The 42,310-nt window shown below is 71.7% G+C and carries 29 protein-coding genes, 2 tRNA genes and 2 pseudogenes (1 of these 33 running past the window's edge); 6 read left to right on the top strand and 27 right to left on the bottom strand.

The window, feature by feature from the left end:
- Positions 1 to 187: 187 nt before the first annotated feature.
- The 3 genes from MOPEL_RS14130 to ileS are packed head-to-tail and all read right to left on the bottom strand — an operon-like array spanning position 188 to position 5,438.
- The gene (locus MOPEL_RS14130) at positions 188 to 1,579 is read right to left on the bottom strand and encodes a bifunctional folylpolyglutamate synthase/dihydrofolate synthase (RefSeq protein ID WP_009483558.1); all 1,392 of its coding nucleotides are present in this window, start codon (positions 1,577 to 1,579) and stop codon (positions 188 to 190) included.
- Positions 1,576 to 2,091, bottom strand: a complete 516-nt coding sequence (locus MOPEL_RS14125) for a GNAT family N-acetyltransferase (RefSeq protein WP_245544797.1) — start codon at positions 2,089 to 2,091, stop codon at positions 1,576 to 1,578. Before MOPEL_RS14125 ends, MOPEL_RS14130 begins: the two co-directional genes overlap by 4 nt.
- Positions 2,092 to 2,099: 8 nt before the next feature.
- Positions 2,100 to 5,438 (bottom strand): isoleucine--tRNA ligase, encoded by a 3,339-nt coding sequence (ileS, locus tag MOPEL_RS14120; RefSeq protein ID WP_009483556.1) that lies wholly within the window; start codon positions 5,436 to 5,438, stop codon positions 2,100 to 2,102.
- Positions 5,439 to 5,746: 308 nt separating this feature from the next.
- Here ileS and MOPEL_RS14115 point away from each other — a divergent pair, with 308 nt between their 5' ends.
- Positions 5,747 to 7,099, top strand: a complete 1,353-nt coding sequence (locus MOPEL_RS14115) for an FAD-binding oxidoreductase (protein ID WP_009483555.1) — start codon at positions 5,747 to 5,749, stop codon at positions 7,097 to 7,099.
- A gap of 89 nt (positions 7,100 to 7,188) precedes the next feature.
- On the top strand, positions 7,189 to 8,544 hold the full coding sequence (locus MOPEL_RS14110) for a M20/M25/M40 family metallo-hydrolase (RefSeq protein WP_009483554.1): 1,356 nt from the start codon (positions 7,189 to 7,191) through the stop codon (positions 8,542 to 8,544).
- 246 nt (positions 8,545 to 8,790) lie between these two features.
- On the opposite strand, the gene MOPEL_RS14105 is transcribed toward MOPEL_RS14110, so the two are convergent.
- The 10 genes and pseudogenes from MOPEL_RS14105 to MOPEL_RS14060 all read right to left on the bottom strand — a co-directional run bounded on the left by MOPEL_RS14105 (position 8,791) and on the right by MOPEL_RS14060 (position 20,240).
- Complete coding sequence (locus MOPEL_RS14105; RefSeq protein WP_009483553.1) at positions 8,791 to 9,615, bottom strand: DUF72 domain-containing protein; 825 nt, start codon at positions 9,613 to 9,615, stop codon at positions 8,791 to 8,793.
- Between the two features lie 52 nt (positions 9,616 to 9,667).
- Positions 9,668 to 10,486: a HalD/BesD family halogenase gene (locus tag MOPEL_RS14100; protein ID WP_009483552.1), complete on the bottom strand. Its 819-nt coding sequence runs from the start codon at positions 10,484 to 10,486 to the stop codon at positions 9,668 to 9,670.
- On the bottom strand, positions 10,483 to 11,256 hold the full coding sequence (locus MOPEL_RS14095) for a response regulator transcription factor (RefSeq protein WP_009483551.1): 774 nt from the start codon (positions 11,254 to 11,256) through the stop codon (positions 10,483 to 10,485). Before MOPEL_RS14095 ends, MOPEL_RS14100 begins: the two co-directional genes overlap by 4 nt.
- Positions 11,253 to 13,766 carry an ATP-binding protein gene (locus MOPEL_RS14090; RefSeq protein WP_040634873.1) on the bottom strand — a complete coding sequence of 838 codons (2,514 nt, stop codon included), beginning with the start codon at positions 13,764 to 13,766 and terminating at the stop codon, positions 11,253 to 11,255. Before MOPEL_RS14090 ends, MOPEL_RS14095 begins: the two co-directional genes overlap by 4 nt.
- Positions 13,767 to 13,885: 119 nt before the next feature.
- Positions 13,886 to 14,467 carry a potassium-transporting ATPase subunit KdpC gene (gene kdpC / locus MOPEL_RS14085; RefSeq protein WP_009483549.1) on the bottom strand — a complete coding sequence of 194 codons (582 nt, stop codon included), beginning with the start codon at positions 14,465 to 14,467 and terminating at the stop codon, positions 13,886 to 13,888.
- Position 14,468: 1 nt separating this feature from the next.
- Positions 14,469 to 16,590, bottom strand: a pseudogene (gene kdpB, locus MOPEL_RS17855) (potassium-transporting ATPase subunit KdpB).
- Positions 16,591 to 16,700: 110 nt separating this feature from the next.
- Complete coding sequence (kdpA, locus tag MOPEL_RS14075) at positions 16,701 to 18,347, bottom strand: potassium-transporting ATPase subunit KdpA (RefSeq protein WP_009483546.1); 1,647 nt, start codon at positions 18,345 to 18,347, stop codon at positions 16,701 to 16,703.
- A complete protein-coding gene (gene kdpF, locus MOPEL_RS19035) occupies positions 18,347 to 18,418 on the bottom strand; it encodes a K(+)-transporting ATPase subunit F (protein WP_373279741.1) in 72 nt (23 codons plus the stop codon). The genes kdpA and kdpF overlap by 1 nt, the downstream gene beginning before the upstream one ends.
- Positions 18,419 to 18,560: 142 nt before the next feature.
- Positions 18,561 to 19,664, bottom strand: a complete 1,104-nt coding sequence (locus tag MOPEL_RS14065) for a glycosyltransferase family 2 protein (RefSeq protein ID WP_009483545.1) — start codon at positions 19,662 to 19,664, stop codon at positions 18,561 to 18,563.
- 87 nt (positions 19,665 to 19,751) lie between these two features.
- Positions 19,752 to 20,240, bottom strand: a complete 489-nt coding sequence (locus MOPEL_RS14060; RefSeq protein WP_009483544.1) for a PaaI family thioesterase — start codon at positions 20,238 to 20,240, stop codon at positions 19,752 to 19,754.
- Between the two features lie 82 nt (positions 20,241 to 20,322).
- Here MOPEL_RS14060 and valS point away from each other — a divergent pair, with 82 nt between their 5' ends.
- Positions 20,323 to 23,025, top strand: coding sequence for a valine--tRNA ligase (valS, locus tag MOPEL_RS14055; protein ID WP_009483543.1), 2,703 nt, complete (start codon positions 20,323 to 20,325; stop codon positions 23,023 to 23,025).
- Positions 23,026 to 23,061: 36 nt separating this feature from the next.
- Here the strand turns inward: valS and MOPEL_RS16195 are convergent, their stop codons facing one another.
- From MOPEL_RS16195 to MOPEL_RS14025, 7 genes and pseudogenes are all read right to left on the bottom strand, one after another.
- A complete protein-coding gene (locus MOPEL_RS16195) occupies positions 23,062 to 25,653 on the bottom strand; it encodes a putative bifunctional diguanylate cyclase/phosphodiesterase (RefSeq protein ID WP_141631366.1) in 2,592 nt (863 codons plus the stop codon).
- 411 nt (positions 25,654 to 26,064) lie between these two features.
- A pseudogene (locus MOPEL_RS17850) lies at positions 26,065 to 26,358 on the bottom strand (EAL domain-containing protein); the annotation flags it as partial.
- A 156-nt stretch (positions 26,359 to 26,514) separates the two neighbouring features.
- Positions 26,515 to 27,801 (bottom strand): ATP-dependent Clp protease ATP-binding subunit ClpX, encoded by a 1,287-nt coding sequence (gene clpX, locus MOPEL_RS14045; protein ID WP_009483540.1) that lies wholly within the window; start codon positions 27,799 to 27,801, stop codon positions 26,515 to 26,517.
- 277 nt (positions 27,802 to 28,078) lie between these two features.
- The gene (locus tag MOPEL_RS14040) at positions 28,079 to 28,738 is read right to left on the bottom strand and encodes an ATP-dependent Clp protease proteolytic subunit (protein ID WP_009483539.1); all 660 of its coding nucleotides are present in this window, start codon (positions 28,736 to 28,738) and stop codon (positions 28,079 to 28,081) included.
- 20 nt (positions 28,739 to 28,758) lie between these two features.
- Complete coding sequence (locus MOPEL_RS14035) at positions 28,759 to 29,379, bottom strand: ATP-dependent Clp protease proteolytic subunit (protein ID WP_009483538.1); 621 nt, start codon at positions 29,377 to 29,379, stop codon at positions 28,759 to 28,761.
- 240 nt (positions 29,380 to 29,619) lie between these two features.
- The gene (gene tig, locus MOPEL_RS14030; RefSeq protein WP_009483537.1) at positions 29,620 to 30,972 is read right to left on the bottom strand and encodes a trigger factor; all 1,353 of its coding nucleotides are present in this window, start codon (positions 30,970 to 30,972) and stop codon (positions 29,620 to 29,622) included.
- Between the two features lie 208 nt (positions 30,973 to 31,180).
- Positions 31,181 to 31,254, bottom strand: a tRNA-Pro gene (locus tag MOPEL_RS14025).
- 133 nt (positions 31,255 to 31,387) lie between these two features.
- Here MOPEL_RS14025 and MOPEL_RS14020 point away from each other — a divergent pair.
- Positions 31,388 to 31,461, top strand: a tRNA-Gly gene (locus MOPEL_RS14020).
- 74 nt (positions 31,462 to 31,535) lie between these two features.
- Here the strand turns inward: MOPEL_RS14020 and MOPEL_RS14015 are convergent.
- The 5 genes from MOPEL_RS14015 to MOPEL_RS13995 all read right to left on the bottom strand — a co-directional run bounded on the left by MOPEL_RS14015 (position 31,536) and on the right by MOPEL_RS13995 (position 35,606).
- Positions 31,536 to 32,258, bottom strand: coding sequence for a DUF3618 domain-containing protein (locus MOPEL_RS14015; RefSeq protein WP_009483536.1), 723 nt, complete (start codon positions 32,256 to 32,258; stop codon positions 31,536 to 31,538).
- Positions 32,255 to 32,734, bottom strand: coding sequence for a phage holin family protein (locus MOPEL_RS14010; RefSeq protein ID WP_009483535.1), 480 nt, complete (start codon positions 32,732 to 32,734; stop codon positions 32,255 to 32,257). The genes MOPEL_RS14015 and MOPEL_RS14010 overlap by 4 nt, the downstream gene beginning before the upstream one ends.
- Positions 32,731 to 33,573, bottom strand: a complete 843-nt coding sequence (locus MOPEL_RS16190; RefSeq protein WP_009483534.1) for an ATP synthase subunit B family protein — start codon at positions 33,571 to 33,573, stop codon at positions 32,731 to 32,733. Before MOPEL_RS16190 ends, MOPEL_RS14010 begins: the two co-directional genes overlap by 4 nt.
- 194 nt (positions 33,574 to 33,767) lie before the next feature.
- On the bottom strand, positions 33,768 to 34,886 hold the full coding sequence (locus MOPEL_RS14000) for a PP2C family protein-serine/threonine phosphatase (RefSeq protein WP_009483533.1): 1,119 nt from the start codon (positions 34,884 to 34,886) through the stop codon (positions 33,768 to 33,770).
- A gap of 117 nt (positions 34,887 to 35,003) precedes the next feature.
- Entirely contained in the window at positions 35,004 to 35,606 is a 603-nt protein-coding gene (locus MOPEL_RS13995; protein WP_040634838.1) for a mycothiol-dependent nitroreductase Rv2466c family protein, read from the bottom strand.
- A 274-nt stretch (positions 35,607 to 35,880) separates the two neighbouring features.
- Between MOPEL_RS13995 and pepN the strand changes: the two genes are divergently transcribed.
- The gene (gene pepN / locus MOPEL_RS13990; RefSeq protein ID WP_009483531.1) at positions 35,881 to 38,445 is read left to right on the top strand and encodes an aminopeptidase N; all 2,565 of its coding nucleotides are present in this window, start codon (positions 35,881 to 35,883) and stop codon (positions 38,443 to 38,445) included.
- Positions 38,446 to 38,500: 55 nt separating this feature from the next.
- Positions 38,501 to 39,820: an MFS transporter gene (locus MOPEL_RS13985; RefSeq protein WP_245544796.1), complete on the top strand. Its 1,320-nt coding sequence runs from the start codon at positions 38,501 to 38,503 to the stop codon at positions 39,818 to 39,820.
- Between the two features lie 303 nt (positions 39,821 to 40,123).
- Here MOPEL_RS13985 and MOPEL_RS17845 read toward each other — a convergent pair whose 3' ends face one another.
- Both MOPEL_RS17845 and malQ read right to left on the bottom strand, forming a co-directional pair.
- Positions 40,124 to 40,261 (bottom strand): hypothetical protein, encoded by a 138-nt coding sequence (locus MOPEL_RS17845; protein ID WP_009483529.1) that lies wholly within the window; start codon positions 40,259 to 40,261, stop codon positions 40,124 to 40,126.
- Positions 40,262 to 40,670: 409 nt separating this feature from the next.
- Positions 40,671 to 42,310, bottom strand: partial view of a 4-alpha-glucanotransferase gene (gene malQ / locus MOPEL_RS13980; protein WP_245544795.1) — the 3' portion only. It continues 616 nt past the right edge of the window; 1,640 of the gene's 2,256 nt are visible here — the last part of the coding sequence; its start codon lies off the right edge, out of view — the gene reads right to left on this strand; the stop codon is at positions 40,671 to 40,673.

The raw sequence follows: 42,310 nt of genomic DNA, 5'->3' as shown, positions 1-42,310 counted from the left end.
AAGGAGCTTGTCTCCCGAACAGCGCCGAATCGTCGAGGAGGAGCTGGACGCCCAATTTGATGCAGCTGAGCATGCCGCCGTCGGTGAGTTCGTTTCGCCGCTCCTTCGCACGGCCACGCTTCGCCTCGGACGGTGAGGGAACCGGCACCGCAAGAGTGTCGGCTCCCTCACCGTTCGGTGTGGCGGCTCAGACGTCGATGACGCCCAGGAGCATGCGCACCTCACCGGCGGTGATGACCGAGCCGGTGGCGACGACTCCCCCGGCCACGCCGCCGCTGTCGCCGGAGTCGGCGAGGCCGGCGGCGACGTCGAGGGCATCGGGAAGGTCGCGGACGACGGTGACGCGGTCCTCGCCGAACACCTCGCGGGCGAGCTCCCCGAGGCGGGCCGGGGGCATGCAGCGCGGGGAGGTGTTGCGGGTGACGACGACCTCGTCGAAGACCGACTCCAGCTCCTCGAGGATGCCGTCGACGTCCTTGTCGGCCATGCACGCCATGACGCCGACGACCCGCCCGAACGTGAACGAGTCCCGAAGCGCCGCAGCGAGACTGCGTGCTCCGGCCGGGTTGTGCGCCGAGTCGACGAGGACGGTCGGCGAGCGCCGCACGATCTCCAGGCGCCCGGGCGAGGACACCCGGGCGAACGCCGCCCGCACGAGTTCGGGGTCGAGGGCCTCCGTGCCGCCGCCGAGGAACTCCTCCATCGCCGCGAGCGCGAGGAGCGCGTTGTGCGCCTGGTGCTCGCCGTGGAGCGGGATGAGCACGTCGGGGTACTCCCGCGTGATGCCCTGCAGGGTGACGAGCTGACCACCGACCGCGAGTTCCCGTGAGACGACCTCGATCTCGCGGCCCTCGTAGGCCGCGGTGAGGTCGAGCTCCTCGACGCGCGCGTCGATGACCTCGGCCGCGTCGGGCTCCTGCGCCGACACGACCGCGAGGCAGCCCGGCTTGAGGATGCCCGCCTTGTTATCGGCGATCGAGGCGAGGTCGTCGCCGAGGTAGGCCTGGTGGTCGTAGGAGATCGGCGTGATGACGCAGACGGTGCCGTCGGCGGCGTTCGTCGCGTCCCACGTGCCACCGAGGCCGACCTCGACGATCATCACGTCGACGGGCGCATCGGCGAACGCCGCGAACGCCATGACGACGAGCACCTCGAAGAACGACAGCCGCGGCCCACCGGCGGCCTGCGACGAGGCGTCGACCATCTCCACGTACGGGAGCACGTCGTCGTACGTCTCGACGAACCGTCGCGCGTCGATCGGCCTGCCGGAGAGGACGATCCGTTCGGTGATGTCGTGCAGGTGCGGGGAGGTGAACCGGCCGGTCGACAGGCCCGCCTCCATCGCGAGGGCCTCGACCATGCGGGCCGTCGTCGTCTTGCCGTTGGTGCCGGCGATGTGGACGATCGGCGCGGTCGTCTGCGGCGAGCCGAGGAGGTCGAGGACCTCCCGCACCCGGTCGAGGGTGGGGTCGATGTCGTTCTCCGGGGCGCGATCGAGGATCGCCTCTTCCACCTCGCGCATCCGGCGTCGCAGGTCGAGGTTCTCGGCGGCCTCGCGGCGCGCGTCGTGGTCGGTCATCGCATGTCCTTCCGTTCGAGGTCCCGCCGCATCCACACGAGGTCGGGCAGTCCGTTCTGCTCCTCGCGGGAGTCGTGGACGAACCCGTGGGCGAGGGCGAACGCCTCCGCGTGGTCGTTCCCGGCGGTGAAGGAGAGGTAGACGGCATCGTGGCCGAGGGCGCGTTCCTCCACCGCGGCGAGCAGCCGCCCGCCGATGCCGTGCCCCTGGGCGTCGGGGTGGACGTAGATCTTCCACACGATGAACCGGCCGTCGCTCGCCCCGTAGGAGAGCATCCCGACGATCTCACCGTCGCGGTCGGCGACGAGCGTGCGCCCGGCCCGGATGGACGGCACGTTGGCCGCGGGTGTCCACCACTTGTCGATGAACAGTTCGACGAGCTCCGGCGGGTAGAGCGACTGGTACGTGCGGTGCCAGGCGGCGCGGCCGACGGCGACGACCCCTTCGAGGTCGTTGCCGTCGGCGGGCCGTACGACGACCGGGCCGACGTCGTCGTGAAGGGGGGCGTCCACCTCGGGGGTCATCGCTTCGCCAGCACGATGCGGACGGGTAGGCCGTCGCCGACCGTCGTCTCGACGCCCTGGCCGGGCAGGAGCGTGAGGTCGGCGGCGGAGCCGAACTGGGTGGCGAGCGTCTCGCCGACGATGAGGCCCTGGTGCGCGACGGTGGCCTCCCACACGGCCTGGTCACCGAGCACGGTGAGGCTGATGCGGTCGGACACCTCGAGGCCCGCGTCGCGGCGGGCCTGCTGCACGGCGCGGACGACGTCGCGGGCGAGGCCCTCGCTCGCGAGCTCCGGCGTCACCTCGGTGTCGAGGACGACGAACCCGCCACCGGGGAGTACGGCGGTCGTGTGCGTCTCGGCGCGGCCGGAGTCGGCGACGACGGTCTCGAGGGAGTACTCGCTCTCCTCGAGCGGCACCCCGCCGGAGACGACGGCGCCGGACTCGTCGACCGACCAGTCGCCGCTCTTGCTGCCCTTGATCGCCTGCTGCACCTGCTTGCCGAGGCGCGGCCCGGCGGCGCGGGCGTTGACGGTGAGGCGCTGCTCGACGCCGAAGTCCGCGGAGTCGGCTCCGGTGAGGTCGACGACGTCGACGCGCTTGACGTTGAGTTCGTCGGCGACGATCGACGTGAACCCGGAGAGTGCGTCGGCGCCGTCGGTGACGACGACGAGCTCCGACAGCGGCAGGCGCGTGCGCAGCCCGGCGGCCTTGCGGAGGCTGGACCCGACGGAGCAGACCTCGCGCGCCCGGTCCATCGCCGCGACGAGCTCGGGGTCGGCCGGCAGGTCGGAGGCGTCGGGCCAGTCGGTGAGGTGCACCGAGCGGCCGCCGGTGAGGCCACGCCAGATCTCCTCGGTGACCAGCGGCATGAGCGGCGCCGCCAGACGGCAGAGGACCTCAAGGGTCGTGTAGAGCGTGTCGAACGCCTGCGAGGCCGCCTCGGCGGAGTCGCCCGCGGTGTCCCAGAACCGGTCGCGGCTGCGGCGCACGTACCAGTTCGTGAGGACGTCGACGAAGGAGCGCACGAGGTCGCACGCACGGGCGATGTCGTCACCGTCGAGGGCGACGGTGACGACATCGACGAGGTCGTGGAGCTTGGCGAGGAGGTACCGGTCGAGCACGTCGGTGGAGCGCGTGGACCACTGCGCCGTGTACCCGCGGCCACCGTCGACGGCGTTGGCGTACAGGCTGAAGAAGTACCACGTGTTCCACAGCGGCAGCATCGCCTGACGCACACCCTCGCGGATGCCCTGCTCGGTGACGACGAGGTTGCCGCCGCGCAGGATCGGGCTCGACATGAGGAACCACCGCATGGCGTCGGCGCCGTCGCGGTCGAACACCTCGCTCACGTCGGGGTAGTTGCGCAGCGACTTGCTCATCTTCTGGCCGTCGTTGCCCAGCACGATGCCGTGCGAGAGGCACGTGCGGAACGCGGGCCGGTCGAACAGGGCCGTCGCCATGATGTGCATCGTGTAGAACCAGCCGCGGGTCTGTCCGATGTACTCGACGATGAAGTCGCCCGGGAAGTGGTGCTCGAACCACTCGGCGTTCTCGAACGGGTAGTGCACCTGCGCGAAGCTCATCGAGCCGGACTCGAACCAGCAGTCGAGGACGTCGGTGACGCGCCGCATCGTCGCCGTGCCCGTCGGGTCGTCGGGGTTCGGGCGGGTGAGCGCGTCGACGTAGGGGCGATGTAGGTTGGTGACCTTCGCGCCGAAGTCGCGTTCGAGCTCCTCGAAGCTTCCGTAGACGTCGACGCGCGGGTAGGCCGGGTCGTCGGACTTCCACACCGGGATCGGGCTGCCCCAGAACCGGTTACGGCTGATCGACCAGTCGCGCGTGTTCTCGAGCCACTTGCCGAACTGGCCGTGCTTGATGTGCTCGGGGACCCAGGTGATCTCCTCGTTGAGCTCGAGCATGCGGTCGCGGATCTTGGTCGTCGCGACGAACCAGCTGCTCACGCCCTTGTAGATCAGCGGCTGCCGGCACCGCCAGCAGTGCGGGTAGGAGTGGGTGTAGGACTCGCGACGCAGCATCACGGTGCCGTGGGTCGTGGAGCCCACCTCGGCCGCCACGCCGTCCGCGTCGAGTCGTGTGCGGGCCTTGAGGTGGTCGAGCACCGCGCCGTTGGCGTCGAAGACGAGCATCCCGGCGTACTCGTCCACCGGGGCGGTGAACCGGCCGTCGATCCCGACGGGCATGACCGCCTCGATGCCCTCGCGGTCGGTGACCACCTTGTCGTCCTCACCGAACGCGCCGGCGGTGTGCACGAGGCCCGTACCGTCGGTCGTCGTGACGAACTCCGCGGGTACGAGGCGGAACGCGTTCTCGTGGCCCACGTAGTAGCCGAACGGCGGCGTGTACTCGTACCCGACGAGGTCGGAGCCCTTGTACCGCGCGACGATGCGCGACTCCACGTCGCCCTTGGACTCCCCCGTGAGCTCCTTGGCGTACGCCTGCGCGCGCTCTGCACCGAAGAGGTAGCGCTCCGGGCTGCCGGTGGGAACGTCGGACTCGACGACGACGTAGTCGAGGTCGGGGCCGACCATGATCGCGAGGTTGCTCGGCAGGGTCCACGGCGTCGTCGTCCAGATCGTCGCGAGCGTCCCGGTGAGCCCGAGCGGGTCGACGCCGTCGGTCTTCGTGCCCAGGCGCAGGCCCACGGTGACCGCAGGGTCGTTGCGGTCCTGGTAGACGTCGTCGTCCATGCGCAGTTCGTGGTTGGACAGGGGCGTCTCGTCGTTCCAGCAGTACGGCAGCACGCGGAAGCCCTCGTAGGCGAGGCCCTTCTCGTAGAGCTGCTTGAACGCCCAGATGACGCTCTCCATGTACTCCGGCTCGAGCGTCTTGTAGTCGTTGTCGAAGTCGACCCAGCGGGCCTGGCGGGTGACGTAGTCGCGCCATTCGTCGGTGTAGCGCAGCACGGAGTCGCGGCACGCCTCGTTGAACTTGGCGATGCCGAGCTCGCGGATCTCGTCGGTCGTCTTGATGCCGAGCTGCTTCATCGACTCCAGCTCGGCGGGGAGGCCGTGGGTGTCCCACCCGAACCGGCGCTCGACCCGCTTGCCGCGCATCGTCTGGTAACGCGGCACGACGTCCTTGACGTAGCCGGTGAGCAGGTGCCCGTAGTGGGGCAGACCGTTGGCGAAGGGCGGGCCGTCGTAGAAGACGAACTCGTTCGCGCCGTTCTCGCCCGCCTCGCGGTTCTCCACCGAGGCGCGGAACGTGTCGTCCTCGGCCCAGTAGGACAAGACGCGGCGCTCCAGCTCGGGGAAGGACGGGGAGGCGGGAACTCCGAACGCCGCACCCGCGCCCTCGCGCGTGGGGCCGGTGACCGTCTGGGGGTAGCTCATCGCCGGGTGGTACCTCTCGTCGTGGATCGGAAAGCCTGATCTCACGAGGACGAGACCACCGGCGCGGCCGGTCTCCCGCGGTACCACCTCGCTTGCCGCCCGCCCCGGAGGGACGGACGACCGCTCGTCGTCGGCTGTGACGGGCCGTACCCGTCCGGTTCTACTGAGCTGCCCCGGTGCACGCACCGTGGAGACCGTTCTTCCGGAGGCTCGCCGCTGATGACGGCTCGAACGCCTGTGACCCCCATCCTACGGGGCGACGCAAGCCCCCTCGACGTCCGCCGGGGGCGGGTCGCCATAGTGGACGGATGATCGACCTGCCTTCCGCCCTCCCCCGGATCACCGACCCCGACGTCAAGCGCACCTACGGCGTCGACGCGAGCTTCGGCGCGACACCGCCCGAGGACTTCGAGGTCGTCCGCGCCCGCGACACGGCCGATGTCGTCGAGGCGATGACGTACGCGCAGGCGCACCGCATCCCCGTCGTGCCGCAGGGCGCCCGCACCGGTCTCAACGGCGCGGCCGTCGCCTCGGAGGGATGCCTCGTCCTCAACACCGAGCGCCTGAACACCATCGAGACCGTCGACCCCGTCGAGGGACTCGCCGTCGTCGGGCCCGGCGTCGTCACGGAGGAGCTCAAGAAGGCCGTGCGCGTCGAGGGCATGTCCTACCCGCCCGACCCCGCCTCCGCGGCGTCGTCGACGATCGGCGGCAACGTCGCGACGAACGCCGGTGGCCTGTGCTGCATCAAGTACGGCGTCACCGCCGACTACATCCGTGGGCTGCAGGTCGTCCTCCCCGGCGGGGAGGTCGTCACGACCGGGCGGCGCACCGCCAAGTCCAGCGCCGGACTCGACCTCACCGGCCTCTTCCTCGCCTCCGAGGGCACCCTCGGCGTCATCACCGAGGTCGTCACGCGCCTCGTGCCCGCCCCGGAGGACCCCCTCACCGCCCTCGCGACGTTCGACTCCCTCACCGCCGCGGCCGAGGCGATCGTCGCCCTGCGCCGCGACCCCCAGCCGCCGAGCCTCCTGGAGTTCCTCGACGACCTCTCCATCGCCGCCGTCCAGGACCTCGCCGACTACGGCTTCCCGCAGGGGTGCGCCGCGGCGCTCCTCGTCCAGTCCGACCGGCCCGGCCACGTCGAGGAGGACACCCGCCGCTACGCCGACATCATGACCACCCACGGCGCCACCGACGTCGCCCTCGCCGACGACGCGCAGGAGGCCGACGCCCTCCTCGCAGGCCGCCGCGCCCTCAACGCCGCCCTCGAGGCGAAGGGACCGAACCTCGTCGAGGACATGTGCGTCCCCATCCGCGCCCTCCCCCGCCTCGTCGAGGAGGGCCGCACCCTCTGCGCGAGGCACGATGTCGAGGTGACGATGTCCGGCCACGGCGGCGACGGCAACCTCCACCCCTCGATCTACTTCGACCCCACCGAGCCCGACAGCCGCGCCCGCGGGTTCGCCGCGTTCGCCGACCTCGCCCAGCTCGCGATCGACCTCGGCGGGACCATCTCCGGCGAGCACGGCATCGGCACGATCAAGGCCCCCTACCTCCGCCGACAGGTCGGCGACGCCGCCCTGGCGCGGATGCGGGCGATCAAGGCCGTGTTCGACCCCCATGGCATCTGCAACCCCGGCACCTCCTACACCGCCTGAGCGCGTCGAGGTTCCGGGGTCACCGGACGCCGGCTCCTCCGGCGCGAGAGGATGGCGCGCACAGACATCGAACGCTACAGGAGGCCGCGATGGACCCGACCCAAGCCCGTGAGTACGCCGAGAAGGCCATGCCGCAGGTGATCGACGACCTGCGCACCCTCGTCGGACACAGCTCGATCGCCTTCCCCGGGTTCCCCGAGGGGCCGATGAAGGCCATCGCCGAGGAACTCCTCGGCATGTTCCGCCGCGCCGGCGTCGAAGGGGTTCGTCTCCTCGACCTCGGCGACGACGCCTACCCGGCGGTCTTCGCGGAGATCCCCGGCCCCGAGGGCTCCCCCGTCGTCACGATGTACGCCCACTACGACGTGCAGCCCGCCGCCGAGAGCCAGGGCTGGTCCACCGACCCGTGGACCCTCACGCAGAAGGAGGACGGCCGCCTCTACGGCCGCGGCGCCGCCGACGACAAGTCCGGCGTCGTCGCCCACATCGCGACCCTCGCCGCGTTCAACGGCAAGCCGCCCGTCACCGTGCGCCTCGTCGTCGAGGGCGAGGAGGAGACCGGCAGCCACATCGAGGCCTACGTCGAGGAGCACGCCGAGGACTTCCGTTCCGACGTGTTCGTCGTCGCGGACTCGGGCAACCAGCGCGTCGGCGCCCCCGCCCTCACGACCGGTCTGCGCGGCGACGTCACCGTCACCGTGAAGATCCGCACGATCGAGTCCGCCGTCCACTCCGGCCTCTTCGGCGGTGCGGCCCCCGACGCCCTCGTCGCGATGATCCAGCTCCTCGGGTCGATGTACGACGAGACCGGAGCCACCGTCATCGAGGGTCTCGACTCCTACGAGTGGCCGGACGGGGAGGACATCGACGAGGCCGGGTTCCGCGAGAGCGCGGGCGTCCTCGACGGTGTCGAGCTCACCGGTTCCGGGCACCTCGCGAGCCGCATGTGGAGCCGTCCCGCCGCCACCGTCATCGGCATCGACGCCCCGCCGGTCGCAGGCGCCTCGAACGTCGTCATCCCCGAGGCGACGGCCCGCGTGAGCGTCCGCATCGTGCCGGGCAGCGACCCCAAGGCACAGCTCGAGGCCATCGAGAAGCACCTGCGTGCGCACGCGCCGCGCGGCGTCCAGATGGAGATCTCCGACCTCAAGCTCTTCGGCGCGTGGAAGGCCCCCGAGGGCGGTCCCGTCACGCAGCTCGCCGAACAGTGCATGAGCGACGCGTTCGGCGCGGAGTGCACGACGCACGGCTCGGGCGGATCCATCCCGCTCGTGCAGACCTTCCTCGACACCTCCCCTGGCTCCGAGGCGATCCTCTGGGGCGCCGAGGACGAGGAGAAGGCCCGCATCCACGGCCCCGACGAGTCCGTCGACCCCAAGGAGATCGAGGACCTCGTCGTCGCCCAGATCCTCCTCCTCTCCCGCCTCGGCGAGAAGAAGGCCTGACGACCCCGCCGGCGACACCCCGCCGGTCCTGCCCGCGCCCCTCGCACCACCCGGTGCGAGGGGCGCGGTGCTGTCCGGACGTCCCGGACCCGGTCGCGCACCGCGTCCCCTCCGTCGTCCAGCGATGCGGGAAGGGTGCCTCCTCGAGAGACGATCGGGGCTCTGACCAGTGCGGATGCGCAGGCGCCCCTCTCTCGACGGTGGCGCTGCTCCGTCGCTGTACGCCGGAGGGCCGGGATGCTGGCCTCAGAGCAGCTCGACGAGGGCCTCGGCGTCCCACGGAGCGTGACAGTGGCCGTCGTTGTCGAAGTAGACGTAGACGTCGCGCCCGGCGTCGCGGTGGGCGCGGAAGCGGTCGGCCCACTGCGGCAGGAGGTCGGTGCCGCGGTAGGGGCTGTCGTAGAGCCCGGCCGGGCCGTGGAGGCGGACGTAGACGAAGTCGCTCGTCACGTCGTCGAGGGCGGCGAAGCGGCCCCCGGTGTCGGCGACGACCGTCGCGACGTCGTGTTCGGCGAGCAGCGCGCGGGCCTCGTCGCACTCGAACGAGCGGTGCCGCGGTTCGAGGGCGTGGCGCAGCGGCAGGTCGACCGTGGGCTCGAGGAGCACGCGGTCGCCGGAGATCTTGTCGTCGTGCTCGGCCGCGAGGGCGGCGAGTTCGCCCGTCGTACGGGGCAGCTCGGCAAAGAACGAGGCGAGGAGGTCGGCGTCGAACTCCTGCCGTTCGGGCAACTGCCAGAGGAACGGCCCGGTGTGTGCACCGAGGGCGAGCACACCCGAGGCGAAGAAATTGGCGAGGGCCCCACGCACGTCGCGGAGGCGCTTCATGTGCGTGACGTACCGACTGCCCTTGACGGCGAAGACGAAGTCCTCCCGCTGCTCGCCCGCCTCCCGCGCCCACGTGGCGTAGGAGGTCGGACGTTGCAGCGAGTAGAACGAGCCGTTGAGCTCGACGGTGTCGAAGTGCTCGGCGTTGTAGGCGAGTTCGGCCCGCTGAGGCAGACCCTTGGGGTAGAAGTCGCCCCGCCAGTAGGGGTACGTCCAGCCCGAGGTCCCGACCCTGATGCGCGCCATTCTCCGAACGGTAGCGAGCCCGAGGGAGGACTCGCACGCCGGAGGTCGTGCGTCAGCGCGGGGAGGTGCGACCGTAGAAGATCTCGGAGGTGAGGTCGGACAGGCGCATGTCGGGCCGCTCGCCGTAGGTGAGGACGGAGTTGATGCGCGGCCGGTTCCCCTCGATCGGGGTGACGCGGTGGAGGGCGTGCTCGCCGCGGAAGAAGGCGAGCGTCCCCGGCGCGGACGGCAGGACCTTCAGCCCGCTCTCGTCGCCGGCGAGGACCGCGGCGACGCCGTCCTCGTTCTCGTCGTCCTCGCTGCGGAGCCCCGGGGCGTAGACGAACTGCCCGCCGGACTCGGCCTCCTGGTACATCACCGTCATCGAGAACTCGCTGTTGTCGAAGTGCCAGCCGAGCTCCTCACCGGGGTGGAACGCGGTGACCTGGAACACGTCGAGGGGGTCGGCGCTGCGGTACAGACGGTCCTTGCGCAGGACGGCCGCGATGAACGCCGTGAGGTCGTCGGACTCGTACAGCCGCCGCAGCGGTGCGTCGGTGGGGATGCGGTCGTAGGCGAGGCCGTGCTTGGCGGAGCGCACCTGCGCCCGCCGCGGGTGCATCTCGGGACGCGACTCGTCGGGGGCGGTGAAGTAGACGGTGTGGGTGCGGTCGCTGGCCCAGGCATGGTCGGCGAGCTCCCCTGCGAGGTCGACCATGCGGGCGACGGCCTCGGGCCGCACGAACCCGTGGAGGTTGCACACCCCGGTCGACTCGAGTTCGGCCCGGCACTCCTCCACGAGACGGCGTCCGGCGTCGGAGTCGAGGTCGTGGATCGGGTAGCGGTCGAGGTCGACGATGTCGGCGTACGGCGCGGTCGTCGTGTCGGTCACGGCGGTCCCCTTTCGTGGCGTCCGCCATTCTCATCACGTCCGCGGGGGTCGCGGGGGCCGGAGGCGCCGACCGATTCCGGTGCCGCCCAGACGTGCAGGCGGTAACCCAGGCCGGGTTCGGTGATCAGGTAGCGGGGTTCGCTCGGCACGGGTTCGAGCTTGCGGCGCAGCTGGTTGGCGTAGACGCGCAGGTAGTTGGACTCGCGGCCGTAGGCAGGGCCCCACACCTCGTGGAGCAGTTCGGTGTGGGGGACGAGGCTGCCGCGGCGCCTGGCGAGCGCGGCGACGAGTCGCCATTCGGTGGGGGTGAGGTGGACGCGGGTGCCGTCGGCCAGGGTGGCACGCCGCTCGCGCAGGTCGAGGATGAAGTCGGGGGTCTCGACCGGGGGCAGCGCCTCGGTCTGCTCGGTGCCGCCACGGCGCAGCGCGGCCCGCAGGCGGGCCATGAACTCGTCCATGCCGAACGGCTTGGTGACGTAGTCGTCGGCGCCCAGGTCGAGCGCCTCGACCTTGTCGTCGGAGTCGTGCCGGGCCGAGAGGACGACGACGGGCACCGCGCTGCGCTCCCGCAGCCGCCGCAGCACCTCGACGCCGTCGACGTCGGGGAGACCCAGGTCGAGCACGACGAGGTCGGGCAGCTCCTCGGCGCAGGAGTCGAGCGCCGACCGGCCGTCGGCGGCGAGTTCCACGTCGTATCCCCGCGAGGCGAGGTTGATGCGCAGCGTGCGGGCGATGGCCGGCTCGTCGTCGACGACGAGGATGCGGGTCATGCCCCCGAGGGTGACACAGTCCCCGGCTCGTGGGCGGGCAGGTCGACGACCATCGTGAGTCCCCCGCCGGGGGTGTCGTCGGCGGTGACGGTGGCGTCCATCGTCTCGGCGAGGCCGCGGGCGACCGCGAGGCCGAGGCCCACCCCGTCGCCGCCGGGCGCGTCGCCGCGGCGCTGGAACGGCTGGAAGATCCGCTCCAGCTCCTCTGTGGGCACGCCGGGCCCGGAGTCGACGACCCGCAGGTGGGTGCGCTCCCCCAGCGTCGACACGTCGACGAACACGGGGCCGGGCGCGTGCCGCAGCGCGTTCTCGACGAGGTTGGCGAGGCAGCGTTCGAGCAGGCCCGGGTCGGCCCAGCCGGGGCACGGACCGTCGGAGCGTACCTGCACGCGGTCGGGGTCGCTCGTGCCCGCGACGACGGCCCGGGCCTCCCCCGCGGCGTCGATCGCGCGGCAGCGGGGCCGCACGACGCCGGTCTGCAGGCGGGACGCGTCGAGCAGGTTGCCGACGAGCGCGTCGAGCCGGTCGGCGGACTCCTCGATCGAGGCGAGCAGCTCGGCCTCGTCCTCGGGCGAGAACTCGACGTCGGCGGCGCGCAGGCTGCTCACGGCGGCCTTGACGGCGGCGAGCGGGGTGCGCAGGTCGTGCGAGACGGCCGAGAGCAGGGCGGTGCGGGCGCGGTTGTCGCTCGCGAGGGAGGACGCGGTCGCGGCCTCGGCCTGCAGGCGGCGGCGCGTGAGCACGGCGGCGGCGTGCGAGGCGTACGCCGAGACGAGCGGCTGGTCCTCCCCGCGAAGCACGTGCCCGACGAGGACGAGGGACGTGTCGTCGTCGATCTCCTCGACCACGGCGGCGTCGCGCTCGTCGGGGTCGAAGGCGTCGGTGGCGGCGAGCACCTCGAGCCGGTGCGTCTCGGGGTCGCGCCGCACGATGCCGGCGGCGCGCATGTCGAACAGGTCGAGGCACTCGGTGACGAGGAACCCCAGCGGGTCGGGCGAGGCGAGCATCGCGTGCGACACCTGCGTGAGCGACGTGGACTCGCGCTCGGCGGCGAGCGCCTGCGCGGTGCGGCGCGCGCTCACGTGGACGACGGACGAGACGGCCGCCGCGACGAGGACGAACACGACGAGCGCGACGACGTTCTGCCCCGACGCGATGGTGAACGTGTGCAGGGGCGGCGCGAAGAACCAGTTGAGTGCCAGGGACCCGACGACGGCCGTGACGATGGCGGGCCACAGGCCGCCGACGAGCGCGGTCGCGACGGTGAGCCCCAGGTAGAGCAGCACGTCGAGGGGCAGGTCGTGGCGTCCGCGCAGCGGGAGCAACAGCCCCGTGAGGGCGGCGACGCCGAGCAGCCCGACGGCGAACCCGGCGGCGCGGCGACGCCCCGACAGCGCGGCCCGGCTGCGCACGGTGGGGCGGCGCAGCGACCGGGCCAGGTCGTGGTTGACCATGTGGACGTCGATGTCGCCGGATCCCGCAACGACGGCCTCCCCCACGCCCGGGTCGAACAGGTGCGCGAGTCGCGTGCGACGGGACGAGCCGAGGACGATCTGGCTCGCGTTGACGCTGCGCGCGAAGTCGAGGATCGCGGCGGCCACGTCGTCGCCGGAGACGGTGTGGAACGTGCCGCCCAGGTCGCTCGTGAGGGCGCGCTGCGCCGCGATCGTGGCGAAGTCGGGCCCGGTGAGGCCGTCGTCGCTCGTCACGTACACGGCGTGCAGCTCACCGCCCGCGCCGCGGGAGGCGATGCGGGCCGCGCGGCGCAGCACCTGCTCCCCCTCCGGCCCGCCGGTGAGGCCGACGACGATGCGCTCACGGGTCGGCCACGTCGCCCGGATGCCCTGGTCGGCGCGGTAGCGCTCGAGGGCCTCGTCGACCCGGTCGGCGAGCCACAGCAGCGCCAGCTCGCGCAGGGCGGCGAGGTTGCCGGGGCGGAAGTAGCTCGCGAGCGCCGCGTCGACCTTCTCGGCCTTGTAGACGTTGCCGTGCGCCATGCGGCGGCGCAGCGCCTCGGGCGTCATGTCGACGAGCTCGATCTGCTCGGCGCGCCGCACGACGTGGTCGGGCACGGTCTCGCGCTGCCGCACCCCGGTGATCGCGGCGACCGCGTCGTTGAGGGACTCGAGGTGCTGGATGTTGACGGTCGAGATGACGTCGATGCCCGCGTCGAGCAGCACGTCGATGTCCTCGTAGCGGCGGCGGCGCTCGCTGCCGGGCACGTTGGTGTGGGCGAGCTCGTCGACGAGGACGAGCTGGGGGCGGCGGGCGAGGATCGCGTCGACGTCCATCTCGGTGAACGTCGAGTCGCGGTAGGTCATCTCGCGGCGCGGGATCACCTCGAGGCCCGCGAGTTCGGCCGTGGTGTAGGCACGCCCGTGGGTCTCGACGTAGCCGACGACGACGTCGGTGCCCCGCTCGGCGCGGCGGCGACCCTCGCCGAGCATCTTGACCGTCTTGCCGACGCCGGGGGCGGCGCCCAGGTAGATGCGCAGCGTGCCCCGTCTCATGGCGCGATTGTCGCGCGGCACCATGCCGGCGGGGGTCGATTCGGCGGGCGCCGCGCCGGCCGCGCGGGGCGTGGTGCCCTGCGCGGCCGGTGCGTCGTCGTGTCGCGTCATCGCCGGGGTCAGCCGCGGGCCGAGCCGGCGAGGTCGGCGTTGAGCTCGGTGACGTTGACGCGCGGCTGCCCGAGGAACCCGAGGGTGCGGCCCTGGGTGTGGCGGGCGACGACGGCGGCGACGTCCGCCTCGCTCATCCCGCGCGCCTTCGCGACGCGCGGGGTCTGCCACGCGGCGTACTCGGGGCTGATGTGCGGATCGAGCCCGGAGCTGCTCGCCGACAGGGCGTCGGCGGGGATCGGGCCGCGCGCGTCGGGGTTGGCCTTCGTCAGCGCGTCGCGGCGTTCCTGCACGGTCTTCAGGTGGTCGGCCGAGACGGGGCTGAGGTTGCCGGATCCGGAGGTGTCGCCGGCGTACTCGGAGTCCGAGGGGCGGGCGGCGAACCACTGCGGGCCCTCGGCCTTCTGACCGAGCAGCGACGATCCGACGACGGTGCCGTCCGCCGTGCGCACGAGCGACCCGTTCGCCTGGCGGGGCGCGACGACCTGCGCCACGCCCGTGAACGCGAACGGCCACGCGAGGCCGAGCAGCACCGAGAGCACGAGGAACGCGCGGGTGGCGGCGAGGAACTGGCGGGAGAACGTACGCATGTCAGGCCAATCCGGGAAGGGGGGAGACGATCATGTCGATGAGCTTGATGCCGACGAACGGGGCGACGACGCCGCCCAGGCCGTAGACGAGCAGGTTGCGGCGCAGCATCGCGGCGGCCGACAGGGGCCGGTAGGCGACGCCCCGCAGCGACAGCGGGATGAGCGCGACGATGATGAGCGCGTTGAAGACGACGGCCGAGAGCATCGCGGACTCCGGGCTGTGCAGGCGCATGACGTTGAGGACGCCCAGGCCCGGGAACACGGTGACGAACATCGCCGGGATGATCGCGAAGTACTTGGCGACGTCGTTGGCGATGGAGAACGTCGTGAGCGCGCCGCGGGTGATGAGCAGCTGCTTGCCGATGCCGACGATCTCGATGAGCTTGGTCGGGTCGGAGTCGAGGTCGACCATGTTGCCGGCCTCCTTGGCGGCCGACGTGCCGGTGTTCATCGCGACGCCGACGTCGGCCTGGGCCAGGGCGGGCGCGTCGTTGGTGCCGTCGCCGGTCATCGCGACGAGGCGGCCGCCGGACTGTTCCTTCTTGATGAGCGCCATCTTGTCCTCGGGTGTGGCCTCGGCGAGGAAGTCGTCGACGCCGGCCTCGGCCGCGATGGCCTGGGCGGTGAGGCGGTTGTCGCCGGTGATCATCACGGTCTTGATGCCCATGCGGCGCAGCTCGTCGAACCGCTCCTTCATGCCGGGCTTGACGACGTCCTTGAGGTGGACGACGCCGACGACGTGGCGAGTACCGCCCGCGTCCTGCCGGGCGACGACGAGCGGGGTGCCACCGGAGGCGGCGATGTCGTCGACGAGGCGAGTCATGTCGTCGGGCACCTGCCCGCCCCCGGCGCGCACCCACGCGCCCACGGCGGAGCCCGCGCCCTTGCGGACGCCGCTGCCGTCGGCGAGGTCGATGCCCGACATGCGGGTCTGGGCGGTGAACTCGACGAACGTGGCACCGGCCGCGACCGCGTTCGCGCGGGCGGCGGCGATGCCCTCCTCCACCTGGGCGCCCTCGACGGGGGTCGTGCCGCCCGCCCGCAGCCCGGCGACGAGCTCGACGATCGAGCGCCCCTCGGGGGGTCTCGTCGGCGAGGGAGGAGTCGTAGGCGGCGTCGGCGGCCTCCATCTGCGTGTGGCCGGCGACGGGCAGGATCTCGGTGGCGCGGCGGTTGCCGAACGTGATCGTGCCGGTCTTGTCGAGCAGCAGGGTGCTCACGTCGCCGGCGGCCTCGACGGCGCGACCCGACTTGGCGAGGACGTTGCGCTGCACGAGACGGTCCATGCCGGCGATGCCGATGGCCGACAGGAGCGCGCCGATGGTCGTCGGGATGAGGCAGACGAGCAGGGCGACGAGCGTGACGACCGACAGGTGCACGCCGGAGTAGGCGGCCATGGGCGCGAGCGCGACGACGGCGAGCAGGAAGATGATCGTCAGGGTGACGAGCAGGATGCCGAGCGCGATCTCGTTGGGCGTCTTCTGCCGCTCGGCGCCCTCGACCAGGGCGATCATCCGGTCGATGAAGCTCTCGCCCGGCTTCGTCGTGATCCTGACGACGATGCGGTCCGAGAGGACGGTCGTGCCGCCGGTGACGGCGCACCGGTCACCGCCGGATTCGCGGATGACGGGCGCGGACTCGCCGGTGATGGCCGACTCGTCCACGGTCGCGACGCCCTCGACGACGTCGCCGTCGCCGGGGATGACCGCGTGCGGCCCGTTCGCCTCGACGACGACGAGGTCGCCGATGGTCAGCTGCGCGCCGGGGACCTCCTCGGTCGTGCCGTCGGAGCGCAGCCGCAGCGCGGTCGTCTCCTTCTTCGTCGCGCGCAGCGTCGCGGCCTGGGCCTTGCCGCGGCCCTCGGCGACGGCCTCGGCGACGTTGGCGAACAGCAGCGTGAGCCACAGCCAGATCGTCACCGAGACCGAGAACACGCCCGGGTGCAGCACGGTGAGCACGGTGGTGAGCACCGAGCCGATCCACACGACGAACAGCACGGGACTGGTGATCGCGTGGCGGGGGTCGAGCTTGGCGAACGCCTGCGGCAGGCTCGCGAGCGCCAGTGCGCCGAGCGACGGCTGGGCCGGCCCGGTGCGGCGCTCGCCGCGGTGCTTGTCGTGCACCGGGGACTGCTGCTCCTCGGGCACGGGGTGGGGCTGCGCGCCGGTGTGGGTGACGGTCTCGTCGACCGGGGTCGTGCTCACGGGATCTCCTGCGGTGACTCGGGAGGCGCTCACAGGGTCGCCTCCGCGATCGGGCCCAGGGCGAGGGCGGGGAAGAACGTCAGGCCGGCGATGATGACGGCGATGCCGACGAGCAGGCCGGCGAACATCGGCGTGTGCGTGGGCATGGTGCCCGCGGTGACGGCGCGGCGCGGCTGGGCGGCGAGCGACCCGGCGAGCGCGAGCGCGAACGTGATGGGCAGCAGGCGGCCGGCGAACATCGCGAACGCGATCGTCAGGTTGTACCAGGGCGTGTCGGCCGCGAGGCCGGCGAAGGCGGAGCCGTTGTTGTTCGCGCCGGAGGTGTAGGCGTACATGATCTCCGAGAGGCCGTGGGGGCCGGAGTTGTTGAGCGACTCCAGCGCGGTGGGCAGAACGACGGAGACGCCGGTGCCGGCGAGGACGAGCGCGGGCATGACGAGGATGAACAGGGCGGCGCACGTGATCTCGCGGCGGCCGATCTGCTTGCCGAGCAGCTCGGGGGTGCGGCCGACCATGAGGCCCGCGATGAACACCGTGATGACGACGATCACCAGGGCGCTGTAGAGGCCGGTGCCGACACCGCCGGGGCTGATCTCGCCGAGCAGCATGTTGAGCATGTACATGCCGCCGCCGAGGGGCGAGTAGCTGTCGTGCATCGAGTTGACCGCGCCGGTGGACGTGCCGGTGGTGGCGGTGCCGAAGATGACGGAGCCGGGGATGCCGAACCGCAGTTCCTTGCCCTCGAGGGCGCCCTGGGCGGTGCCGGCGAGCGCGAGCTCGGACGTGAGGGTGACGGCCCAACCGACGGTGAAGAGCACGCCCATGAGCGCGAGCACGGCCCAGCCCTGCTTGCGATCGCCGACGAGGATGCCGTACATGCGCGGCAGCGCGAACGGGATGAGCAGGACGAGCAGGATCTCGATGACGTTGGTCACCGCGTTGGGGTTCTCGAACGGGTGGGCTGAGTTCGCGTTGAAGAACCCGCCGCCGTTCGTGCCGAGCAGCTTGATGACCTCCTGGCTCGCGACCGGGCCGCCCTGCAGGACCTGCTGCCCGCCGCCCACCGTGGCGATGGTCTGCGGCTGCGCGAGGTTCTGGATGACGCCACCGAACAGCAGGAGCAGCGCGCCGACGAACGCGATGGGCAGGAGCACCCGCAGGCTGCCGCGCACCAGGTCGACCCAGAAGTTGCCGATGCGGTCGGTGTCGTGGCGGGCGATGCCGCGCACGAGCGCGACGGCGACGGCGAGGCCGACGGCGGCCGACACGAAGTTCTGCACGGTGAGGCCGAGCATCTGCACGAGGTGGGTGGCGCCCGACTCGCCGCCGTAGCTCTGCCAGTTGGTGTTGGCGACGAACGAGACGGCCGTGTTGAGGGCGCCGTCGACGCCCTGGTGGCGGTCGTTCGCGAACGGCAGGTGGTCCTGGCCCAGGACGAGGGCCCACAGGCCGAGCACGCTCACGACGGAGAACGCGACGATGCCCATGGCGTAGCTGCTCCACCGCTGCTCGGAGTCGGGGTTCACGCCGACGAGGCGGTAGATCCCCTTCTCGACCCGCAGGTGGCGGTCGGTGGTGAACACGTGCGCGAGGTAGGCGCCCAGCGGTGCGTGGCTGAGCGCGAGGATCGCGGCGACCAGTCCGTAGGTCGCGACGGCGGAGGCGAGGTCGCTCATCAGAACGCCTCCGGCCGGACGAGGGCGTACACGAGATAGACGACGAGGGCGAGGGCGATGACGCCGGCCACGAGTTGCTCGATCACTCCGCCAGTGAAGAGCGCCCTGAGCCCCTGACCCGCGCCGTTGACGACGGGTTGATGCGTCTTGACGCGTTCTTGACGCCGCCAGTCGGGCGGGCGGGAGCCGTCGAGGCCCCCGGCGGGCGGTCCGTCAGCGGCGCACGAGTGCGAGGAGCCTGCGCACCCACCGCGGGCGGGCGGCGCCGGAGCGGCGCAGGAGGACGAGCGATGCCCGGGCCTCCCGGGAGGGCACGAGGAGGCTGCTCATCCACACGCCCTGGACGACGCGCTGCCATCGCGGCAGGTTCGCCGCCGAGAGGCGTGCGAGGTAGCGGGCGAGGCCGATCGGGTCCGGCGCGGTGCGGGTGAGGCCGCGGTGGATGAGTCGTCGTTCGAGGAGGAACAGCGGCTCCCCCGGCGCGTACGGCGGGGCGTCCTGCCCCATGACGCGGGCGGCGACCTCCCAGTTGCGTTCGAAGTCGCGGATCTCCTTGCGGGTCTGCTCCGGCGTCGGGGTGAGCTGGGTGTTGCTCATGCTCGCGCCGTGGACGCGGTAGCCGCCGAGGGGCGTCGGGATCGACACGATCTCCCCGAGGTAGGGCATCACCGCGCAGCCGGCGCCGTCGAGGGGCAGCCGCGGATCCTCGCGGTCGAGACCGAGGGACCGCAGGGTGGCGACGTGGAAGACGTTCCCCGACGTCGGCGGGCACTGGTAGAACCCGACGACCCGGTTGTCCTCCCGCATCGCCGCGACGTCGTACCCGGGCGCGAAGCTCGGGAACACCGACCCGTTCGGAGCACCGTCCTCGTCGATCGCGGCGAGGGCGAACTGCACCTTGACCGGCCGGGAGGCGAGGGCGGGCGTCACCGTCTCGACGAGGTCGGGCAGGGCGGTGTCGTCGGCGTCGAGAAAGTGGACGTACTCGGTGCGCACACGCTCGAGGCCGGCGAGGCACGCGCCGAGGAGTCCGGAGTTGGCCTTCTCGATGATCTCGATCCGGTCCGCGTAGCGGCGGATGACGTCGAGGGACCGGTCGCGCGAACCGTCGTCGACGACGATCACCTGCGCGTAGGGGCGGCTCTGACGCAGGACGCTCTCGATCGCGTCACCGACGAAGTCCTCGTAGTCGAAGCACGGGACGACGACGGCGAGAGAGCCCGGTACCGGCCGGGTGGCGGACGGGTCCGAGGGTGCGGTCGAGGGCGGGGTCGTGGGCTCGGCAGGGGTGAGCGGGGTGGTGGGCAGGGGGGTCACCGTTCCTCCAGGGTCGAGGAACCCTCACCTTACGTGAGGTGTCCGTTTCGTCCCCCGCCGGCCCCGCGCTTCCCCGAGGGGCGGTGCTCAGCCCTGCGAGGCCATCGCCTCCGGCATCCGTACGGCGACGACCCGGCCGCGGGCGACGACGACGCCGTCGGCGGAGAGGGTCTCCTCGACGACGACCTTCTTGCCCTTGACCTCGACGATCGTGCCGCGGGCCTCGAGCGGTGGGCCGAGGGGCGTGGGCGCGACGAAGTCGACGGTGAGGTTCGCGGTGACGTACCGCAGCGGCGGCTCCGTGCCCGGCTCGCGCTCCTCCGCCCGGTACCCGGCGAGCGCCGCCGACCCCGTGCCGTGGCAGTCGAGGAGCGAGGCGACGAGCCCGCCGTAGACGTACCCGGGGATCGCCGTGTGCTCCGGGCGCGGGGTGTAGACCGAGACGGTCTCGTCCCCGTCCCAGCGGGTCTTGAGCTGGAGGCCGTGTTCGTTGAGGCGACCGCAGCCGTAGCAGTGGGCGACGTCGTCGGGGTAGACGTCCTGGACCGCCGGGGAACCGGCCGCGTGTTCGCTCATGCTGCGGAGCGTAGACGGCCCGCACCCCTCTCGGGGCCGTCACGCGCACGGCATGCCGGCGGCCTCTGGAAGAATGGCCGACATGACGACGAGCCACTCCTCCGCAACCCCGCCCGCGATTCCCGACAAGCCGTCCGTCGACGGCCTCGAGGAGCGGTGGGTCGGCGTATGGGAGCAGCAGGGCACGTACACCTTCGACCGCGAGCGGGCGATGAACCTGCCGCGTGAGCAGGTGTACGCCATCGACACCCCGCCGCCCACGGCGAGCGGGTCCCTGCACGTCGGCCACGTCTTCTCCTACACGCACACCGACTGCGTCGCCCGCTACCACCGCATGCGCGGCCGCGAGGTGTTCTACCCGATGGGCTGGGACGACAACGGCCTGCCCACCGAGAAGCGCGTGCAGAACTACTACGGCGTGCGCGGCGACGCGTCGCTGCCGTACGTCGAGAACTACGAGCCGAAGTACCGCGGCACGATGTCCGCGAAGGACGTCAAGGACGCCTCCAAGCAGGAGCCCGTGAGCCGCGCGAACTTCATCGAGCTGTGCGACGAGCGCACCGTCGAGGACGAGAAGGCGTTCGAGAGCCTGTGGCGTCGCCTCGGCCTCTCCGTCGACTGGGCGATCTCGTACCGCACGATCGACGACCGCAGCCGTGCGGTGAGCCAGCAGGCCTTCCTCGAGCACCTCACGGCGGGCACGGCCTACCAGTCCGAGGCCCCGGGCCTGTGGGACGTCACGTATCAGACGGCGGTGGCGCAGGCCGAGCTCGAGGCGCGTGACTACCCGGGCCACTACCACCGGGTCGCGTTCCACCGCGTCGCCGAGGACGGCTCCCGCGGTGAGCCGGTCTACATCGAGACCACCCGTCCCGAGCTTCTCCCGAGCTGCGTGGCCCTCATCGCCCACCCCGACGACGAGCGGTACCAGCCCCTCTTCGGCACCCACGTGACGAGCCCGGTGTTCGGCGTCGAGGTGCCCGTCCTGCCCCACCCCGACGCGGAGATGGACAAGGGCGCCGGCATCGCGATGTGCTGCACGTTCGGTGACCTCACCGACGTCACGTGGTGGCGCGAGCTGCAGCTGCCGATGCGCTCGCTCATCGGCCGCACGGGCCGCATGATCGCCGAGACGCCCGAGTGGCTCACCGGCGAGGGTGCAGCGTTCTACGCCGAGCACGTCGCCGGTCAGAGCACGTTCGGCGCGCGTAAGGCCGTCGTCGAGGCGCTCCGCGAGTCCGGGGCCATGGACGGCGAGCCCAAGCCCACCCAGCGCAAGGCGAACTTCTACGAGCGGGGCGACAAGCCGCTCGAGATCGTCACGAGCCGCCAGTGGTACATCCGCAACGGCGGCCGCAACGCCGACCTGCGCGAGGCCCTCATCGAACGCGGCAAGGAGATCGCGTTCCACCCCGACTTCATGCGGGTGCGCTACGAGAACTGGGTGGGCGGCCTCAACGGCGACTGGCTCATCAGCCGCCAGCGGTTCTTCGGCATCCCGATCCCGCTGTGGTACCCGGTCGACGAGCACGGCGAGGTCGTCTACGACTCCCCCATCACCCCGGCGATCGACACCCTCCCCGTCGACCCGTCGGCCGACGCGCCGCCCGGGTACGAGGCGTCACAGCGCGGCGTGCCCGGCGGGTTCGTCGGTGACCCCGACGTCATGGACACCTGGGCCACCTCCTCCCTCACCCCGCAGCTCACGACCGGTTGGGGCGAGTACGAGGGCGACGCCGAGCTCTTCGAGCACCTCTTCCCGATGGACCTGCGCCCCCAGGGGCAGGACATCATCCGCACGTGGCTGTTCTCCACGGTCGTGCGCGCCCACCACCTGCAGGATCAGGTGCCGTGGAGGCACGCGGCGATCTCGGGGTGGATCCTCGACCCCGACCGCAAGAAGATGAGCAAGTCCAAGGGCAACGCCGAGACGCCGGAGGGCCTGCTCGAGCAGCACGGTTCCGACGCCGTCCGCTACTGGGCCGCCTCGGCTCGCCTCGGCACCGACGCGGCGTTCGACACCGGCCAGATGAAGGTCGGCCGTCGTCTCGCGATGAAGGTGCTGAACGCGAGCAAGTTCGTGCTCGGGTTCCCCGAGCCCACCGTCGCCGAGGACGACGCGTGCGGGGCGGAGAACTGCACGCACGGCCTGTTGAACCTCGTCACCGAGCCGATCGACCGCGCGATGCTCACCGGCCTCGCCCGGGTCGTCGAGCAGGCCACGGCCGGGTACGAGAACTACGACCACACGCGCGCGCTCGAGGTCGCCGAGACGTTCTTCTGGACGTTCTGCGACGACTACCTCGAGCTCGTCAAGGCCCGCGCCTACGGCGACGAGTCTGTCGAGACGCCGGACGCGGCGACGACGAGCGCCCGTGCGGCGCTGCGGGTCGCGCTCGACGTGCTCCTGCGGCTCCTCGCCCCGGTGCTGCCGTTCGCGACCGAGGAGGTGTGGAGCTGGTGGCGCGCCGGATCGGTCCACCGCTCCCCCTGGCCCGAGACGTCCGAGTGCCTCCCCGCCGAGGCGGGCGACAGCGCGATGCTCGACGCCGTCGGTCAGGCCCTCGGTGGCGTGCGTCGTGCCAAGTCCGACGCGAAGGTCGGCATGCGCGCCACGGTCTCGTCGGTGACGATCGCCGGCCCCGCGGCGGCGCTCGACGCGATCCGCGCCGCCGAGTCCGACCTGCGTGCGGCCGGTCGCCTCGACGGCGACATCACGTACGTCGAGGCCGAGCAGGTCGAGGTGCGCGACGCCCAGCTCGTGCCCCCGCCGCCTAAGCACTGACCTTCGCCCCACCCCGACCGACGGCGGACGCGTGAGTCACGCGTCCGCCGTCGGCGTCGTGCCCCCCGTCTCCGTGTCTCCGGCCGGCCCGGGCGCATGGTCCGTGTCTTCCGCAGCGTCCGCTCCGACGTCGGTCGTCCGCGGCGCGCCGGGCGTGATGCCCGTCCCGCCGACAGGCCCCGCCGCCTCGGGGAACGCAGAGGTCGCCGACGTGGGCTCGGTGACCGGGGCCGCCGTCACCGCCGTCGTCGCGGCGTTCGCGGCGTGCGCCTGCACGGTGACGGCATGGGCCCGCGCCTCGGCGAGCACGTCGTCGACGAGTCGGCCACGGCCGTAGAGCCAGCCCTGCACCGCCGGCGCGCCGAGCTCGTCGAGCACGCGCGCCTCCTCCTCGGTCTCCACGCCCTCGGCGACGATGTCGTGGACGCCGAGGCTGCGGATGAGGGCGAGAACCGCTCCGAGCTGGTCGCGCGCCTGCGGGTCGCTGCCGAGGGAGGCGACGAGGGAGCGGTCGACCTTCACCCCGTCGATCGAGAGGCGGCGGAGCGTCGCGAGGGAGGCGTAACCGGTGCCGAAGTCGTCGAGGACGATCCGCACCCCGGAGCCGCGGAGACCCCCGAGCAGGGCCCGCACCTGAGGGCCGGAGTCGACGAGGGTCGTCTCGGTGACCTCGAGACGGAGCGCCGAGCGGGGCAGCCCCGCGGATTCGACGGCGTCCTCCACGAGATCCCGCAGGGTGGGGTCGAGGAGGTGGGTCGGGGAGACGTTGACCGAGACGGAGAGGTGGTCGTCGCCGAGGAGCCGGCGCAGCTCGGCGAGGGTGGCGCAGGCTCGACGCAGCACGGACCCCCCGAGGACAGAGACGAGCCCGAGCTGCTCGGCCACTTCGACGAAGACGTCGGGGCGTACTTCGCCGAGTTCCTCGTCGTGCCACCGGGCGAGGGCCTCCCACCCGACGAGCCTGCCACCGACGGGCCTGGAGAAGATCGGCTGGAAGGCGACGTCGAACGGATCGTCGTCGATGACGCGGCCGAGGCGGTCGCCCACGGCCTGCTCGGTGTGCGTGCGTTCCTCGAGGTCGTCGTCGAAGAGGACGACCCGGCCCCTCCCCCTCTGCTTGGCCTCGTACATCGCCGCGTCGGCACGGTGAAGGAGGTCCTCGGCGCCACGGGTGGCGCCGGGCGGGCAGAGCGCGACCCCCATCGACGGGGTGACGGAGTGGACCCGGCCGGGCAGGATGCGCAGGGGCGTGTCGAACACCCGCCGCACCCGGTCGGCGAGGGCGCGGGCCTCCGCCTCGTCTGCGACGGAGGAGACGACGACGAACTCGTCCCCGCCGTTGCGGGCGAAGACGTCGTCGGGGCCGAGCACCTCGGGGACCCGTCGGGCGATGTCGCGGAGCAGGGTGTTGCCCGCATGGTGTCCCCACGTGTCGTTGACGCGTTTGAAGTCGTCGCAGTCGAGGAATACGACGGCGGTCGTCGTCCCGCGCCGGGCGTCGGCCCTGGTCCGCGAGGCGAGCCCTTCGACGAGGGCCGCGCGGTTGGTGAGCCCGGTGAGAAAGTCGTGGGTGGCCCGGTGGTGGCTCTCCTCCTCGGCGAGCGTGAGCGCGGTCATCATCGTCGTCAGCCGGTGGAAGAGCAACCCGAGGAGAACGGTGACGAGGAGCGTCCGCACGGCGAGGTCGGCGGTGCCGGACGCCGGGGACATCGTGCAGAGGATGACGGGGAGGATCGCGACGAAGACGACCGCCGTCGGGCGGCCCGTGCGGCGTGGGGGGCCGGAAACGAGCGGCGGGATCGTGATCTCGACGACGGAGGGGTGGGAGGAGGCGAGCGCGAGGAAGAGGTAGGAGAACAGGTATCCGACGGCGAGGCGCGGAGCCTCGCTGACGATGCTCACGCCGACGTAAGCGTAGGCGGTGTCGACCAGGAGTTGCATGGTGAGGCCGGCGAACAGCCACCGGACGGCGACGACGGGGCGGCGCAGGCGGAGCCGCAGGTGGACGACGAGGGCGACGAGGAGGACGTCGAGGGCGGGGTAGACGGCCCGGACGATGCTCTCCCGGAGCTCGGTGCCGCCCAGGGCGGGCGCGAGGACGATGCACCACTGCGTGAGTCCCATGCCCACGGAGACGGTGACGGCATCGACGAACGCGCCGCGACGCGACCCACCGCCGAGTTCGCGCGCGACGAGCGCCAGCCACGTGATGAGGGCGAGGTAGCTGCCGACGTACAGCACGTCGAGGAGCGAGACGGGCCCCATCCATGCGGGGGTGAGGCGGCACACGGCGACGACGGCGACGAGGATGAGGCACAGCCCGCTGAGTGCCTCGACGAGCCACACGGAACGGGGCCGTGCCCCGCGGGCGAGGGGCACCGTCACCATCGTCAGCGAGGCGACGAGGGTGCACCCGACGTAGAACGGGCCGGCGACCATGGCGGGGTCCCACAGGCAGAGGACGGCGCAGAGCACGACGAGCACGGCGGCCAGGACGGCCGAGGAAGTGTAGCGGGTACCCACCCACGTCGCGCACCGACGCGGTTCGGTGGCGGGACGCTCCCGGCACCGGAGGAGGTCGAGGACCCGCCCCGGGGCAGGGCGATGTCGACCCGGTGTCTCGCCCACGTCCCATTCTCCCCCCGGTCGAGGATCAGATCGGCCGTCCGGGTCCCCGCCTGAGCGCTCGACGCCCGCGAAACCGCCACGGATGTGGGGAATTTGCGCGACGGGTGCGGTCGGAGCCCCGCTCACACCCGGCCGTCGAGGACGCCGACGGGGCGCCGAGGCCGGGTCCGCGGTCGTCGACGGGGAGGGCCGCAACGCGGCGTCCTGCGCGTGGATCGCGGCCGCCGGGGACGTGGGCCGGGCGTGGGCGAAGACCTCGTCGACGGGGAGTTCGTGCCCGTAGAGCCACCCCTGCACGGCCGGGCAGCCCATCTCGAGGAGGATCCGCTCATGCGCGGCGTCCTCGACGCCGGTCGCGACGATGTGGTGCAGGCAGAACGTGCGGAGGAGCGCGACGACGGCGGCGAGCCGCTAGCGGGCCGCGAGGTCCTCGGCGATGTCGCGGACGAACGACCGTTCGATCTTCACACCGTCGATGGGCAGGCGGGTGAGCATGCCGAGCGAGGCGTATCCGGCGCCGAACTCGTCGACGGCGACGTGGACCCCCGCCGCGCGGAGCTCGGTGAGGAGGTCGGCGGCCTGCATGACGTCGGCGAGGGTGCCCTCGGTGAGTTCGAGATGCAGGCTCCCCGGCGGAAGCCCCGCGTCGCGGAGTGCCGAGGCGACGGCGGTGGAGCGAGCTCGGGCACGTCGTAGCCTTGCGTCAAGGCTGCACCGTCCTCCTTCTCCTCTCGCCCAACGACCATGGCGAGGGAGGACTGAGAACCGGTGCGCCCCGCCCGGGTGGGCAGACGGCTCCGCCCGGCGGCCCCGAGGGGGTGCGGAGCGAAGGGATGCCGAAGGGCGGTGTGCCGAGGTGCGTCAGGCGGACTCGCGTTCGTCGCGACGCTTGCGACGACGACCGTCGGCGCCGCCGTGGCGAAGGACGGTGGGCGTGACGCGGTCGAGGACGACCTCGCGGGTGACGACGACACGCGCAATGTCGGGGTCGCTCGGTACGTCGAACATCACCGGCTGGAGGACCTCCTCCATGATCGCCCGCAGACCACGGGCGCCCGTGCCGCGGGACAGGGCCTGCTCCGCGAGGGCCTCGATCGCGCCGTCGGTGAACTCGAGCTCCACCCCGTCGATCTCGAACATCTTCTTGTACTGCTTGACGAGGGCGTTGCGCGGCTCGACGAGGATGCGCACGAGCGCCTCGCGGTCGAGCGGCGCGACCGTCGTGATGACCGGCAGACGCCCGATGAACTCGGGGATGAGCCCGAACTTCATGAGGTCCTCAGGCATGACGTCGGCGAAGTACTCGTCGGGCTCCTTGACCGTCTGCAGCGCGGCACCGAACCCGAGGCCCGCCTTGCCGGCGCGGGACTCGATGATGCGTTCCAGCCCCGCGAAGGCCCCACCGACGATGAACAGCACGTTCGTCGTGTCGATCTGGATGAACTCCTGATGCGGGTGCTTGCGCCCACCCTGCGGGGGCACACTCGCGGTCGAGCCCTCGAGGATCTTGAGCAGCGCCTGCTGCACGCCCTCGCCGGAGACGTCCCGCGTGATCGACGGGTTCTCGCTCTTGCGGGCGATCTTGTCGACCTCGTCGATGTAGATGATGCCCGTCTCAGCCTTCTTGACGTCGTAGTCGGCGGCCTGGATGAGCTTGAGGAGGATGTTCTCGACGTCCTCACCGACATACCCGGCCTCGGTGAGCGCCGTGGCGTCCGCGATCGCGAACGGCACGTTGAGCATCCGCGCCAACGTCTGCGCGAGGTAGGTCTTGCCGCATCCCGTGGGGCCGATGAGGAGGATGTTCGACTTCGCGATGTCGATCGCGTCCTCGCCCTTCTTGAGGGACTCCCCCGCCTGGATACGCTTGTAGTGGTTGTAGACGGCCACGGCCAGCGCGCGCTTGGCGTCGTCCTGGCCGATGACGAACTGCTGGAGGAAGTCGAAGATCTCACGCGGCTTGGGCAGCTCGCCCAGGCCGAACTCACCGGACTCGGCGAGCTCCTCCTCGATGATCTCGTTGCACAGGTCGATGCACTCGTCGCAGATATAGACACCGGGCCCGGCGATGAGCTTCTTGACCTGTTTCTGGCTCTTGCCGCAGAACGAGCACTTGAGCAGGTCACCGCCCTCTCCGATACGTGCCACGTGTCCTCCTCGTCGTCGCCGTTCGTCGTGCGGGGCGGTTCGACATCGCCCACCGCGTGGAGACCGTACCGCCCCCCGCACCGGTCCTCCCCCCATTGAACCCGGGTGTCGAGGGCCCGCGCGCCCCTGTCCGCTGAGGGCGGAACGACCGCCCCACTCCGCCACCAGCGGCGTCCCGATCCCGATGCACGTGGACACGGGCGAGGGCCCGCGGCACCTGCCGAGGGCCCTCGTGGGTCCTGTTCCGTTCCCGGATTGCGCCGGGTCGGATCGGGGGTCAGCCCTGACGCGAGGCCTTGCGGCTCACGAGCACCTCGTCGATGAGGCCGTAGGACTTGGCCTCCTCGGCGGAGAGGAACTTGTCACGCTCGATATCCTCGTTGACCTGCTCCGGCGTGCGGCCGGAGTGGCCGGCGAGGGTCTGCTCGAGCCACGTGCGCATCCGGAAGACCTCGTTGGCCTGGATCTCGATGTCGCTCGCCTGGCCGTAGTCGCTGCCACCCAGCGCGGGCTGGTGGATGAGGACCCGGCTGTTCGGCAGCGCGTACCGCTTGCCCGGGGCGCCCGCCGCGAGCAGCACTGCGGCCGCCGAAGCGGCCTGACCGATGACGAACGTCTGCACGTCCGGGCGGATGAACTGCATGGTGTCGTAGATCGCCGTCATCGCCGTGAACGAGCCACCGGGGCTGTTGATGTACATGACGATGTCGCGTTCCGGGTCCTGTGACTCGAGCACGATGAGCTGAGCGATGATGTCGTCCGCGCTCGCGTCGTCCACCTGGCAGCCGAGGAAGATGATGCGGTCCTCGAACATCTTGGTGTACGGGTCGGTGCGCTTCATCCCGTAGGAAGTGCGCTCCTCGAACTGCGGCAGGATGTACCGGCTCGACGGAACGGCCACGCGGCCGGCGGAGAGGCGGGGGTCGATGATGTCCATTCGATGCTCCAATTCGTCGATCAGGCCTGCGTGCCGCCGGCGCCGGGGGTGTCGCTCGCGCGGGTGAAGACGTGGTCCACGAACCCGTACTCCTTGGCCTCCTCGGCGCTGAACCAGCGGTCGCGGTCGGAGTCCTTCGTGATCTGCTCCACGCTCTGGCCCGTGTGCTCGGCGATGAGCTCGGCCATCTGACGCTTGATGAAGAGCATCTGCTCGGCCTGGATCTTGATGTCGGTGGCGGTGCCGCCGATGCCGCCGAGGGGCTGGTGCATGAGGATGCGGCTGTGCGGCGTGGCGTACCGCTTGCCCTTCGCTCCGGCGGTGAGGAGGAACTGGCCCATGCTCGCGGCCATGCCCATGGCGACGGTGCACACGTTGTTCGGGATCCAGTTCATCGTGTCGTAGATCGCCATCCCCGCGGAGATGGATCCGCCCGGGGAGTTGATGTACAGCCAGATGTCGCGCTCCGGGTCCTCCGCGGAGAGGAGGAGGAGCTGCGCGCAGATGGCATTCGCGTTGTCGTCGCGCACATCCGAACCGAGGAAGATGATCCGCTCCTTGAGGAGCCGGTTGTAGATGTGGTCGTCGAGCCCACCCTTGGGGCCCGGGTCGGCGGCGACGATCTCGCTGCTGTGGCTCACGCTGTTACTCCCTTGATCGTGACTTTCGAGCACGGCCGACGCGGATCCGTCGTGGAACCCGTGGCCTGCCATGTCTTCTCACCAGAGGCTAACGTTCGTGGCCCTCCGGCTCTTCCCGGCCGCCATGCATGTTCGCCCTCGGCGGACACCTCGTCGCACGCGGCCACGCGGACGCCGCCCCACCTGCGAAGACGGCGACGGCGCCGCTCCCACGCGGGGTGCGGCGCCGTCGGTGGCGACTCACTCGTCGTCGGACGTCTTCTCGTCGGCCTTCGAGGCGTCGGCGTCCTCGTCCTCGGAGGCGTCCTCGTCACCGTCGACGTCGATCGTCGCGGAGAGATCGACGACCTGCCCCTTGGTGTCGGTGACCTTGGCCTCCTCCATGACGGCGGCGAGAGCCTTGCGGCGGGCGACCTCGGCGGCCATCGCGCCGGCCTGCTGCTGGCTGTCCATCGCCTGGGCGAGCTGAGCCGGGTCCATGCCGTACTGCTGGGCGGTCATGATGAGGTACTCGATGAGTTCCTGCTGGCCGACCGTGACCTCGCTCTTCTCGGCGATCGCGTCGAGGAGAAGCTGGGTGCGCAGGGCCTTGACCGTGTTCTCCCGGACCTCGGTGCGGTGGTCCTCGTCCTCGGTCTCGTGGGAGCCGTCTGCGAAGTGGGCCTCGACCTCGGCCTCGACGACGGAGTCGGGCACCGGAATCTCGAGGGTGTCGAGGAGGTGCTCGAGAATCTTGTCACGGGCCTCGATGCCCTGGCCGAACTGCGTGGCCTGCTCGGCCTGCGTGCGCAGGTCGGCCCTGAGCTCTTCTAGGGTGTCGAACTCGGACGCCATCTGGGCGAAGTCGTCATCGAGCTCGGGCAGCTCGCGCTCCTTGCAGGAGCGGAGGGTGACGGAGATGGACGCCGGCTGGCCCTCGTGCTCGCCACCGGCGAGGGGGGCGGTGAAGGTCTTCTCCTCGTCGACGTTCATGCCGACGAGCGCCTCGTCGAGGCCCTCGATCATCGTGCGGGAGCCGATCTCGTAGGAGACGCCCTCGACGTTGTCGATCTCCTCGCCGTCGATCTCGCCGCGGAGGTCCATCGTGATGAAGTCACCCTCCTGCGCGGCGCGGTCGACACCGATGAGGGTGCCGAAGCGGGCGCGGAGGTCCTCGACGCGACGGTAGAGCTCCTCGGTGACGGCATCCTCGGACACCGGCTCGACCTGGACCTCGATGGAGGAGAACTCCGGCAGCTCGATGGTGGGACGCACGTCGAGCTCGGCGGTGAAGACGAGCTGGTCGCCCTCGTTCATCGGCACCTCGGTGAGGTCGACCTCGGGCTGCCCCATGGGGCGCAGGTCGTTCTCCTCGACGGCGTCGCCGTAGTACTTGGGGAGGGCCTCGTTGACGGCCTCCTGCATGACCGCACCCTTACCCACACGCTGCTCGATGATGCGGGCGGGCACCTTGCCCGGGCGGAAGCCGGGGATGGAGATCTGGGACCCGATGGCCTTGTACGCCGCGTCCACGCTCGGCTTGAGCTCCTCGTAAGGGACCTCGACGGTCATCTTGACCCGGGTCGGCGACAGGGTCTCGACGGAACTCTTCACTGCGGGCACTCCAGCATCGATCGGTGACGGGTGGACACGATGGGCGCGGCCGTGGCCGCGATCCACCGGGGACCGCTCGTGAGGGGCGTCGTCGACGCCCCACGAGGGTCGATTCATGCTACCGGGTGGCCCTCCACCGGTGTCGAACCGGTGAGGGTGGCACCTCGTGTCCTCCGGGTGGAGGGCGGGGAGGCCCCGGGCCGTGCGGTCGGGCTGACAGGATTCGAACCTGCGACATCGTGCTCCCAAAGCACGCGCGCTACCAAGCTGCGCCACAGCCCGTGGAGGGTCCAGACTAGCGCCCGACACGCGGGGCCCATCCGCGGGGCGACCTGTCCGGCGACCGCCCCGATTCGGGCGACGCGCCGGACAACGGGTATGCTGCCCTCGACGTCGCGCCCACCGTGGCGCGTCCGCGGGTGTAGCTCAATGGTAGAGCCTCAGTCTTCCAAACTGATTACGCGAGTTCGATTCTCGTCACCCGCTCCATGAACGAGGAGGGCCCGCCGGACGTATCCGGCGGGCCCTCCTCGTCGTTCACGCCGTAGGCGTGGTGACGATGGTCACGCGCGGCCGTTGTCGTTCTTGGCCTTCTTGACGTCCTTGCCGGCCTCGACGCCGGATTCCTTGACGTCGGCGGCCGCGGAACGGCTCTCCTCGCGCACCTCGGCCGCGGCCTGCCGGCCGTGGTCCTTGACGTCGTCGGCGACGTCGGTGCCCTCGGCCTTGACGCGCTCGAGGGACTCGGCGGCGCTGTCCTTGACGTCGGCGAACGCGGCCTGGGCAGGCTCACGCAGCTGCTCGCCGGTGTCCTTGGCCCACTCCTGGGCGTTCTCGACGAGAGGGCGGGCCTGCTCCTTGAACGCAGCGGCGGCCTCCTGCTCCTTGCGCGAGGCAGGGATGAGGGAGCCGACGAGCCAACCGGCGCCGAGCGCGACGAGACCGGCGGCGAGGGGATTGCCCTTCGCGCGACGGCGGGTGCCGCGGCGGGCGTCGATCATCTGCTGCTGTGCGCCGTAGCGGAGGTCCTCCGCCTGGTCACGCATGCGGTCACCCATCGAGGGGCCGTCGTCGCCCCCGACGCGGTCGGTGACGTCGTCGGCGGCGCCCATGACGGCCTCCTTGACGGAGGTGAGGCGGTCGGACACGGCCTCGCCGACCTTCTCGGTCTGGCGGCGTGCCACGTTGCCCGGCTTCACCTGCTCACCGAGGGCGTCGACGTTGCGCGACAGGTCGCGGCGCGTCCTGTCGATCTCCGCGCGGATCTGGTCGGGATCGTTGCTCATACCGTCTCGTTTCCCTTCATGGCGTCGGGGATGCGCTTGGTCGTGTCGACCGTCTGAGGCATCCCGAGGTTCTCGACGTTCTTCTTGCCCATCTGGGCGAGTACTGCGGCGACGACGGCCCACACGATGCCGACGATGAGGGCGCCCCACCCGAGACCCATACCGAGGGTCCCGAGGCCCCACGCGGCCGCGAGGGAGATGAAGACGAGGGCGAGGTGACCGGCGACGCCGGCCCCGCCGAACATCCCGGCTCCCTTGGCGGCGCGCTTGCCCGACCGGGTGGCCTCCGCCTTCGCGAGAGCGATCTCCTGACGGACGAGCGTGGACATGTCCTCGGTGATGGAGGAGAGACGATCCCCGAGGCTCACGTCCTCCGTCATCGGTGTGTGAGCCCCACCGGAGCTCACGGGGGCGTGCCCCGTGCGGCTCTCGGCGAACCCGTCGTACGCCCCGGGCGGTGTCGCAGAGCTGCTCATCGGCGACGACCCTCGTCGTCGGTGGCCTGGGTCGGCATCGGGGTCGTCATGACGTCCTCGCCGACGTAGGCGGGCTGGGTGTGCGTGGGCCGACCGTAGGCGGGCTGCTGGGCCTGGTGGCCGGCCTGGCCCGCGTCGTAGGCGGCACCCGGCGTGTCGTATCCGGCCTCGTAGGCGGGGACGACCGGCGTGGCCGTGCGGCGGGTCGCCATCGGCATGCGGTCGTCGCCACGCTGGGGCTCGTCGTCACGGGCGTCATCGGTCATGCCGCGCGTGAGGCGGCCGGCGACGAGACCGGTGAGCGCGGCCGCGGCGAGGAACGTCCCGGGGCGGCGGCGGGCGAAGCGCTTGACCTCGTCGAGCACCTCCACGGGTCCGCGCTGCTCGAGCCACGTGCCGACGCCCTGGAGGCGGGCGGCCGCCTGCTGGGCGAGGTCGGCGGCGAGCGTGTCGGCCGGCTGGTCGCCGAACTGGACGCGGTCGAGACCGGAGCCGAGCGAACCGAGGACCGCGGCGATCTCCTGCTGACGCGTGCCGACCTGGGTGCTGACGTCGTCGCGCACCTGCGAGACGAGGGCCTGCACGTGCTGGCCTGCCTCGTTCGCGACGGCGCGGGCCTCCTGCTTCGCGGTGTCCGCGACCTGGCCGGCGCCCTCCTTCGCGGTCTCGGCGACGGCACCGGCGTTATCCTTGGCGGTGTCGGTGACGTCGGCGGCGCGCTGCTTGGCGTCGTCGGCGACCTTGTTCGCGTTCTCCTCGGCGGCGTCTCCGGGGCCGCGGACAGCTCGCGTGCCCGGCGCACCCGCCGTTCCCTCGAGCGGTTCGTGCGGTGAAGACATCTCGTCGTCCTCTCGTTGCGGGGATCTCGACCCAGCGGGTCGAGGTATGTCCCTCAAGTACCCCCGTTCGCGGGCACGAAACACGGAAGGGCGAAATCCGCGGATCACCGGAGGTCCGGCCACGGCGCCCGCGCGCCGGTCGGGCCCTTCTGCGCAGCAGGGACAGCGGGTCCCTGGGAGGTCGTGGAGCGGGGTCAGTCGACCCAGAGGAGGACGACGCTGCGGTCGTCGGTATCGCCCGACGTGGCCTGTTCGCACAGCCGCCTCGCCCCGCCGACGAACCCCGTCGCCACGAGGAACTCCGCCTTTCCGAGCAGCCGGTCGATCCCCTCGTCGAGGACCCGGTCGTGCTGTTCGACGAGTCCGTCGGAGTAGAGGATGAGGGCGTCGCGGCGGCGGAGCACGCCCTCGTCGCAGCAGTACACGGGCGCGGGGACGAGGCCCAGGGCGGGGCCCACGCCCTCCTGCAGGAGACTCCAGTTGCCGCTGCCTCCGTGGAAGACGGCGGCCGGAGGGTGGCCTGCACGCCACACGCGGAACTCCCCCGTGTCGAGGTCGACGGCGACGTGCACGGCCGTGGCGAACCCCTCCGCCCACTCCTGGCGGACGACGAAGTCGTTGGCGAGGGCGAGGAGTTCCTCTGGCGGGACCGAACCGATGAGGGCGTCGAGCGCGCCGGAGAGCTGGACGGCCCGCGACGCCGAGGGGATCCCCTTACCGGAGACGTCGACGAGGACGACCTCGAACCGGCCGGCATCGTCGTCGAGGTGGGACACGATGAAGTCACCGGAGAACGGGTGGCCGAACGCGGAGCTGATGCACCCCTCGACCGTCCACCCCGGCCGGAGCTGCGGGAGTTCGGCCCGGCGTTCGAGACCGGCACGTAACTGCCCGAGGAGGAGTTCACCGCCGGTGCCCTGGACGCCCACGCGGGCCCGGGCGAGACAGCGCCACGACGTCACCGTGGAGATGAGCATGCCGACGACGAGCGTCCCCACGGCGTGCGGGGTGTCGGAGCCGACGAGCACGGCGGCGACCGCGAGACACCCGAGGCTCACACCGACGACGAGACCGTGCTCGGCCGGGCGGTGGATGACGCCGCTGAGGACGATGAGCGGCAGGAATACCGACCACGGCACGGCCTCGGGCCGCCCGACGAGGACGTAGAGGAACGAGAACGCGAGGAGCACGAGGAGGACGGCGGTGCCGTGCACCGACGGGGTCGACGCGCTGCCGGGGATCGTCGCACGCCATGCACGCCCCGCCATGAGATCGGGGCGGCGGCGCAGCGTCCGCGCAGACAGGCTCGGCATCTTCCGGACATTAACCCCGACCGGGGACCGAGACAACCGTCCGACACGCGTCGGGCGGGAACGGAACGGCCGGGCCGGACGCCGACGTGTCCGGCCCGGCCGTGGTGCCGAGCGTGGTCAGTCGAAGATCGGTCCCACGTCGCGGGAACGCTTGAGCTCGAAGAACCCGGGGGTGCCGGCGACGAGGACGCAGCCGTCGAAGAGGCGTCCGGCCTTCTCACCCTTGGGCGCCGGGGAGACGACGGGGCCGAAGAACGCGACGTCGCCGACCTGCACGACGGGGGTGCCGACGTCGTCGCCCACCCGGTCCGTGGCCTCCTTCGTCGAGGCGCGCAGCACCTCGTCGAGCTCGTCGCTCTCGGCGTACCGGGCGAGCCCGGCGGGCAGGTCGAGCGCCGCGAGGGACTCCTCGATCACCGCCGGGAGGTCGTCGCCGCGGCCACCGGGGTGGATGCGGGTGCCGAGCTCGGTGTAGAGGGGGGCGAGGATCTCCTCGCCGTGGTCGCGCGCCGCGGCGGCGACGACGCGCACCGGTGCCCATGCGCGATCCATGAGGGCCCGGTAGTCCTCGGGGAGGTCGCGTCCCTCGTTGAGGACCGAGAGGCTCATCACCGAGAAGCGGACCGTGACGTCTCGCACCTTCTCGACCTCGAGGAGCCAGCGTGACGTCATCCACGCCCAGGGGCAGGTCGGGTCGAACCACATCCGTACTTCGCTCATGCCCCCCATCGTGCCAACACGCCGGGCGATGCCGAGCGCAGGGGCACGACGAACTTCGGGGTCGCTCCTCCCCCGCCCGTGCGGCCCACCGGCCGACGGGCGCCTGCGACGGATGTCCGCGCACGTCACCCCGGCCGTCGGTGGGCCGTGCGAGGATGCCGGACGAGTCGGGACCGCCGTCCCACCCGTTCGTCGACGAGGACGTCGCCGCAGGCACGGCCCCGTCGCCACGTCCGACGCACCCCGATGCGCTGCGAGAGTCACGGAGGAAGACATGCCCGGAGAGAACCTCACCCGCGAGGAGGCACGCGCCCGCGCCGCCCTCCTCACCGTCGACTCGCACCGCGTCGACCTCGACGTGAGCCGCGCCGTGGACGAGCCCACCTTCCCCGTCACCTCGACGATCGTCTTCGAGTGCAGGGAGCCGGGCGCGTCCACGTTCCTCGATTTCATCGGCCCCTCCGTCGAGGAGATCGTCCTCAACGGGCACAGCCTCGACCCGGCGACGCACGTCGCCGACAGCCGCATCACGCTCCCCGACCTCGCCGAGCACAACGAGCTCGTCGTGCGCGCCACAGGCCGGTACATGAACACCGGCGAGGGCCTGCACCGGTTCACCGACCCGGTCGACGGGGAGACGTACCTCTACACGCAGTTCGAGGTACCCGACTCGCGCCGCGCCTTCCCGGTGTTCGAGCAGCCCGACCTCAAGACGCGGTTCACGTTCGTCGTCACGGCCCCCGCCGACTGGGCCGTCGTCTCGTGCCAGCCCACCCCGCAGCCCAAGCCCGCATGCGACGGCGTCGCGACGTGGGCGTTCGCGCCCACCCCTCCCCTGTCGAGCTACGTCACCGCGATCGTCGCGGGCCCCTACGAGCGGGTCGAGGACGTCACCGTCACCGGTGACGGCCGCGAGGTGCCCCTCGGGCTCTACTGCCGCCGCACGATGCGCGAGTTCCTCGACGCGGACGAACTCTTCGCGATCACGAAGAGCGGGTTCGACTTCTACGAGAAGGAGTTCGGCCTCGCCTACCCGTTCGAGAAATACGACCAGGTGTTCACGCCCGAGTTCAACGCCGGCGCGATGGAGAACGTCGGCTGCGTCACGTTCCGCGAGTCCTACCTCTTCCGCTCCAAGGTCTCCGAGGCCGTCGTCGAGCGCCGCGCGGGGACGATCCTCCACGAGCTCGCCCACATGTGGTTCGGCAACCTCGTGACGATGCGGTGGTGGGACGACCTGTGGCTCAACGAGTCGTTCGCCGACTGGGCCGCGACGACCTCCACGGCCGAGGCCACCCATTGGACGGAGGCGTGGACGACGTTCGCGACCTCTGACAAGAGCTGGGCCTACCAGCAGGATCAGCTCTCCTCGACCCACCCGATCGCCGCCGACATGCGCGACCTCGAGGACGTCGCCGTCAACTTCGACGGAATCACCTACGCCAAAGGCGCCTCCGTGCTCAAGCAGCTCGTCGCGTACGTCGGCCGCCAGCCGTTCCGCGACGGCATCCGCGCGTACTTCGCCAAGCACGCCTACGGCAACACGAGCCTGCCCGACCTCCTCGTCGAGCTCGAGGCCACGTCGGGTCGCGACCTCGGCGAGTGGACGCGCCTCTGGCTCCAGACCGCGGGTGTGGGCACGGCCCGCCTCGCGCTCGCGACCGACGACGAGGGCGTCGTCACCGCGGCCCACGTCGAACAGACCGCCACCGAGGACCACCCCCACCTCCGACCGCACCGCATGGCGATCGGCATCTACGACGTCGCCGCCGACGGCACCTCCCTCGAGCGTCGGGACCGCATCGAGATCGACGTCGACGGGGCCCGCACCGAGGCTCCCGAGCTCGTCGGGGTGCGCCGCGGTAACCTCATGCTCCTCAACGACGACGACCTCGCCTACGTCAAGGTCCGCCTCGACGACGTCTCGCTGCGCACCGTCCTCGACCACGCGGCGGGCCTGCCCGGCCTCCCCCGCGCGATCGTCCAGACCGCCCTGTGGGACATGACGCGCGACACCGAGATCACCGCGCACGACTTCGTGAGGTTCACCCTCGACGTCCTCGGCGCCGATCTCGACGCGACGTCACTGCGGTACTCCCTCGCGCGGCTCGGCACGGCGGCACACCTCTACAGCGACCCGACCCGCCGCAAGGAGCTCCGTCTCGAGGTCGCCGACCGGCTCCGGCAGCACGCCCTCGACGCCGCTCCCGGCAGCGACGCGCAGCTCCAGCTCGTCTCCACCTACGCGACGTTCGCGTCCACGGACGCGCAACTCGACGAGATCGCAGCCTGGCTCGAGGGTCGCGACGTGCCGGACGGACTCGCCGTCGACACCGAGATGCGCTGGACGCTGCTCTCCTCCCTCGCCGCCGGCGGACGCGCCGACGCCGCCGCGATCGAGGACGAGCGCCGACGCGACGCGACGGCGACGGGCCGCGAACGGGCCGCCCTCGCCCTCGCCGCCCGCCCCACGCCCGAGGCGAAGGACGAGGCCTGGGCCGCGGCCGTCGACGACGACACCCTCCCCAACGCGATGATCGACGCGACGGCCACCGGGTTCCTCCGGTGCGGTGCCCACCCCGAGCTCCTCGAGCCCTTCGTCGCGCGCTACCACGACGCGCTCCGTTCGGTGTGGGAGCACCGCACCCAGGCCATCGGCGAATCCATCGTCGAGGGCTTCTACCCGGTGCTCCTCGCCGACGAGCGACTCCTGCAGGCGACGCAGTCGTGGCTCGACGCCAACACCGACGCGCCGCAGGGACTCGTCCGGCTCGTCGGGGAGCAGCGTGACGCGGTCGCCCGGGCGCTGCGGGCCCAGGCCCGCGACGCGAAGGCCTGAACGGGTGGGCATCCCGGCGGCCGGGGGCGACGACCCCGTGAGCCACGACGCGGCGGTGGCACCGCCCACCCGTCACGTCGTGGCCTGGGCCGCCTGGGACTGGGGGTCGGCGGCGTTCAACGCGGTCATCACGACGTTCGTCTTCACCGTCTACCTCACGAGCTCGGGGTTCGGTGACCCCGCGGAGACCTCCGCCAAGCTGGGCCTCGGCACCGGCCTCGCGGGCGTCGCGATCGCGCTCCTCGCGCCCGTCATCGGGCAGCGTGCCGACCGGGCCGGTCGTCCGACGCTGTGGCTCGGCGTGAACACCGCGATCGTCGTCGCGTTGTCCGCGCTCATGTTCACCGCCCGGCCGCACCCCGAGTTCCTGTGGTGGGGCATCGCGCTCGTCGCCGTGGGGCACGTGTTCTTCGAGTTCGCAAGCGTCAACTACAACGCGATGCTCCCCCGGGTGTCGACGCCCGCGACGGTCGGGCGCGTCTCGGGGCTCGGGTGGGGTGCGGGCTACCTCGGCGGCATCGTGCTCCTGCTCGTCCTGTTCGTCGGGTTCATCTCCCCTGAGGTCGGCTGGCTCGGCGTCACTCACGCCGAGGGTCTCAACGTCCGGGTGGCGATCCTCGTCGCCGCGCTGTGGTTCGGCGTCTTCGCGATCCCCGTGCTCCTCGCGCTGCCCGACCGGCCCGCCGCGGCGGAGGACGCCCGTCCGCGGCTGGGGTTCCTCGCCTCCTACCGCGCCCTCCTCGGCACGATCCGTGGACTCGCGCGCGAGCACCCACACACCTTGTTCTTCCTCCTCGCCTCCGCCGTGTTCCGCGACGGCCTCGCTGGCGTCTTCACGTTCGGCGGCGTCATCGCGCAGGGCACGTTCGGGTTCGCGCCGAGCCAGGTCGTCGTCTTCGGCATCGCGGCCAACGTCGTCGCCGGACTCGCGACGATGGCGTTCGGAGTACTCGACGACCGTCTCGGACCGAAGACGCTCATCGTCGGCTCGCTCGTCGCGATGGCCCTCGCCGGCGGCGGCATCTTCGCGTTCCACGACCGGGGCGCACGCACCTTCTGGGTCCTCGGCCTGCTCCTCTGCGTGTTCGTGGGCCCGGCGCAGTCGGCGTCCCGCTCGTTCCTCGCGCGTCTCATCCCGCCGGGCCGGGAGGGCGAGATCTTCGGCCTCTACGCGACGACCGGCCGCGCCGTGAGCTTCCTCGCCCCGACGATGTTCGGCGCGGCGATCGCGGTCGGCTCGCGCGTCACCGGTGCCCCCGCGCAGTACTGGGGCATCCTCGGCATCGTCGCTGTCCTCCTCACCGGCCTGCTGCTCCTCCTGCCCGTGCGTCCGTTGTCAGGGTCGACCCCGGCTCGAGAGGCGCGCATCGCCTGAGGGCGAACACCCCTCGCACGCGTCGCACCCCGGTGGTCGTACCCCGCTGACGGCGATCCGCCGCCGCCAGCCGGGGCACGATGCTGCCGATAGGGAGGCATACTCCGACGTCGTCGCCCCCAGACCCCTCCCACCTCGATCGCGGTCGTCCCGGCGCTCCTCGTCACGCTCGTCGGTCTCACCGGGTGCAGCAGCACCACCGACTGCACCGCGCCCGAATCCATGGTGACGCCCGAGGACGTCGCCCGCACCTACGTGCAGAACGACGCGAAGATCACCGGAATCCCCGTGCACGTCGGACCCCTACACGGTCCCCGAGGCGGTCCCCCAGGGCACCGCGTCCGCCGCGCCGACGAACACCGTGCTCGCCATCTCGCACACGTAGGGCGGGAACGACTCCAGCGGCTCCGCCACCGCGACGACGCCGATCGTCCGCGTCACGCAGCCGGAGCTCGATCTGACCACCGCGGACGTCGCCGCGGCAGGATCGTCGACCGGGCCGTCGTCACCGGGCTGAGCGCCTGGAGCGGCCTCCCCGCACCGCCGCCGGCCCAGGACGCGGTGACGCCCCTCCTCGCGGGCGGCGCCCAGGCCCCCGCGCCCGGACCGGCCACACGGACGACCCGACGGGCCAGCCGACCGACGACCCCACCGTGGGTCCGACCCCGTGGCCGGCGCCGCCCGCGCCCGGTCCAGGACCGACGACGAAGCCGAACCCGACGCCCCAGTTCCCGCGGCCGCATCCGACGACGACGCGCCGCCCCGCGCCGGGAACGCGCACGACGACGGGGCGGTGACCGCCGAGGTCACCACCCGTCGTCGAGGTGGGGGGCGAGCGTCACCCCGAGGCTCACGTGGCGTCGGCCGCCGCCGTGCTCCCTGTGGTGCTCTTCGCGTCCGTGCTCTTCGCGTCCGTGCTCTCCGTGTCCGTGCTCTCCGGGCGCTGTGCGTGGTCGCCCCGGACGACGGCGCGGCCGAGGCGACGGGCGAGCCCGGAGGAGACGATGTCCTCGAGCATGAGCGGGCTGCGGTCGGGCCCGGCGAGCGAGAGACACCAGTTGGGGTACTCGCGGTGCGTGCCGGGCTGGTTCATCGCTCTCCGGTCGCCGACGAGGTCGGGCACGGCGATGCCGACGAGACGCGCGGGCGCCTCCGAGACGTACCGGTGCAGCGCCTCGACGACGTCCTCGAGGCCGACCTCCGCGTCCTCCCCGAGGTCGGAGACGAGACCCCGCATGCGGAGGGCCTTCATCATCCGCTCCTGGGCGGCGTCGTCCTCGGCGCGCTCCACCTCGACGGGACGCGTGAAGAGGTCGAGTTCCTCGCGGATCCGCATGTGTTCGCCGGTGAGGTAACCCGCCGTCGGGGGCAGGTCGTGTGTCGTCACCGAGGCGAGGCACAACCGGCGGTACGCCTCGGGCGCCCGAGGCATGCCGTTCTCACTGTTCTCGAACCAGAGGATCGACGTGCCGAGTACGCCCCGCTCGGCGAGGTAGTCGCGCACCCACGGCTCGACGGTGCCGAGGTCCTCACCGACGACGACCGCACCCGCACGCTGCGCCTCGAGCATGAGGATGCCGATGAGCGCGTCGTGGTCGTACCGCACGTACGTGCCCTCGAGCGGCGCCTTGCCGGCGGGCACCCACCACAGGCGGAACAGACCGATGATGTGGTCGATGCGCAGACCGCCGGAGTGCCGCATCGCCGCGCGCACCATGTCGCGGAACGGGCCGTAGCCGAGCTCCTCGAGTCGGTCGGGACGCCACGGCGGCTGGCTCCAGTCCTGCCCGCGCTGGTTGTACGGGTCCGGCGGCGCGCCCACGGTGATGCCGCGCGCGAAGGCCGACGCCAACGACCACGCGTCGGCGCCCGTCGGGTGCACCCCGACGGCGAGGTCCTGCACGACACCGACCGACATGCCCGCGTCACGCAGCTCCCTCTGCGCCGTCGCGAGCTGGGTGTCGAGCACCCACTGCAACCACATCGCGAACGACACCTCGTCCGCGTGTTCCTCCCGCACCCGGATCGTGCCGGGTGAGTCGGGGCCCTGGACGTCCTCGGGCCACGCGTCCGCACCACCGTAGACGCGGACGAGCGCCGACCACGTCGCGAAGTCGACGAGCCCGCGGCCCTCACGCTCGCAGTACGCCTCGAACAGGGCCGCACGACGGATGCTCATGGGCCTCCCGAAGAGGATCCGCAGCGCCTGCTCCTTGAGCTCCCACGCCGTGTCACGGTCGATCTCGTCGGAGGCGTTGAGCCTGCGCGCCTGCGCCGCGAACCCGTCGACGCGCGCCCGGTCCTCGGCCGGCAGCTCGGCGAACTCGGGCACGTCCTCGACGCGGATGTAGATCGGGTTGACGAACCGCCGCGACGTCGGCAGGTACGGCGACGCCTCGAGCGGCGGCGTCGGCTCGGCGGCGTGGACGGGGTTGATGAGCATGAAGTCGGAGTCGAGCGTGCGCGCCCCCCACGCGCCGAGCTCCGCGA

It is taken from the genome of Mobilicoccus pelagius NBRC 104925 (assembly GCF_000247995.1).
Classification (GTDB): Bacteria; Actinomycetota; Actinomycetes; order Actinomycetales; family Dermatophilaceae; genus Mobilicoccus; species Mobilicoccus pelagius.
Note: the sequence above shows the minus strand (reverse complement) of the source record. Positions and strands in the feature narration are given on the sequence as shown.

Excerpts from the sequence above, each read along its gene's own strand:
- valS (WP_009483543.1), top strand. The coding sequence starts at position 20,323 with ATGACGACGAGCCACTCCTCCGCAACCCCGCCCGCGATTCCCGACAAG.
- MOPEL_RS14015 (WP_009483536.1), bottom strand. The coding sequence starts at position 32,258 with ATGAGCAACGATCCCGACCAGATCCGCGCGGAGATCGACAGGACGCGC.
- MOPEL_RS14130 (WP_009483558.1), bottom strand. The coding sequence starts at position 1,579 with ATGACCGACCACGACGCGCGCCGCGAGGCCGCCGAGAACCTCGACCTG.
- MOPEL_RS14060 (WP_009483544.1), bottom strand. The coding sequence starts at position 20,240 with ATGAGCGAACACGCGGCCGGTTCCCCGGCGGTCCAGGACGTCTACCCC.
- kdpC (WP_009483549.1), bottom strand. The coding sequence starts at position 14,467 with ATGCGTACGTTCTCCCGCCAGTTCCTCGCCGCCACCCGCGCGTTCCTC.
- MOPEL_RS14010 (WP_009483535.1), bottom strand. The coding sequence starts at position 32,734 with ATGAGCAGCTCTGCGACACCGCCCGGGGCGTACGACGGGTTCGCCGAG.
- ileS (WP_009483556.1), bottom strand. The coding sequence starts at position 5,438 with ATGAGCTACCCCCAGACGGTCACCGGCCCCACGCGCGAGGGCGCGGGT.
- MOPEL_RS14105 (WP_009483553.1), bottom strand. The coding sequence starts at position 9,615 with ATGGCGCGCATCAGGGTCGGGACCTCGGGCTGGACGTACCCCTACTGG.
- kdpA (WP_009483546.1), bottom strand. The coding sequence starts at position 18,347 with ATGAGCGACCTCGCCTCCGCCGTCGCGACCTACGGACTGGTCGCCGCG.
- MOPEL_RS14000 (WP_009483533.1), bottom strand. The coding sequence starts at position 34,886 with ATGCCGAGCCTGTCTGCGCGGACGCTGCGCCGCCGCCCCGATCTCATG.
- MOPEL_RS14115 (WP_009483555.1), top strand. The coding sequence starts at position 5,747 with ATGATCGACCTGCCTTCCGCCCTCCCCCGGATCACCGACCCCGACGTC.
- MOPEL_RS16190 (WP_009483534.1), bottom strand. The coding sequence starts at position 33,573 with ATGTCTTCACCGCACGAACCGCTCGAGGGAACGGCGGGTGCGCCGGGC.
- pepN (WP_009483531.1), top strand. The coding sequence starts at position 35,881 with ATGCCCGGAGAGAACCTCACCCGCGAGGAGGCACGCGCCCGCGCCGCC.
- MOPEL_RS14040 (WP_009483539.1), bottom strand. The coding sequence starts at position 28,738 with ATGGACATCATCGACCCCCGCCTCTCCGCCGGCCGCGTGGCCGTTCCG.
- MOPEL_RS14095 (WP_009483551.1), bottom strand. The coding sequence starts at position 11,256 with ATGACCCGCATCCTCGTCGTCGACGACGAGCCGGCCATCGCCCGCACG.
- MOPEL_RS14110 (WP_009483554.1), top strand. The coding sequence starts at position 7,189 with ATGGACCCGACCCAAGCCCGTGAGTACGCCGAGAAGGCCATGCCGCAG.
- MOPEL_RS13995 (WP_040634838.1), bottom strand. The coding sequence starts at position 35,606 with ATGAGCGAAGTACGGATGTGGTTCGACCCGACCTGCCCCTGGGCGTGG.
- MOPEL_RS14090 (WP_040634873.1), bottom strand. The coding sequence starts at position 13,766 with ATGAGACGGGGCACGCTGCGCATCTACCTGGGCGCCGCCCCCGGCGTC.